Source organism: Aeromonas sobria, from assembly GCF_006243315.1.
In the GTDB taxonomy this organism is placed as follows: Bacteria; Pseudomonadota; Gammaproteobacteria; order Enterobacterales; family Aeromonadaceae; genus Aeromonas; species Aeromonas sobria_A.
This window is the reverse complement of sequence record NZ_NKWE01000027.1, coordinates 113,904-170,107: the sequence shown is the minus strand read 5'-3', so window position 1 is coordinate 170,107 and position 56,204 is coordinate 113,904. Positions and strand designations below refer to the sequence as shown.

General features: G+C 59.3%; 55 protein-coding genes (2 of these 55 cut by a window edge). 23 read left to right on the top strand and 32 right to left on the bottom strand.

The features are described from left to right. On the bottom strand, positions 1-1,274 hold the 5' portion of the coding sequence (purH, locus tag CF137_RS09635; protein ID WP_139718859.1) for a bifunctional phosphoribosylaminoimidazolecarboxamide formyltransferase/IMP cyclohydrolase. The gene continues 319 nt to the left of window position 1, outside the view; only the first 1,274 of its 1,593 coding nucleotides appear in the window; it begins with the start codon at positions 1,272-1,274; the stop codon falls past the left edge of the window. Between the two features lie 436 nt (positions 1,275-1,710). Between purH and zntR the strand changes: the two genes are divergently transcribed. After that, a complete protein-coding gene (zntR, locus tag CF137_RS09630; protein ID WP_101346295.1) occupies positions 1,711-2,166 on the top strand; it encodes a Zn(2+)-responsive transcriptional regulator in 456 nt (151 codons plus the stop codon). 199 nt (positions 2,167-2,365) lie between these two features. Continuing rightward, positions 2,366-2,605, top strand: coding sequence for an alternative ribosome-rescue factor A (locus CF137_RS09625; RefSeq protein ID WP_139718858.1), 240 nt, complete (start codon positions 2,366-2,368; stop codon positions 2,603-2,605). An 89-nt stretch (positions 2,606-2,694) separates the two neighbouring features. Here CF137_RS09625 and CF137_RS09620 read toward each other — a convergent pair whose 3' ends face one another. The 3 genes from CF137_RS09620 to rdgB form a co-directional block, all read right to left on the bottom strand. After that, complete coding sequence (locus CF137_RS09620; RefSeq protein WP_139718857.1) at positions 2,695-3,126, bottom strand: hypothetical protein; 432 nt, start codon at positions 3,124-3,126, stop codon at positions 2,695-2,697. Between the two features lie 167 nt (positions 3,127-3,293). Then, positions 3,294-4,439: a radical SAM family heme chaperone HemW gene (gene hemW / locus CF137_RS09615; RefSeq protein WP_139718856.1), complete on the bottom strand. Its 1,146-nt coding sequence runs from the start codon at positions 4,437-4,439 to the stop codon at positions 3,294-3,296. Positions 4,440-4,514: 75 nt separating this feature from the next. Then, the gene (gene rdgB / locus CF137_RS09610) at positions 4,515-5,108 is read right to left on the bottom strand and encodes an RdgB/HAM1 family non-canonical purine NTP pyrophosphatase (RefSeq protein WP_042024421.1); all 594 of its coding nucleotides are present in this window, start codon (positions 5,106-5,108) and stop codon (positions 4,515-4,517) included. Between the two features lie 237 nt (positions 5,109-5,345). On the opposite strand from rdgB, the gene CF137_RS09605 reads away from it, so the two are divergent. The 3 genes from CF137_RS09605 to CF137_RS09595 all read left to right on the top strand — a co-directional run bounded on the left by CF137_RS09605 (position 5,346) and on the right by CF137_RS09595 (position 8,256). Next, positions 5,346-6,509: a multidrug effflux MFS transporter gene (locus CF137_RS09605; RefSeq protein WP_162515904.1), complete on the top strand. Its 1,164-nt coding sequence runs from the start codon at positions 5,346-5,348 to the stop codon at positions 6,507-6,509. A gap of 135 nt (positions 6,510-6,644) precedes the next feature. Further along, positions 6,645-7,697, top strand: a complete 1,053-nt coding sequence (locus CF137_RS09600) for an oxidoreductase (RefSeq protein WP_139718855.1) — start codon at positions 6,645-6,647, stop codon at positions 7,695-7,697. Between the two features lie 307 nt (positions 7,698-8,004). Beyond that, positions 8,005-8,256 (top strand): hypothetical protein, encoded by a 252-nt coding sequence (locus CF137_RS09595; protein ID WP_139718854.1) that lies wholly within the window; start codon positions 8,005-8,007, stop codon positions 8,254-8,256. 62 nt (positions 8,257-8,318) lie between these two features. Here the strand turns inward: CF137_RS09595 and CF137_RS09590 are convergent, their stop codons facing one another. Both CF137_RS09590 and CF137_RS09585 read right to left on the bottom strand, forming a co-directional pair. Beyond that, positions 8,319-8,870 carry a GNAT family N-acetyltransferase gene (locus CF137_RS09590; protein WP_139718875.1) on the bottom strand — a complete coding sequence of 184 codons (552 nt, stop codon included), beginning with the start codon at positions 8,868-8,870 and terminating at the stop codon, positions 8,319-8,321. Then, positions 8,870-9,424: a GNAT family N-acetyltransferase gene (locus CF137_RS09585; protein WP_139718853.1), complete on the bottom strand. Its 555-nt coding sequence runs from the start codon at positions 9,422-9,424 to the stop codon at positions 8,870-8,872. Before CF137_RS09585 ends, CF137_RS09590 begins: the two co-directional genes overlap by 1 nt. A 347-nt stretch (positions 9,425-9,771) precedes the next feature. Here CF137_RS09585 and CF137_RS09580 point away from each other — a divergent pair, with 347 nt between their 5' ends. Then, a complete protein-coding gene (locus tag CF137_RS09580) occupies positions 9,772-11,547 on the top strand; it encodes a M4 family metallopeptidase (protein ID WP_139718852.1) in 1,776 nt (591 codons plus the stop codon). 32 nt (positions 11,548-11,579) lie between these two features. On the opposite strand, the gene CF137_RS09575 is transcribed toward CF137_RS09580, so the two are convergent. After that, positions 11,580-12,473, bottom strand: a complete 894-nt coding sequence (locus tag CF137_RS09575) for a LysR family transcriptional regulator (protein WP_162515903.1) — start codon at positions 12,471-12,473, stop codon at positions 11,580-11,582. A 92-nt stretch (positions 12,474-12,565) separates the two neighbouring features. On the opposite strand from CF137_RS09575, the gene mdtH reads away from it, so the two are divergent. Beyond that, the gene (mdtH, locus tag CF137_RS09570; protein WP_101323680.1) at positions 12,566-13,762 is read left to right on the top strand and encodes a multidrug efflux MFS transporter MdtH; all 1,197 of its coding nucleotides are present in this window, start codon (positions 12,566-12,568) and stop codon (positions 13,760-13,762) included. 134 nt (positions 13,763-13,896) lie between these two features. Next, positions 13,897-14,808: a bifunctional helix-turn-helix transcriptional regulator/GNAT family N-acetyltransferase gene (locus CF137_RS09565; protein WP_139718851.1), complete on the top strand. Its 912-nt coding sequence runs from the start codon at positions 13,897-13,899 to the stop codon at positions 14,806-14,808. A gap of 42 nt (positions 14,809-14,850) precedes the next feature. Here CF137_RS09565 and CF137_RS09560 read toward each other — a convergent pair whose 3' ends face one another. The 5 genes from CF137_RS09560 to CF137_RS09540 form a co-directional block, all read right to left on the bottom strand. Beyond that, the gene (locus tag CF137_RS09560) at positions 14,851-15,294 is read right to left on the bottom strand and encodes a GNAT family N-acetyltransferase (protein WP_139718850.1); all 444 of its coding nucleotides are present in this window, start codon (positions 15,292-15,294) and stop codon (positions 14,851-14,853) included. 176 nt (positions 15,295-15,470) lie between these two features. Continuing rightward, complete coding sequence (prfC, locus tag CF137_RS09555; RefSeq protein ID WP_101317961.1) at positions 15,471-17,060, bottom strand: peptide chain release factor 3; 1,590 nt, start codon at positions 17,058-17,060, stop codon at positions 15,471-15,473. 365 nt (positions 17,061-17,425) lie between these two features. Further along, positions 17,426-19,291, bottom strand: a complete 1,866-nt coding sequence (locus tag CF137_RS09550; RefSeq protein WP_162515902.1) for a tetratricopeptide repeat-containing diguanylate cyclase — start codon at positions 19,289-19,291, stop codon at positions 17,426-17,428. Positions 19,292-19,479: 188 nt separating this feature from the next. Then, positions 19,480-20,934: an ATPase RavA stimulator ViaA gene (gene viaA / locus CF137_RS09545; RefSeq protein ID WP_101323677.1), complete on the bottom strand. Its 1,455-nt coding sequence runs from the start codon at positions 20,932-20,934 to the stop codon at positions 19,480-19,482. Further along, the gene (locus tag CF137_RS09540) at positions 20,935-22,566 is read right to left on the bottom strand and encodes an ATPase RavA domain-containing protein (RefSeq protein ID WP_139718848.1); all 1,632 of its coding nucleotides are present in this window, start codon (positions 22,564-22,566) and stop codon (positions 20,935-20,937) included. A 267-nt stretch (positions 22,567-22,833) separates the two neighbouring features. Here CF137_RS09540 and CF137_RS09535 point away from each other — a divergent pair, with 267 nt between their 5' ends. Next, positions 22,834-23,259, top strand: a complete 426-nt coding sequence (locus CF137_RS09535) for a DNA polymerase III subunit psi (RefSeq protein ID WP_139718847.1) — start codon at positions 22,834-22,836, stop codon at positions 23,257-23,259. A gap of 109 nt (positions 23,260-23,368) precedes the next feature. Further along, positions 23,369-23,818: a ribosomal protein S18-alanine N-acetyltransferase gene (gene rimI / locus CF137_RS09530; RefSeq protein WP_139718846.1), complete on the top strand. Its 450-nt coding sequence runs from the start codon at positions 23,369-23,371 to the stop codon at positions 23,816-23,818. A 38-nt stretch (positions 23,819-23,856) separates the two neighbouring features. Here the strand turns inward: rimI and CF137_RS09525 are convergent, their stop codons facing one another. Then, positions 23,857-24,402, bottom strand: coding sequence for a hypothetical protein (locus CF137_RS09525; RefSeq protein WP_139718845.1), 546 nt, complete (start codon positions 24,400-24,402; stop codon positions 23,857-23,859). Positions 24,403-24,587: 185 nt separating this feature from the next. Between CF137_RS09525 and CF137_RS09520 the strand changes: the two genes are divergently transcribed. Continuing rightward, on the top strand, positions 24,588-26,378 hold the full coding sequence (locus tag CF137_RS09520) for an AMP-dependent synthetase/ligase (RefSeq protein WP_101346306.1): 1,791 nt from the start codon (positions 24,588-24,590) through the stop codon (positions 26,376-26,378). A gap of 70 nt (positions 26,379-26,448) precedes the next feature. Here CF137_RS09520 and gshA read toward each other — a convergent pair whose 3' ends face one another. From gshA to CF137_RS09500, 4 genes are all read right to left on the bottom strand, one after another. Beyond that, a complete protein-coding gene (gshA, locus tag CF137_RS09515; RefSeq protein WP_139718844.1) occupies positions 26,449-28,047 on the bottom strand; it encodes a glutamate--cysteine ligase in 1,599 nt (532 codons plus the stop codon). 61 nt (positions 28,048-28,108) lie between these two features. Next, positions 28,109-30,922, bottom strand: coding sequence for a M16 family metallopeptidase (locus CF137_RS09510; protein ID WP_139718843.1), 2,814 nt, complete (start codon positions 30,920-30,922; stop codon positions 28,109-28,111). Between the two features lie 27 nt (positions 30,923-30,949). Then, positions 30,950-31,387, bottom strand: a complete 438-nt coding sequence (locus tag CF137_RS09505; RefSeq protein WP_139718842.1) for a YqaA family protein — start codon at positions 31,385-31,387, stop codon at positions 30,950-30,952. Continuing rightward, the gene (locus tag CF137_RS09500) at positions 31,384-32,361 is read right to left on the bottom strand and encodes an NADP-dependent oxidoreductase (protein WP_240038537.1); all 978 of its coding nucleotides are present in this window, start codon (positions 32,359-32,361) and stop codon (positions 31,384-31,386) included. The genes CF137_RS09505 and CF137_RS09500 overlap by 4 nt, the downstream gene beginning before the upstream one ends. Positions 32,362-32,417: 56 nt before the next feature. On the opposite strand from CF137_RS09500, the gene CF137_RS09495 reads away from it, so the two are divergent. Continuing rightward, a complete protein-coding gene (locus CF137_RS09495; RefSeq protein WP_162511886.1) occupies positions 32,418-32,585 on the top strand; it encodes a hypothetical protein in 168 nt (55 codons plus the stop codon). A gap of 52 nt (positions 32,586-32,637) precedes the next feature. Here CF137_RS09495 and CF137_RS09490 read toward each other — a convergent pair whose 3' ends face one another. Next, complete coding sequence (locus CF137_RS09490; protein WP_101317937.1) at positions 32,638-33,648, bottom strand: Preprotein translocase subunit SecY; 1,011 nt, start codon at positions 33,646-33,648, stop codon at positions 32,638-32,640. Positions 33,649-33,922: 274 nt separating this feature from the next. Here CF137_RS09490 and CF137_RS09485 point away from each other — a divergent pair, with 274 nt between their 5' ends. Both CF137_RS09485 and CF137_RS09480 read left to right on the top strand, forming a co-directional pair. After that, on the top strand, positions 33,923-34,189 hold the full coding sequence (locus CF137_RS09485; protein ID WP_101346272.1) for a hypothetical protein: 267 nt from the start codon (positions 33,923-33,925) through the stop codon (positions 34,187-34,189). A 31-nt stretch (positions 34,190-34,220) separates the two neighbouring features. After that, on the top strand, positions 34,221-34,571 hold the full coding sequence (locus CF137_RS09480) for a hypothetical protein (RefSeq protein WP_162515901.1): 351 nt from the start codon (positions 34,221-34,223) through the stop codon (positions 34,569-34,571). Positions 34,572-34,641: 70 nt separating this feature from the next. On the opposite strand, the gene CF137_RS09475 is transcribed toward CF137_RS09480, so the two are convergent. The 4 genes from CF137_RS09475 to rpsF all read right to left on the bottom strand — a co-directional run bounded on the left by CF137_RS09475 (position 34,642) and on the right by rpsF (position 36,630). Then, positions 34,642-35,385, bottom strand: a complete 744-nt coding sequence (locus CF137_RS09475; protein ID WP_139718840.1) for a ferredoxin--NADP reductase — start codon at positions 35,383-35,385, stop codon at positions 34,642-34,644. 101 nt (positions 35,386-35,486) lie between these two features. Continuing rightward, the gene (gene rplI, locus CF137_RS09470) at positions 35,487-35,933 is read right to left on the bottom strand and encodes a 50S ribosomal protein L9 (protein WP_042011812.1); all 447 of its coding nucleotides are present in this window, start codon (positions 35,931-35,933) and stop codon (positions 35,487-35,489) included. 49 nt (positions 35,934-35,982) lie between these two features. Continuing rightward, positions 35,983-36,213 carry a 30S ribosomal protein S18 gene (gene rpsR / locus CF137_RS09465; protein ID WP_005313392.1) on the bottom strand — a complete coding sequence of 77 codons (231 nt, stop codon included), beginning with the start codon at positions 36,211-36,213 and terminating at the stop codon, positions 35,983-35,985. 30 nt (positions 36,214-36,243) lie between these two features. Next, on the bottom strand, positions 36,244-36,630 hold the full coding sequence (rpsF, locus tag CF137_RS09460) for a 30S ribosomal protein S6 (protein WP_042024358.1): 387 nt from the start codon (positions 36,628-36,630) through the stop codon (positions 36,244-36,246). A 237-nt stretch (positions 36,631-36,867) separates the two neighbouring features. Between rpsF and CF137_RS09455 the strand changes: the two genes are divergently transcribed. The 3 genes from CF137_RS09455 to CF137_RS09445 all read left to right on the top strand — a co-directional run bounded on the left by CF137_RS09455 (position 36,868) and on the right by CF137_RS09445 (position 39,677). Beyond that, entirely contained in the window at positions 36,868-38,091 is a 1,224-nt protein-coding gene (locus tag CF137_RS09455; protein WP_162515900.1) for an Nramp family divalent metal transporter, read from the top strand. 128 nt (positions 38,092-38,219) lie between these two features. Beyond that, a complete protein-coding gene (locus CF137_RS09450; RefSeq protein ID WP_139718838.1) occupies positions 38,220-39,077 on the top strand; it encodes an alanyl-tRNA editing protein in 858 nt (285 codons plus the stop codon). A gap of 156 nt (positions 39,078-39,233) precedes the next feature. After that, on the top strand, positions 39,234-39,677 hold the full coding sequence (locus CF137_RS09445) for a PACE efflux transporter (RefSeq protein WP_139694395.1): 444 nt from the start codon (positions 39,234-39,236) through the stop codon (positions 39,675-39,677). Positions 39,678-39,819: 142 nt separating this feature from the next. Here CF137_RS09445 and hupA read toward each other — a convergent pair whose 3' ends face one another. Then, the gene (gene hupA / locus CF137_RS09440; protein ID WP_042024350.1) at positions 39,820-40,092 is read right to left on the bottom strand and encodes a nucleoid-associated protein HU-alpha; all 273 of its coding nucleotides are present in this window, start codon (positions 40,090-40,092) and stop codon (positions 39,820-39,822) included. 331 nt (positions 40,093-40,423) lie between these two features. Here hupA and CF137_RS09435 point away from each other — a divergent pair, with 331 nt between their 5' ends. After that, the gene (locus CF137_RS09435; RefSeq protein ID WP_042024348.1) at positions 40,424-40,906 is read left to right on the top strand and encodes an Rsd/AlgQ family anti-sigma factor; all 483 of its coding nucleotides are present in this window, start codon (positions 40,424-40,426) and stop codon (positions 40,904-40,906) included. Positions 40,907-41,008: 102 nt separating this feature from the next. Beyond that, complete coding sequence (locus tag CF137_RS09430; RefSeq protein WP_042024345.1) at positions 41,009-41,389, top strand: PilZ domain-containing protein; 381 nt, start codon at positions 41,009-41,011, stop codon at positions 41,387-41,389. A 97-nt stretch (positions 41,390-41,486) separates the two neighbouring features. Here the strand turns inward: CF137_RS09430 and radA are convergent, their stop codons facing one another. After that, the gene (gene radA, locus CF137_RS09425; RefSeq protein ID WP_068977410.1) at positions 41,487-42,854 is read right to left on the bottom strand and encodes a DNA repair protein RadA; all 1,368 of its coding nucleotides are present in this window, start codon (positions 42,852-42,854) and stop codon (positions 41,487-41,489) included. Positions 42,855-42,954: 100 nt separating this feature from the next. On the opposite strand from radA, the gene CF137_RS09420 reads away from it, so the two are divergent. Next, positions 42,955-45,327 carry a PilZ domain-containing protein gene (locus CF137_RS09420; RefSeq protein WP_139718837.1) on the top strand — a complete coding sequence of 791 codons (2,373 nt, stop codon included), beginning with the start codon at positions 42,955-42,957 and terminating at the stop codon, positions 45,325-45,327. Between the two features lie 48 nt (positions 45,328-45,375). Here the strand turns inward: CF137_RS09420 and CF137_RS09415 are convergent, their stop codons facing one another. Next, a complete protein-coding gene (locus CF137_RS09415) occupies positions 45,376-46,284 on the bottom strand; it encodes an alpha/beta fold hydrolase (protein WP_139718836.1) in 909 nt (302 codons plus the stop codon). A gap of 27 nt (positions 46,285-46,311) precedes the next feature. Beyond that, positions 46,312-47,322 carry a phosphoserine phosphatase SerB gene (gene serB / locus CF137_RS09410; protein ID WP_139718835.1) on the bottom strand — a complete coding sequence of 337 codons (1,011 nt, stop codon included), beginning with the start codon at positions 47,320-47,322 and terminating at the stop codon, positions 46,312-46,314. Between the two features lie 120 nt (positions 47,323-47,442). Here serB and CF137_RS09405 point away from each other — a divergent pair, with 120 nt between their 5' ends. The 3 genes from CF137_RS09405 (at position 47,443) to CF137_RS09400 (ending at position 49,985) form a co-directional block, all read left to right on the top strand. After that, the gene (locus CF137_RS09405; RefSeq protein WP_101317922.1) at positions 47,443-48,054 is read left to right on the top strand and encodes an AhpA/YtjB family protein; all 612 of its coding nucleotides are present in this window, start codon (positions 47,443-47,445) and stop codon (positions 48,052-48,054) included. A gap of 64 nt (positions 48,055-48,118) precedes the next feature. Then, a complete protein-coding gene (locus CF137_RS22260; RefSeq protein WP_240038536.1) occupies positions 48,119-48,565 on the top strand; it encodes a GAF domain-containing protein in 447 nt (148 codons plus the stop codon). Continuing rightward, positions 48,447-49,985: a sensor domain-containing protein gene (locus CF137_RS09400; protein WP_240038535.1), complete on the top strand. Its 1,539-nt coding sequence runs from the start codon at positions 48,447-48,449 to the stop codon at positions 49,983-49,985. The genes CF137_RS22260 and CF137_RS09400 overlap by 119 nt, the downstream gene beginning before the upstream one ends. Positions 49,986-50,057: 72 nt before the next feature. Here the strand turns inward: CF137_RS09400 and deoD are convergent, their stop codons facing one another. The 6 genes from deoD to CF137_RS09370 all read right to left on the bottom strand — a co-directional run. After that, on the bottom strand, positions 50,058-50,774 hold the full coding sequence (gene deoD / locus CF137_RS09395) for a purine-nucleoside phosphorylase (RefSeq protein ID WP_042024331.1): 717 nt from the start codon (positions 50,772-50,774) through the stop codon (positions 50,058-50,060). Between the two features lie 75 nt (positions 50,775-50,849). Then, positions 50,850-52,058, bottom strand: coding sequence for a phosphopentomutase (locus tag CF137_RS09390; protein WP_139718834.1), 1,209 nt, complete (start codon positions 52,056-52,058; stop codon positions 50,850-50,852). 14 nt (positions 52,059-52,072) lie between these two features. Further along, entirely contained in the window at positions 52,073-53,404 is a 1,332-nt protein-coding gene (deoA, locus tag CF137_RS09385; RefSeq protein ID WP_139718833.1) for a thymidine phosphorylase, read from the bottom strand. A gap of 109 nt (positions 53,405-53,513) precedes the next feature. Next, positions 53,514-54,287, bottom strand: a complete 774-nt coding sequence (gene deoC / locus CF137_RS09380; RefSeq protein WP_042024326.1) for a deoxyribose-phosphate aldolase — start codon at positions 54,285-54,287, stop codon at positions 53,514-53,516. Between the two features lie 423 nt (positions 54,288-54,710). Further along, complete coding sequence (locus CF137_RS09375; RefSeq protein WP_042024325.1) at positions 54,711-54,881, bottom strand: XapX domain-containing protein; 171 nt, start codon at positions 54,879-54,881, stop codon at positions 54,711-54,713. Positions 54,882-55,006: 125 nt separating this feature from the next. Beyond that, a protein-coding gene (locus tag CF137_RS09370; protein ID WP_068977402.1) for a NupC/NupG family nucleoside CNT transporter crosses the window boundary here: on the bottom strand, positions 55,007-56,204 show its 3' portion. It continues 77 nt past the right edge of the window; only the last 1,198 of its 1,275 coding nucleotides appear in the window; its start codon lies beyond the right edge, outside the window; it ends in the stop codon at positions 55,007-55,009.

The following is a 56,204-nucleotide window of genomic DNA, read 5'->3' as shown; positions in this document are numbered from 1 at the left end:
GCCACTTTCCAGCAGAACAGCAGATCTTGCAGCTCGGCCTCGGTCGGCTGGCGCTTGCTGACCACGGTCAGGTCACCCAGAGTCACCATGCCGAGATCCCGCTCCTGCACCAGCAGGCCGCCGTTGACACGCTTGAGGTCAAAGCCTTGCGCCGGTGCCGTCCACTGACCGCATTCGAGCAGACGCACGTTCTGCTTGGCGGCGACCGCATCGCGGGCCTCCTGGCTCACACTCGGGGCGATGATCACTTCGACAAACTGACGGGCAACGATGGCTGCTGCAGTGGCACCATCCAGCTCACGGTTGAAGGCGATGATGCCGCCGAAGGCAGAGGTGGGGTCGGTCTGGTAGGCGCGATCGTAGGCACTCAGCAAGTCGTTACCGATAGCCACACCGCAGGGGTTGGCATGCTTGACGATGACGCAGGCCGGTTCGCTGAACTCCTTCACGCACTCCAGCGCCGCGTCAGTATCGGCGATGTTGTTGTAGGAGAGCGCCTTGCCCTGCAGTTGGGTGGCGCTGGAGACAGAACCCGGCGCGGCCTGCTCTTCGGCGTAGAAAGCGGCAGCCTGATGGCTGTTTTCGCCGTAACGCATGTCCTGCTTCTTGATGAACTGGCTGTTGAAGGTGCGCGGGAAGCGGGACTCTTCGTCACCCTCCTTGTTGTCGCCATAAGAGGGCACCATGGTACCGAAGTAATTGGCGATCATGCCGTCGTAGGCGGCGGTGTGCTCGAAGGCTGCGATGGCAAGGTCAAAACGGGTCGCCAGTTTCAGGCTGTTACCGTTGCCATCCATTTCGCGAATAACCCGATCGTAGTCGGCAGCGTTGACCACGATGGCGACATCTTTATGGTTTTTAGCCGCAGAGCGCACCATGGTCGGACCGCCGATGTCGATGTTCTCGACCGCATCGGCCAGGGTGCAGCCCGCTTTGGCCACTGTCGCGGCGAAGGGGTAGAGGTTGACGACAACCATGTCGATGGGAGAGATAGCGTGCTGGGCCATGATGGCATCATCCTGATCCCGACGGCCGAGGATGCCGCCATGAACCTTGGGATGCAGGGTCTTGACCCGACCATCCATCATTTCAGGGAAACCCGTGTAGTCGGAGACCTCGGTCACCGGCAGACCCGCCTCGCCAAGCAGCTTGGCGGTACCGCCGGTGGAGAGCAGGGCAACACCACGCTCGTTGAGTGCCTTGGCAAATTCCAGAATGCCCGTTTTGTCAGACACACTCAGCAGTGCACGGCGAATGGGTCGAGCTTGTTCCATCACACTATCGTCCTCAACATAACGGGGACCGTTCCATGGGAGGCAAGCGCACTTGGGTCGCACCAAACACAGAGAGTCCCCAAATAAATGGAAGTGGGGGATTTCGCAAACCACTCTCACCCGGATAGTCGTTCAAGGGCAAAGGTGTTTTAAGAAATGCCCGCTTGACGCAGCGCTCTGTTATGGGCGCGTATTCTACACAAAAAATGTGACCTGTGGTGGATTTTTTGAAACTGCAAAGCCTTATTTGGCGCGGCGTTAAACGTTTTCCACTTGATTTTCGCGAAACGTTTGCACTTTCAGTGTTTTATCGGAAAAAGGGCCGCAAAGAGACGTTTATCTGCCCCTTTTATGCCCTTGGCTGGCAATCCATTGGCAAAGGGGCGATAGTGGATTCCGGTTTTTGTTGCGGCATATATCCAAGGGGAGAGAGAGCATGTATCGGATCGGTGAACTGGCCAAGGCGTGCGGGGTCAAGGCAGATACTCTGCGTTTTTACGAGAAGAACGGGCTTATCTCACCGGGGATCCGCAACGAATCCGGCTACCGCCTCTACAACGAACAGGACAAGCGGCGGCTGGAGTTCATCATCCGCGCCAAGTCGGTGGGATTCTCGCTGGCGGACATCGGCGAACTGCTCGACCTTGATACCAACAAGGCCAAGGTGACCTGCCAGGAGGTGAAAGCGGTGGCCGACACCAAGCTGGCCCAGGTGGAGCAGAAGATCATCGAACTGACCCGCTTTCGCGACAACCTGCGCCAGCTCTCCAACATCTGCTGCGGCGGCCCCCGCTCGGCCGAACACTGCGCCATCCTCGAGACGCTGGAATCTGGCGCCCCGGCCCATCACGAGCATCACAGCCACGACCAGCATGACCAGGTTCACGGCTGACACGGTATGCCTGACTGAGCGAGCCTGACTCGGTACGCACGACTCATTGCTCCGGCGGCGATTTGGTGACAAAATCGCCGCGTTTTTAACCGGTGCTGGCGCATCCGGTTGCCGGGCGCTCACCTGAACAAGTGCCCGCAGCGAAAACCGCCATCCAGAAACCAGAGTCAACACACCAAGAGCAAGAAGAGGAGCCATCATGGCCAACATTCGGGTCGACCAACCCGCCCTCCCCCGTGAGGAGCATGCGCAAGGGGGCAACTATGCCCATCAGCGCGGCGAGATAAAGGATAACCATCTACACGCCCTGCTCTGTGATCCGCTGTTTCGCAGCCGGGTCGAGCGCAACAAGAAGGGCAAGGGGAGTTACCAGCGCAAGGCCAAGTTTGGCAAGCGGTGGGAGCCCGGCCAACAGCAGATGATCAGCGTCTGCTGCTGAGCGGGTTTCTACCGACCATCAACAATCAGGGCGCCAATGGCGCCCTGATTGTTGATAGGTCTCTGGAGTGATTACGCCCCATTTAAAGGCTAGAAGGCAGCCAGATAGTAACCATTCATCTTCTGCTGAATGCCACACCAATCGAGGCTGGACTGTTTGCCGTTGATAATCAGCTCGTTCTTACCATCATCGCGCAGGTAGAAATGGTGGTTTTCACCACTTCGGTCCACCGCTTGAAAGTAATAGTCACTTTGCCAGCCGAGCTGCTCGTTACGCCACAGAAGGAACTCACCTTGCTCATGGGTAACTGTCACAGACTTGGCCTTGGTTATAGCTGGACATAGCAGGGCCAGTTGGGCAAACCTCTGCTTAACTGCATTAGTACGGTCAACTCCGTCATGATTGCCGCGCAGGCTGATATTAACCTGCTGCTTGGTCGGCATGGCCAAATAGGCAACACCGCTACCAACCAGCACGATCACCCCCAATACCGCCCACCCAAAGCCGTTTATCTTTGCCATCTCCACTCTCTTTTGCTGTAACTCACTCACCGGCGCGCTGCACTCAAGGTAATGGTGCATATCGGCCTCAATTAGAAGAGGGCTTCACCCATTGAAATCCACACCAGTGGTACTTTCTAAACAAGATCTGTGTAGAAACGGCCCAGACAAGGTTCGCCAACCACAGCTCACTCATCCATAAACAGTTCGAGCAATACATTGAGGTAGCGGTGGCCGAGGGCGGTGAGCTGCCAGCTATCCCCCAGATCTTCGATCAGCTCCTTGCTCTGGGCGATGGCGAGTACCGTCTCCACCCGCTCCAACTCCAGACCTGTGTATGCCTCGAACTCCGCCTTGGGGGCCGGTTCAAACAGCCGGAAACGGTTCATAAAATACTCGAGCGGCAGATCATCTGCAGTCACCTGCCACTGCTCGTCCAGATAGGGGCGACTCTTATCCAGATACCCTTTCGGATGCTTCACCTTGGCGGTGCGCAGGATCTGTTGGTTCGCGAGATCGGTCATCTTGCCGTGGGCGCCGCAGCCAATCCCCAGATAGTCGCCAAAGCGCCAGTAGTTGAGGTTATGGCGGCACTGGTAGCCCTCTTTGGCGTAAGCCGAGATCTCGTATTGGCGATAACCGCTGGCGGTGAGTATGGCGTGGCCCTGCTCGTAGATATCCCACAGGGTGTCATCTTCCGGCAGCCGCGGCGGCTTGGAGGCAAACGCCGTGTTCGGCTCTATGGTGAGCTGATACCAGGAGAGATGCGGCGGCGCGCAGTCGATGGCCTGCTGCAGGTCATAAAGAGCGTCATCCAGACTCTGATCCGGCAGACCGTGCATCAGATCGAGATTGAAGGTCGGCAGTTGGATGGCATGGGCCAGTGCAGCGGCTTTGCGTGCCTCTTCCGGGCCATGGATGCGGCCGAGACGGGTCAGTTTTTCCTGCTGGAAGCTCTGCACCCCGATGGAGATGCGGTTGATGCCGGCGCGCTTGAAACCGGCGAACTTGTCCGCCTCTACCGTGCCCGGGTTGGCCTCCATGGTGATCTCGCAATCCGCGGTGAGCGCAATGCGGGCCCGCACTCCGTCCAGCAAGGTTTGCATCGCCTCCACCGTCAACAGGCTGGGGGTGCCACCGCCGATAAAGATCGAGGAGAGCGGCCGCCCCTGCGCCCACTTCAGATCCTGATCCAGATCTTCGAGCAGGGCGGCGACATATTCGAGGTGAGGCAGCTCCCCCTTCTGGGCGTGGGAGTTGAAGTCACAGTAAGGGCACTTCTGGACGCACCAGGGCACATGAATATAGAGGGAGAGGGGCGGCAGTTGCAGCATGGGGCTTCCAATAAAACGGGGGCTCAAGGCCCCCATTGTAGATGACAATACGCGATGGGCGGGAAGGGCCAGAACTCAGTGGGCGGCCAGCGCCGCTTTCAGTTTGGCCAGCGCCTGACCGCGGTGGCTGAGCTGGTTTTTCAGCTCGGCGGGCATCTGGGCCGCGGTGCAGTCGTGATCCGGCACGAAGAACACCGGGTCATAACCAAAGCCGTGCTGACCGTGCGGCTCATCGATGATCACCCCTTCCCAGCTCGCCTGACAGATGATGGGGGTGGGATCGTCGGCGTGACGCATATAGACCAGCACACACCAGAAACGGGCACTCTTGAGGTAATCCGGTGCACCTGCAAGCTCGCCCAGCAGCTTTTCAATATTATCCTTGTCGCTGGCATCAGGGCCGGCAAAACGGGCCGAGTAGACACCGGGGCGACCGTGCAGCAGATCCACTTCCAGACCCGAGTCATCGGCAACGGCGGGCAGACCGGTAATGCGGGCGGCGTGGCGGGCCTTGATAATGGCATTCTCGACGAAGGTGGTGCCGGTCTCTTCGGCATCGGAGACTGCAAACTCGCTCTGCGGGATCACCTGGATCTTCATATCGGCCAGCATGGCGGCCAATTCCTTCACCTTTTTCTGGTTACCTGTTGCCAGGACAAGCTTGTTCATCGCGCACCTCCGCAAAAATAATCTGCGCATTCTATGCGGCGCAAGGGTTTAGTAAAAGCGCCAATTAGCGGCGCTAGCCTGACATGTGATGAAGGCCAAGCTCCTGTTAGCCGGTGCTGTTGCCTGCATGTTTCCATAGCGGAATAACACAAGTGATAAAATACCATTTCAATTCATTACTGTGAGTCAGTAGACTCGCGCCCCAATCGATTTTTCCCCCACGCCCCGAGGTGACTGATGCCATTGATTCTTTTACTTGTGCTACTGGTGCTGTTCAGTCCGCTGGCCATCGACATCTATCTGCCCGCCATTCCACAAATGGCCGAGCAGTTGGGCGCCGAAGTGACCCTGATGCAGGGCACCATTACCTGGTTCCTGTTCAGCATGGGGCTGGGTCAGCTATTGGTCGGGCCGCTGGCCGATCGTTATGGCCGCAAACCTATCGCCCTGGGTGGCGTGCTGCTCTATGGTCTGAGCGCACTGGCGGCCGGTTTTGCCGCCAGTCTCGGCGAGCTGATGCTGGCCCGGGTGCTGCAGGGCTTCGGCGCCTGCGCCACCTCGGTGGCCGCTTTCTCGGTGGTGCGTGACAGCTACGGCCCGAAAAAGAGCGGCCAGATGATCTCCTATCTCAATGGCGCCATCTGCTTTATTCCGGCACTGGCCCCCCTGCTCGGTGGCTGGCTCACCGCCAAGGCGGGCTGGTCAGCCAACTTCTGGTTTATGGCCGGTTATGCGGTCATCGTCGGCAGCTGGCTGATGTGGCGGATGCCGGAGACTCGCCCGAACGCCACCCGCAGCGAAGGGGCCCTGATCAGCTGGTCCCGCTACAGCCCGGTACTGCGCTCTCCCAGCTTCCTGTTCAACGCGGCGCTCTGCATGCTGGCGATGGCGGTGATCCTCGCCTATGTCACTGCCGCACCGGTGCAGCTGATGGTGAAACTGGGGCTGGATATGAGTGGCTTTAGCTACTGGTTTACCGCCAACGCCGCGCTCAATATTCTGGCTTGCTTCATGGCACCGCGCTTTATCGCCAAGGTAGGGCCAAGACGCACCCTGCGCATCGGCCTGCTGGTATTGCTCCTCTCCGCCATCATACTGACCCTGGCGATGCACATTGAACATCCGCTGGCGATGATGGGGCCGGTGTTCCTCTCCAGCATCGGCTTTGCCATGATTCTGGGCTCTGCCGCCGGGATGGCGCTGGCACCGTTCGGCCACTGCGCTGGTACCGCCGCCGCTCTGCTCGGCCTGTTCCAGATGAGTGGATCCGGCGCGCTGGTTGGCTTGACCGGCTTACTAACAGGAGACCCGCTCAGCCAGCTGGCACTGCACATGTGGCTGCTGCTACCGCCCCTGGTGATGCTGATGACCCGCCGCGGACGCAGCTTGTGTTTGCAATAAATCCTGTGCTCTGATGGGTACACTCAGGGGGCCAACGGCCCCCTTCTCTTTTGTATCGCCTTTACAGCGTATGACCATCCGGCAGCCTGCCGGTGATGACAACCCCACTCACTCGATGTCAGCGGAGCACACCCGATGAGTCACTCTCTTAATGCAGCCCTGGTGGGCTATGGCTTTGCAGGCAAGACCTTCCACGCCCCCTTCCTCTCCACCACGCCCGGTTTGTCCCTCGGCTGGGTGGTGAGCAGCAATGCCGCCAAAGTGCAGGCCGATCTGCCCGGCTGCCGAGTCGGGTCGCTGGAACAGGTGCTGAGCGATGACAGCGTCGATCTGGTGGTGATCGCTACCCCCAACGATACCCATGCCCCCCTCGCCCGTCAGGCACTGCTGGCTGGCAAGCATGTGGTGATCGACAAGCCGTTTGCACTGGACTTGGCCGAGGCGCAAGGGCTGGTCGAACTGGCACAAAAGCAGCAACGGCTGCTCAGCATCTTCCACAACCGCCGCTGGGATGGCGATTTTCTCACCGTGCGCCGTCTGCTGGCAGAAGGGAGTCTGGGGCAGATCGCCCAGTTCGAGTCGCACTTCGATCGCTATCGCCCCGAGGTGCGTCAGCGCTGGCGCGAAGCGGGTGGCCCCGGCTCCGGCCTCTGGTTCGATCTCGGCCCCCATGTGCTGGATCAGGCGCTGCAGCTGTTCGGTCAGCCCGACTGGCTGCAGGCCGATCTGGCCGGGCAACGCCCCGGCGCGCTGGCGGATGACTACTTCCACGTGGTGCTGGGCTATGGTGAACAGCTGCGGGTCATTCTGCACGGCAGCTGCCTGGTCTCGGCCACCATGCCGCGTTTCGTGATCCACGGCAGCCAGGGCTCGTTCGTGAAATTTGGTATGGATGTGCAGGAAGATCAGCTCAAGCAGGGCTTGCGACCACCGGCCGCCGATTGGGGCCATGATAACCAGCCCGGTCAGCTCAGCCGCATTGTCGATGGTCAGTTGCAGCAGCAGAGCGTGGTGGGCGAGGCAGGGGATTATGGCGCTTACTATCGCGGAGTCTGCGCCGCCATCAGGGGCGAAGGGAGCAACCCGGTGCCAGCTGGCGAGGCACTGGCGGTAATGGCGCTGCTGGATCTGGCCCGCCAGAGCCACCGTGAGGGAAAACGGCTGCCCTGTCAGAAGCTGTCTGACTAAAGTCCGTTTTCTCACAACTCAGCTGGGGGCCAAATTCAGCCAAAGTGCTAACCTGCAGCCATGAAATGGTGGTTTATTGGGCGTTTTTGCTGCCTTGACGGCATCTTATATTGATATTCGTCGTTGCAGTGGTGCTTTTTATCCACGGCACGAAAAAATGTCATTGTGATATCAGTTTTCATTGGTCACTAATGGGGCTATATTTCGCGCGCTCTCTGCCGCCCGGCCTCTTTTTCAATACCGGGTCACAGCGGGCGCTGTGATGGTTGCACAGACCATCTCTCCATCTTTTTTTGAGGGTATGCACATGAACAAAGTACTGGTAGCCGGTATCCTGGGTCTGATGTTGACCGCTTGTGGTCAGAAAGAAGAGAAAGCTGCCGCTCCTGCTGCTGCTGCTCCGGCCGCCGAAGTTGCTGCAACTGTAGAAAAAGCCGCTAGCGAAGCCACCTCTACCGTAGAGAAGGCCACCTCCGAAGCGACTGCAACCGTAGAAAAAGCTGCCGCTGACGTAGCTACCAAGGTTGAAGCTGCAGTGAGCGATGCCAAGGCTAACTAAGCCTGCACCTCATTCGAAGATGGGTCCGAAGGCAACTTCGGGCCCGTTTTTTTATCTGTCGATCAGAGTGCGGGATTAATGAGGGAGGTGAGGATGTGATCCTCCCAGCGACCATTGATCATCAGATACGCCCGCGCGAATCCTTCCTGCTCGAAACCGAGCCGCTCCAGCAGCGCGCCGCTGCGCTGGTTCACCGGCATATAGCAAGCCATGATCCGGTGCAGGTCATGCTCCCGAAACAGATAGTCGATACCCGCAGATAGCACTTCTCGCATTATCCCCTGCCCCTGGTGTTGCTGGTCGATGGCGTAGCCCAGATGACACGCCTTGAAGACCCCCATCAGAATATTGCTGAAGTTGCAGGTAGCGATCACCCTCTCCCCGGTCGGATCAAGCGCCACCAGAGTGACGCCGGTGCCGTTGAAGAACTGGCTGTAACTGTCCTGCAGCCGGGCATGCCAATAAGAGAGGGTATAAAAGTGCTCGTCCCGCAGTGGCTCCCAGGGGGCTAGATGGCCACGGTTACGCCGGTAAAAGTCGAGCATCATGGGGGCCTGATCCGGCGACAGTATGGTCAGGTGGCTACGGGCCGTCTTGATATGTGGCAGCACCATCATATCTCCCTCTGGCTTAGCCACTCATCGCGCAGCAGGCTGTAGTGAGCGTGGTCCACAATCCGGTTACCCAGCCGCTCTGCCCGCCGGGTCACCCCCTCTTGCTGCATGCCAAGCCGTTCACAGACGGCTCTGCTGGGCTCGTTATCGGTGGCGGCGCTGATCTCCACCTTCTCCACCCCCATCTCCTCGAAGGCGTGATGGATCAGCGCCTGACAGGCCCGGGTGATGATGCCGTTGCCCTGCCAACGCTCTGCCAGCCAGTAACCGATGACCACCTTGCCAAGATCGTGATCGATGCTGTTGTAACCGATGACACCCACCACCTCCCCCTGATACTCGATGGCGGTGCTGAGCCCTTCGCCGCGGGCGAATTTTTCGATGGCACTGCGAATGAAGAGGCTGCTGTCGACGGGGCGCTGGATCAGCGGCGGCCAGGGCAGCCACTGGGAGAGGTACTCCCGGTTGTTATTGCAGAGGGCAAACAGTTCGCTCGCCATATCGGGCTGCAAGAAGAGCAGCGCAAGCTCGTCGTCCAACTGCCATGAAAACATGGGATTCTCCTTTCAAATCAGTGATCAAATAGCGAACCAGCCACCCAATGTAGCCAATCGCTACTGGCCGCGCCAGCCACTTTTAGCGCGATCTTCCGGCAGAACCCGCAGAGGGTGACCGCGCAAGTTTGCACCTCCCTCAAAAGAGGAGGGGGTGTGGCTGAAACCGGATAAAGCTCTCCATATGACGCCAAGCGATGCACCCAAAAGGCACTTTGGCAGATCCTGCTCCCCCTTTGTGCTGCGCTGTCACATTTGACAGGGGGCACTTTCCCTCAGCGGCACTAGCTTCAAAGCGCCCGACCATGGGTCGGTTCATCAACCTCATCGATTTAAGGAAAGAAGAGATGAATAAAATTTATCTGGCCGTTGTGCTGGCCTGCTGGGGAGGCGCCGCACTGGCGGCGCAAGAGGTAGAGATCAACGTAACGGCAAACGGCATTCGGGCCATGACCGGCCTCAGTGCCGCGAGCGGCACCTTGCAGCTGGAAGATGGCGAGTTTCGTCAGGTGCGGGTGGTCAAACTGCCCAATGGCCAGCAGCGGATCCGCTACGAGCAGGTCTGGAACGGCATCCCGGTGATGGGTCAGGGGGTAGTGGCTGACAAGAGCCTGAACGGCCAGCTGCAGCAGGCCAGCGGGCGCATGTTGCGCCAGATCGATCAGGATGTGGCAAGCCCGACCACCACTCTCTCGCCACAGGATGCCGCCAGCAAGGCCAAGGCGGGCAGCAAGGGGAGCAACGAGCAGGTCAAACTCTACGTGATGCAGGACGAGAACGGGCTGGCCCGGCTGGTCTATCAGGTCTCCTTCATCGCCGAAGGTGACAAACCCAGCCGCCCCTTCGTCATTCTCGATGCCCAGAGCGGCGAAGAGCTCAAACGCTGGGAGGGGATCAACCACAAGAATGCCAGCGGCCCCGGGGGCAATATCAAGACCGGCAAATACATCTACGGCTCCGACTTTGGCCCGCTGATCGTCGATGACAACTGCCGGATGACCAGCCCCAACGTCGATACCATCAACCTCAACCACGCCACGTCTGGCGGCACCATCCACCAGTTCACCTGCCCGGAGAACCGGGTCAAGGAGATCAACGGCGCCTACTCCCCCCTCAACGACGCCCACTACTTCGGCAACGTGGTGTTCGACATGTACCGCAACTGGTACAACACGGCGCCCCTCACCTTCAAACTGAAGATGCGGGTTCACTACAGCAAAAATTACGAAAACGCCTTCTGGGATGGCAGCCAGATGACCTTTGGTGATGGTGCCACCACCTTCCACCCGCTGGTGAGCCTCGATGTCGCCGCCCACGAAGTGAGTCACGGCTTCACCGAACAGAACTCCGGGCTGGTCTATTCAGGACAATCCGGCGGCATCAATGAAGCCTTCTCCGATATGGCGGGGGAAGCGGCCGAGTTCTACATGAAGGGGAACAACGACTGGCTGGTCGGCGCCCAGATCTTCAAGGGCAACGGCTCCCTGCGCTACTTCGAGGATCCAACCCGGGATGGCAGGTCCATCGGCCATGCGGCGGATTATCAGGAGGGGATGGATGTGCACCACAGCTCCGGGGTCTACAACCGCGCCTTCTACCTGCTCGCCACCAGCCGCGGCTGGAACACCCGCAAGGCGTTTGAAGTGTTCGTGCTGGCCAACCGCCTCTACTGGGGCGCCAACACCAACTACCAGCAAGGGGCCTGCGGCGTCAGCCGGGCAACCGCCGATCTGGGTTACAGCCAAGCGGATGTGGCGCGTGCCTTCCAGACCGTCGGGGTCGATGCCAGCTGCGGCACCACGCCGCCACCGAGTGACAAGGTGCTGCAAAACGGCGTGCCGAGGAGCAACCTCGCCGCCAGCAAGGGAGGCAAGCTCAACTACACCCTGACCGTACCGGCTGGCACCAGGTCACTGCAGATCAGCAGCAGCGGCGGCACCGGTGATGCCGACCTCTACGTCCGCTTTGGCAGCGCCCCCACTAGCAGCAGTTACGACTGCCGTCCCTACCAGGGTGGCAATAATGAAAACTGCTCATTCACCAATCCCAAGGCAGGCACCTGGCATGTACAGCTGTCAGGGTTTGCAGCATTCAGTGGCGTGACCCTCAAGGCCAGCTACTGAATCATCCGGTGCGGGCATTGTCCCGCACCTTTCTACTCATTACGCCAGCGTTTGGCCAGCGAACGAGCCGTGGTCAGCACAGCTTCCCGGGCCGGATTGGGCCGTTTGCCGCCGCGCCAGGCCATCATCACGTCCCAGTGATCCTGCGGCAGATTACGCACATCGAGCCTGACCAGCCGACCCACCTCCAGATCCCGCTTGATGGCCAGCTCCGGCATCAGGGTGATAAAGCCGTGCTCCAGCGCCAGATCCCGCGCCGCACTCGCGGGCTGCACCGCATGCAGGGGGCTTGCCGCCCGCCGCAGTCGCCGCAACTGCTGGATAAAGGAATCACAACCGGGCCCCCACACCTGGGGTGCCAACCGCTGATCGGCGATATCCTGCAGGGTCAGACCCGGGCGCCCCGCCAGTGGGTGCAGTGGCGAGGCGATAGCAATGATGGGGGAACAGCAGAGCAGCTCCATCTGCAGGCCTGCAACAGGCGGACACTTGAGCACAAAGCCGATATCGGTCACCCCGGTCAACAACTCCTGCATGATGACCCCGGAGTGATCCGTGGTGCAGCGGATCTCGAACGCCTCGTCCACCAGCTCCATCAACAAGGAACCGAATACCACAGCGGTGAGAGAGGGCAGGCTGGCAAGACGGATACAAGGCAAGGCTGGCGCCCCCTGCAATGCCAGTCGCCCCTCACTCAGGGTGGCAAGTGCCGAGCGGGCCGATGGCAGAAACTGTTCGCAGGCACGAGTCGGCGTCACCCCGCGCCGATGACGCTGAAACAGCGGCGCCCCGAGACTGAGTTCGAGCTGGGCAATCCGTTGGCTCACCAGTGGCTGCGACCAGCTACGAATAGCCGCCGCCTGACTGAAACTGCCCAGCTCGGCGACATCCAGCAGCAATTGCAGATCGTCCAGATCCATAGACATAAATAATCCTGATATGAAATATAGGTAGTTGTCGTCTACCACTATATCTAAACCCTCTCCAGAATGAAGTTATCTGTGAATGAGAGGATGTTATGGTCGATAGGGCGAGATTTTGGGGACGCTGGTTTCTGGCATTGGATACCACCTTGGTGATCCTGGGTTTTTTTGTGGTGATGCCGATGATCAGCTTGCGCTTCGTCGATCAGCTAGGCTGGGCCGCGGGGCTGGTGGGGCTGGCCCTTGGTCTGCGCCAGCTGACCCAGCAGGGGCTGGGGATCTTTGGTGGATCCTTGGCCGACCGCTTCGGGGCCCGCCCACTGATCGTCACCGGCATGTTGCTGCGAGCGGTAGGCTTTGCCACGCTGGCCTGGGCCGACAGCGGCGCCATGCTGATCTTCTCCTGTTTTCTCTCGGGCCTCGGCGGCTGCCTGTTCGACCCGCCACGGGCAGCGCTGGTGATCAAGTTCACCCGCCCCCGTGAACGGAGCCGCTTTATCTCCCTGCTGATGATGCTCGAAAGCGCAGGAGCTGTGACCGGTGCGCTGCTTGGCAGTTGGCTGCTGCGCTTCGACTTCACCTATGTCTGCCTGCTGGGGGCCGGGCTCTTCACTTTGGCCGCCCTGTGCAACTGGACCCTGCTGCCCGCCTACCGCATCTCCGTCAAACCGACCCCGATGCGGGAAGGGCTCGGCAAGGTATTGGCGGATCGCGCCTTCTGCCGGCTGGTGCTGATCCTGAGCGGCTACTACATGCTGTGGGTGCAGGTGATGCTGATCTTCCCGATCCTGGTCAAGCAACTGGCTGGCACCACCACGGCGGTAGGCTGGATGTACAGCCTGGAAACGGCGCTGTCGCTGGCACTGCTCTACCCCATCGCCCGTTTCAGCGAGCGGCGCTTCCGGCTGGAGAACCGGCTGATGGCAGGCATTCTGCTGATGACGGTGGGGATCGGGCTGGTGGCCTTCGTCAGCACCCTCTCCGGCATCTTCGTACTGCTGGCCTGCTTCTATCTGGGGATCATCATCTGTGAACCGGCGCGGGAGACCCTGATGACCAAGCTCGCCAACCCCAATGCTCGTGGCAGCTACATGGGCTTCAGCCGCCTCGGGCTGGCGCTGGGAGGCATGACCGGCTATGTGGGTGGCGGCTCCCTCTATGACTTCTCGCTGCAACAGGGGCAACCGGCCCTCCCCTGGCTGGTGCTGGGTACCATAGGCGTCGTCACCATGCTGCTACTTGCCCGCTGCTTCTCCCGTCGTCCGGAACTGGGGGTGAGAGCCGCCGCCTGACGAACCAGCTTGCCTGCGGCAGCCCCTCTTGGCTGCCGCTCGCCATTGGGTGCCACCATGGCGGCAAAAAGGTTGCGCATCACAACCTTCATGCTATGTTAGTTGTCATGCACAACTAAAAAGGAAACCACGATATGGATCCCCGTCCCCTGCGCGCCCTGTCACGCGATCTGGTGCGCGAACTCGGCATGCTCTCCCAGCAGTGCGGCAATCTGGCCCTCACCCCCATCGAGGCGCACCTGCTGATCGAACTGGAGAACGCCCCCGCCACCAACCAGCAGCTGGCAGAAAAACTGCACATCGACAAATCCAACGCCAGCCGCCCGCTGGCCCGCCTCGCCGAGCGGGAGCTGATCAGCTGGCACCCGCACCCATCCGACGGGCGCAGCAAGGAGGCTCGCCTCACCGTACACGGCCAGGCCATGCTGTTGACCTTGCACCTGGAGATGGACGCAGCGATGGAGGAGATGCTAGCGCAGTTGAACCTGCCCGAGCGGGAGCAGCTGTGGCAAGGGTTGCTGCTCTATCGCAGCGCCCTCTCCCGCGCCCGCCGCCAGCAGGGTTACCATATCCGCCCCATCACGACGGCGGACAATCCCCAGATCGCCATGGTGATCCGCGCCGTATCGGCCGAATATGGCCTCACCGCCGATAAAGGCTATGGGGTCTCCGATCCCAATCTCGATACCCTCTCCCAGAGTTATCAGGGGGAGAAGAGCCGCTACTGGGTTATCGAAGGGCCGGACGGTTCCATTCTCGGCGGGGGCGGTATAGCGCCGCTGGCGGGAGAAGAGGGGGTCTGCGAGCTGCAGAAGATGTACTTTATGCCTACCCTGCGTGGACTGGGCCTTGGCAAGCGGCTGGTATTGCAGGCGATCGATGAGGCGCGGGCACTCGGCTATCAACGCTGCTATCTGGAGACCACAGAGGTGTTGCGGGAAGCCACCAGCCTCTATGAATCACTGGGCTTTGCACATCTTCCCGGCCCCCTCGGCTGCACCGGTCACGGGGATTGCGAAATTTGTATGGTGCTGACGCTGGAGTAGCTCCCCTCATCCCCAACCCTTCTCCCGCAAGGGGAGAAGCACCTAAACCCGTTGGGCATAGTGGTCAAAGGCAGTGATCTTTTGATACCCCTCTGATTCATAGAGCAATTTAGCGGGATGATTAGATATGCCCGTGGCCAGCTTTACGGTCAGCGCATCTGTCTCTTTGGCAAAACTTGCTACCCGTTTTAGCAGGGCCCTCGCCACACCCTGCTGACGGGCCGACTCGACAACATAGAGATCGTTGAGATACCACATCCGCTTCATTGCAACGGAAGAGAATGCGGGATAAAGCTGGGTAAAACCGATGCTTTTCCCCATCTCATTGCGAGCAAGAAAGATGACCGAATCGGCGGCGGTGAGGCGCTCGGCAATGAAGCCGGTCGCGGCACTATGATCCGGATCCTGCCCATAAAACTGGCGGTAGGCATCAAACAACTGACTGGTTTCTTCAAGATGGGCCGGGGTGGCTTGGAGAATGTGCATGCTATGTCCTTATTGCTGCTCTTTCCGAAATCTTCATGACGAAGAGAAATCCTATGTTGGTTTCGTATGGAAAAACAATGGGATATTGTGATCAGGAAGGGAATTATGACCATGTAAAAAGAGACCCCGCCGAAGCGGGGTCTCTTATCATCTGCCAACAGGCAAACCAGCCGTTATCAGTGCTCGCGAGTCTGGCGGAACTCCACGTCGGGGTGACGCTCCTGTGCCAGTCGCAGGTTAACCATGGTCGGCGCGATATAGGTGAGGTTGTCACCGCCATCGAGGGCCAGGTTGACCTCGTTCTTACGCTTGAACTCTTCGAACTTCTTGACGTCGGTCCCTTCCACCCAGCGGGCGGTGGAGACGTTGACCGCCTCGTACAGCGCTTCGACGTTGTATTCGCTCTTCAGACGAGACACCACCACATCAAACTGCAGCACACCGACCGCGCCGACGATCAGATCGTTGCTGATCAGCGGACGGAACACCTGCACTGCGCCCTCTTCGGAGAGCTGAACCAGCCCCTTGAGCAGCTGCTTCTGCTTGAGCGGGTCGCGCAGGCGGATGCGGCGGAACAGTTCCGGTGCGAAGTTCGGGATACCAGTGAACTTGAGATCCTCACCCTGGGTGAAGGTGTCGCCGATCTGGATGGTGCCGTGGTTGTGCAGACCGATGATGTCACCAGCACAGGCTTCCACCGCCTGCTCGCGGTCACCGGCCATAAAGGTCACGGCGTCGGAGATGTTCACATCCTTGCCGATCCGCACGTGGCGCATCTTCATGCCCTTGCTGTAAGTGCCTGACACGATTCGCATAAAGGCGATACGGTCGCGGTGCTTCGGGTCCATGTTCGCCTGGATCTTGAACACGAAGCCGGAGAATTTCTCCTCGGTCGCGGCGACTTCACGGCTCTCGGCCTTGCGCGGCATCGGGGACGGTGCCCAGTCGGTCAGACCATCCAGCATGTGGTCGACACCGAAGTTACCGAGCGCAGTACCGAAGAACACCGGAGTCATCTCACCGGCGATAAAAGCCTCGTGATCAAACTCGGGAGAGGCACCCTGCACCAGCTCCAGTTCGCCACGCAGCTGGGCGGCCAGATCTTCGCCGATGGCGGCATCCAGCTCGGGGTTATGCAGCCCCTTGACTACCCGCTTCTCCTGGATGGTGTGGCCCTGACCAGTCTGATACAGATAGGTCTCGTCCTTGTAGAGGTGATAGACACCCTTGAAGGATTTACCACAGCTGATTGGCCAGGTAATGGGGGCGCACATGATCTTCAGCTCGCGCTCCACCTCGTCCATCACTTCCATCGGGTCGCGTACTTCGCGGTCCATCTTGTTCATGAAAGTGAGGATCGGGGTGTCACGCAGCCGGGTGACTTCCATCAGCTTGCGGGTCCGATCTTCAACACCCTTGGCGGCGTCGATCACCATCAGGCAGCAATCCACGGCGGTGAGAGTACGGTAGGTATCTTCAGAGAAGTCCTCGTGACCCGGGGTGTCGAGCAGGTTGACCAGGCAATTGGAGTAGGGGAACTGCATCACCGAGGTGGTGATGGAGATACCACGCTGCTTCTCCATCTCCATCCAGTCAGACTTGGCATGCTGGCCTGAACCACGGCCCTTGACGGTACCGGCGCGCTGAATGGCCTGTCCGAACAGCAGGACTTTTTCTGTAATGGTAGTTTTACCCGCATCGGGGTGCGAGATGATCGCAAAAGTGCGTCTCTTGGAGACTTCACTCAGAAATTCAGCTGACATAATTCAACATTCTTCTATTGAGCGGTGACCTCGGTCACCGTGGGAATACATCCGGGATGCCGCATTCGACTCACGGCATATTGGGGCGCAATGGTACCTGACCTGCCCTGATGACAGCTATAGCCGCTAACACCCGGCAGTGTGATGGTAATGATGGGGTACCTTGCCTTACATGGGTCTGCTCGCCTGAGTCAAAGCAAAATTGCGCGACATTATACCCGCGCGAGTGAAAAATACCCAGCCCGCGTTCTAACGGCATGATGCCATGACGGCCAGACCGGATCCCCCGCTTGCCAGACCACCCGCACCAGATAGGCAGGGTCAGCCATCAAGCTGTCGACCACGCAGAAATGGGCCGCCGCAAACGGCTAGCTTGCCAGTTCGACCCGGTCCCGCCCATGCTCTTTGGCCCGGTACATCGCCATATCCGCCCGGTGTACCAACCCGGATAACTCGCCATCACGCAGGTCATATTGCGCACACCCTATGCTGACCCGGATCGGCATAGATTCGGGCACACCATCCACCCGCAGGTTGGCCACCTGCAGCCGGATCCGCTCTGCGACTTCGCCCGCAGCCGCCAGCGGCGCCCCCGGCAGCAGCACCATAAACTCCTCTCCTCCGTTGCGACCAACCCGATCCTGACCTCGCAATGAAGCTGATATCGTGCGCGCAACCTCAGTGAGTACCTTGTCACCCATCAGATGACCCAACCGGTCGTTTACCCGTTTGAAGTGATCTATATCGACGATAAGCACGGAGAGATGATTGAGATGACCGCTCTTGGCCCGCAGAAACAGCGCCTCGGCTTGCAACTGAACCTGACGGCGATTCTGGATACCGGTCAACTCATCCGTCAAGGTCAACTGACGCAAGGTGCGGCCGCGCTGCAACTGATAGAGCAATACCAGCAGCAGCATCCCGCCCCCGAGCACAACCGCCATCATCCGCCATCGGCGTGCCGCCTCAAGCGCTACCAACTCTTGCTGCTGCATCTTGCGCCGCACCTGCAGCCGCTCATTTTCCTGCTTCTGTTGCGCCAGGTCTTGCTCAAGCAGCATCTGCAGCCGTCGATGCCCCTGCAGCTCCAGCTCAACTTGCTGATAGGTTTCGATATACCGCTCCAGCTTTTGCAAGCTGGCCTGGTAACGGCCCAACGACTTCAGCGCTGACGATTCAATGCGATACGCTTTTGCCAGCATCTCCTGATGGGCCTCGGACATCAGGGTCGGCACCGCCAGTTCAATATAATCAACCGCCTGCTGATAGAGCCCTTTGTGCTCCATGACAGCCCCACGCAGCAAGTTGCGCATGGCAAGCAGGATCGGTTCAACTTCATTGTCCGGTAGTGGCAGATCAAGCCAGTCCCCCTTGGCAAGGGCTTCATCTACCCGACCCTGAGCGAGCAGGGAATTGGCCCACCATAAGCGGACTTCGCTCACCTCCATCCACAGCTGCTGTGCCATAAAATAGGACTCGGCAAGGGTCAGTAGCGCAATGGCTTTATCATCACGGCCAGTCTTGGTGTAGAGGATGCCCTGGTAGACCCGCAGATCATTGAGCACCCCCTCATCGCCGCTATTGCGATAGCTCAGCAGCAACTCATCGAACAGGACTTCCGCCTGAACGTAGCTCCCCATCCGCCGATAGGTGTTGGCAATCAGGGTTTGTTGACGCAGGCTCAGGCGGGTCAAGCCAATGCCATCATAGAGTGCCTTGGCCTGCTTGAGATGATGCAGCGCTTCCAGCATGTCGCCTTGGGAAGCGAGCATGGTACCGAGATAACTGCGGGCCTTTGCCTGTAACGGGAGTGCGCCAAGCTGGCTGGCCATCGCCAGGGCGGCATCATAATCATCCTTGGCCTTGGCGATGTCACCAAGGCGCTGCCTGAACCAGCCCCGACACAGCCGGAGCCCCGCTTCACTATGAAGATCCTTGCGCCCCTTGATAATCCCCAGTTCACGCTCGGCAAACCGGATCCCCTGCAGATAATCGCTTATATGGTTGGCAGGCCATGAATCACACTGCAGTTGGGCGATCCGGCTCTGGATTGCGCTCGAATGCTGATCTTTTTGGCTGACCAGCTGAGCCACCCGCTGGCGATAATCTTCGCTATAAGAGAAATCCGCCTCCAGCGCCTGCAGCTCTTGCAAGAACGCCGATGGGGCAAGGGTATCCGCTCGCCCAATGGATGGAACCGTGATCAGCAGTAAACAGATGAAAAAATGGAGCATACCCATCTTGGCGGTGTCTTTCTCGGTAAATCGCGGGGGCGCGATTATAGCCTCACTAACTGGACTGTGACTGAATAACGTGACTCAGGTCACGGTGGGCAGCGCCTGTTCGTTGGGTGACTGGCGGGGTTCCCTGAGCAGGAACTGCTGATATAGCGGGGGGATGGCATGCCCCCGACAATGGGGATTCAGTGCTGCTGCCAGCGGCGCAGCAGGCGGCCACGCAGGCCACAATCGAGCAGCCAGCTACGGTCAAAGACCCGCAGCAGCGCCGGTTTGGCGTGGCGAGACATGGCAACGGCGTGAAAACGGGTTCCCCTGGTGCGCTGGGCCGCCAGCAGTTCCACCAGCGAAGCCGGGAGGCGCTGGGCAATAAAATCCGAGATAACCAGTACATCGGCCAGCTCAAATCCCGGGGATTGGAGTTGGCGCAACGCTGCGCTCAGGCAGGGCAGCAAATCGGTGCCGCCATTGAAGGTCATCGCCAGAAATCGCTCAGCTTCATCCAGACCATTGGCATCGGTGAGCTCAAACGTGGCCACATCGGTCGAAAAGAGCATCACATAACAGGCGCGCTGTTCGGACAGCGCCAATTGCAGCAACGCCAACGCCAGTGCCTTGGCGCATTGCTCCGGATAGCCCCCCATCGAGCCCGAGGTATCAATGCAGACAATGACCGGCCCCATGGGCTGCAACGTCTGCTCCCCCTGCTGGGGGACCCGCGGCAGCACGGCATGGCGGGGCAAGGTTCCCCGGGCCTGATAGCTGAGCAGGCGCCGCTCCAGATAGCGGCGATAAAACTCCATTTCCAGCTCTGGTATGCCCAGCATCACCGACTCGCTGGGCAACATCCGCATCAAATCATTCCCTTGATGGATACCCACCAGATCATCCGGCACTTCATCACTGAGTACCTGCTCCTGCACCCGCACCAGTTGTGGGGGCTGCGGGCGCTTGGCTTGCTCATCATCATGCAGGCTGCGCCCCAGGCTGTTGGCAATATCTTGCAGCATCGGCTCTTTGCGCAACATGGCCGCATATTGGCGGATCAACACCAGCGACGCGGGTTGCCACTTGCCCTGCGCCAGATTCCACAAGCCACCAGCCGTGCGATTCTCGGGGTCGAGTACCTGCTCGAGCTCCTCACTGGCGCCGATTTGCGCCTCCAGTTCCTGCTGCAAACGCTGCCGTTCAGCCTCTGCCAGCTCTTGCTGTAACCGCAGCAACGCCGTCACCAGACTGGTGCGCCACTTATCGAGTAATAAGCGTCGCCCCCCTTCCGTCGGGTGCTCGACCAACTGATGAGCCAGTTGCCGCCCTACATCAGCAAAATCACTACTCTGCTCAAGCGCACTGACCAGCGCCGGCAGCCCGGTCACCAGCTCACTGAGGGTGAGCGATATGGCATGCTGATAGAGCAAAAACTCCTGCTCCAGTGCAACCGGCACCGGCGTATGGGCAATGGTGTTATTGACCTGATTCTGCCAATGTTTCAGCCGCTTTTTGATCGCCCGTCCCTGTGCCCGCCCCATCCGGAGGACCCGGCTCACTTGCGTACTGGCTAACATGGCGACCACAACCTCGGTCACCATCTCCCCTTCGGCGAGTGTCAGCAAGGCACTCATTGCGCCAATTTCGAGCATCTATAGCGGGTCTCCACACAACACCGGCAAACGACTCTGCCATTGGCTTAGCAGCGCTGTAGTGAGCGCCATATCTCGCTCCAGGGTAAAGAAGCCCTCTTCAACCGCCATCAACCAGCGGGCGTCGAGAAACTGATGGGGTTGGTGGCCATCGAAGCGGTGCCGCTGGCGGCGCAGATCCACTCGCAAGACACTCAGCTGCTCATTGAGGCGGGTCAGTGTTTGATACCAGGGGGCACTAACCAACCCGGGTAAAGGCTCTCTGCGCACCAGCACCAGCGCAATGGGTCGTCGTTGGCTATCGAGCAGATGCAGTCGCTGCTGCAGATCCAGCTCCAGTTCGAGGGTCAGGCCCGTCTTGCTGCCCGTGGGATGGAACAACACCTTGTCACCACTAAACTGCCAGTGGTCCAGCACCACCTTGTCACACTCCAGGGTCTGCACCTGCAGATCCGGCTCTTCCGGGCTCAATGTGGCCGGGGTGAGCAAGTGGAGGTGGAGCTGCAGCCCCCGCTCCCCCTGCTTTTTCGCCTCGTCCAGCATGAGTTGCCAGCCTTTCCCGCGCTTGCCAAAAAATCCTTTGCCGGGCTCCGCTTTCAGCGCCAGTCTGGCGCTGATTTGCTGTTGGAGTGTTTGCAACTCGCCGGTAATGGCCAGGTGACGGGATATCAGCGCTTGCTGCTGGTAGCAGTGCAGACGGGCAAACTCCTCCATTAACTCGAGCAGGGCCAGCCGGCTCTCGCCATTGTGCCAGAGACAATCTTTGAGCAGCAGCAGATCAAGTGGTGCAACCTCTTGTCTGCTATGGAAAAAGGCACTGGCCTTGCACAAGCGTACCGCCTTTTTCCAGCGTCGGTCCGAGACATAACAGGGTTCATCCGATAAATGGTCGAGCCGTTGTCGCAATTGATAAACCAGTTCGAAGACATCACTTGGCAGGGCAACCTGTTCGATTTCGCCCTGCCACTTCAGATACTCGTCAGCCTGGATCTGCAAGGCAGGAGAGAGATGATGCAAAGTGGCACCATCGCTGGCCAGCATGGCCTGAAAGTTGGCCTTCTCTTGCACCCGATCCATCCAGACCCGCACCAACATCCGATCGTAGAGTGCCTCCAGCCCGCTGTCCGGCGCAGGCAATTCATTGGATGCGCTGATCAGCAACCGCATGGGGATCGGCAGGGTCTCATCCCCATTGCGAAACTGCCGCTCGTTGATCGCCATCAGCAAGGTATTGAGAATGGCCGGCCCCGCTTTCCAGATCTCGTCGAGAAACACCACTTCGGCCTGAGGCAGATAGCCTGCCGTCAATCGCTGGTATTTGCCCTCCTCTTTGAGCGCCTGAATGGAGAGAGGGCCAAACACCTCCTCCGGCGTGCTGAAGCGGGTCATCAGGTATTCGAAATGGCGCGCGTCGTGAAACGCCAGCTTGAGCCGACGGGCAATCAGACTCTTGGCGATGCCGGGGGGCCCCAGCAAGAAAAGACTCTCGCCGCTGAGGGCGGCCAGCAGACCGAGTCGCAACGCATCCTGCCGTTCATAGAGTCCCTCGCCAAGGGCTGCCAGCAGTCGAGGCAGGCGCTCCTGGATGGGAATGACACGCGCAGGGTTCTGTGCTTGAGCTAATGACGACATAGAGACTGTTCCGAAGCTGGGATGATGATAGCCCCAAGACGCGATATCCATTTACTCGGCCCTGGGTTTTGTCTTGTTATGATGTTTATTCTGGTATCTCTTGCAGCAGAATACCCGACTCTGACAGGAAAAACGCAAGATCCCCAGGATCCGCTGCCAGCGCTGTTTTGCTGACAACGCTTTGCAAAGGGGTGCAGCAAAAGCGGTTCGAGTGTACCCTTCGCAGCACTATTTTCTCCAACGCAGATCAAGAGTGAGTCGCCCCCGATGCAAGATCCCGTACGTCAGAGCATGTTGACCCGCATGGGTATTCAAAGCTGGCAGCTGCGTCGTCCGGCATTGCTGGGCGAAGGCCACACTCCCGAGCTGGAGCAACATACCGGCCAGACGACACCGGCCAGCAGCGCCCCGCGGCCCAGCGGCAAACTCTGGTTATTGGCGCCCCGGTTACCGCCCACTGCGCTGTTGGCGGATATTTGCCAACTGCTGGGCGTCACTCCCGACGAGGTCTCGCTGCTGAGCGAGTTGCCACCCGCCGACCTGCCATTGGCGGGCCAGCCGCCCCTGATCTGGCTGACCGATGCCAACCCCGAGCGGCCGGATGCGCTGATCTGCCCGCTCGCCCCCAGCGCCGCGCAAAAGCGGGCCTTGTGGCAACAGCTGCGCCAATACCTTGCCCATCCGGCAGCATGATCTTGCATCATGCCTCAGGCCCCCTCACAAATGCCGCTCTTTTTACCTGATTTTACAAAAACCGCACGGGCAGACCCTGCCACCCACAATCCAGCACCCCGGAGCCCCCATGCCTGAGTTTCGTCCCCTACTCGAGAGCGATTTCGAGCTTGTCTATCCCATCGAGCAAGCCGCTCACAAAGAGCCGTGGAGTCAGGCCAACCTGCTCTCCTGCTTCGGCCCTCGCTACCTCAATGGCTTGATGCTGGTAGACGGTCGCCCGGCGGGCTTCTATATCTCGGATCTGGTGGCCGGTGACAGCTCGCTGATGAACATCTGCGTCCACCCGGCGTTTCAGGGCAAGGGATTGGGACGGGCGCTGTTGCAGGCCTATCTGGCTCGCAGCAAGCAAGCAGGGGCAGAGGCCTGGTTCCTCGAGGTGCGGGCTGGCAATCACACCGCCATCTCCCTTTACGAAGGCGCCGGCTTTGCCGAATATTGCCGCCGTGCTGACTACTATGGCACCGGCAATGATCGGGAAGATGCGGTACTGATGTCGCGGCTGTTCGATTTCGGCTGATCCAGCCCCCTCACCACACTAAACCGCCTTGCCCCGTTTCAATCCAGGGGCGCGTTATCCAGCGCGGGATCCTGCAAAGCCAGGGTGGTGTGGAGCACCGCCTCGAACCCGGCAGCTGACAGCGGCATATAGAAGCCCCGCTGCCAGGTTTTTCCCGGCATCCAGATCTGTTCGATATCCACCACTATCTTGATGGGCTTGAGGGGCTGGCCCGGCTGCTGGACATAAATGCCGGGCGGCGTGGCCACCTTGGGGAAGCGGCGCAAGATCTGCTCGCTGCCATCCCCTTCGCCCGGATTGAGCCGCACCTTCACCAGCTTGGCCAGCGGGCCTGCCATCTCCTTGTTCTGCCAGAATTTCTTCTCCAAATCGCCACAACGGCGGCACTTGGGGGTCTCCAGCACATAGAGCAGCGGATAGCCCAGGGTCAACGCTTGTTGCTGTGCCATATGATACCCCTCGGCCCCCTGATACCAGGGATTGGCAGGGGCCTTCGGCGCTTGGCCCACAAAAAACCAGGCCGCACCGCCACCCACCACCATGAGCCCAACCGCAGCCAACGCCCCTTTCACCCACAGATTCATATCGTTAACCCTCCTGCTACTGATCTGCAGTATCGGCCAGCCTGCGCAAAGGCATAGCTATTTGCATGCTTTGTGATCCAAGACAAACGGCGAACACTTGTAAGCTGTAATGTTGGAGTTTAAACTCTACCCCGATTTTTAGTGCCCTAACCGGCGTACAACTGTAATTAAAGGATGCTTGACTGATGCCGAAGCTTCATCTGGTTCGACTGATGCGTGAACGTATTACCCAGCTTGGTAACAAGGCGGCCCTGCGGGTTCAGCAAGATGGTCAATGGCGTGCTATCGGCTGGCGCACCCTGGGTCAGGCCATGGATTACTGCGCCCAGGCGCTGATCCGCTGTGGTCACCAGCCCACCGAAATGGTCGGCATCTACGCACGCAACATGCCAGAGTGGACCCAGGCTGATCTCGGCATCCTTGCCGCCCGCGGCGTCAGCGTCCCCATCTATCCCACCAGTACCCTGGATCAGGTGCGCTATATCGTGCGTGACGCCAAGATTGGCATCCTGTTCGTCGGTGAACAGCCCCAGTTCGATCAGGCACTGACGCTGCTGCAAAATGGCGAGATCCGCCAGATCGTCGCCCTCGATGGCAACGTCAATCTGCGTGGCTGCCCGCAAGCGAGCTACTTTCAGGAATTTCTGGTCTCCGGCAACCACCAGCCCAGTGAACAGCAACTGCGCGAGCGCGAGCAGCAGTACCGGATGGACGATCTGCTGACCCTGATCTACACCTCCGGCACCACCGGCGAGCCCAAAGGGGTCATGCTCGATTTCGCCAACATCGCTGCCTGTTTCGAGATGCACAATAGCCGCCTCGATTTGAACGAGCAGGATGTGTCGCTCTGCATGCTGCCACTGAGCCATGTGTTTGAGCGGGTCTGGAGCTTCTACGTGCTCTACTGCGGCGGCGAGAACGTCTATATCCGCGATCCGCAGAAGGTGATGGAGGTGATTGACGAGGTGAAACCGACCGTGATGTGCGCCGTACCGCGCCTCTACGAGAAGGCCTACGCCATGATCCAGGCCAAGGTTGCCCAAGCGCCTGCCCCCCGTCGCGCCCTGTTTGGCTGGGCTACCCGGGTCGGCAAACAGATGGTCGCCACCCGTCAGGCTGGCAAGTCAGCCTCTCCCCAGCTCTATGCCCAGCTCTGGCTCGCCGAGCGGCTGGTGTTTCGCAAGCTGCGCGCCCGTTTTGGCGGCCGCACCCGCTTCCTGCCGGTGGCGGGCGCCCGTCTGGCCGACGATGTGAACCTCTTCTTCCAGGCCATGGGGCTTAACCTCAAGTACGGCTACGGCATGACCGAGACCACCGCCACCGTCTGCTGCTACGAAGATCAACAGTTCAAGCTGGGCTCCATCGGTACTGTCTTGAACGGGATCGAGGTGAAACTGGGGGAGAACAACGAACTGCTGGTGCGATCGCCCACCGTGATGCGTGGCTACTACAACAAGCCACAAGCCACCGCCGAAGTGATGACCGAGGATGGCTTCCTGCGGACCGGCGATGCCGGTGATCTCGACAGCAAGGGCAATATCTACTTCACCGAGCGCCTGAAAGAGCTGATGAAGACCTCCAACGGCAAGTACGTGGCGCCACAAGTGGTCGAGGGCGCCATCGGCAAGGATCGCTTTATCGAGCAGATCGCCATCATCGCCGATGCCCGCCACTTCGTGTCGGCGCTGATTGTCCCCTGCTTCGAGTCGCTGGAGGAGTACGCCCGCTCCATCAACCTGCAGTACCAGAACAAGAGCGAGCTGCTGCGCAACTCACGGGTAATGGAGTTCTTCGAAGCCCGCATCGCGGACCTGCAAAAAGAGCTGGCCAAGTTCGAGCAGGTGAAGAAGTTCACCCTGCTACCGAGCGCCTTCTCCATGGAGTTAGGGGAAATAACCCCCACCATGAAGCTGCGCCGCAAGATCATCGAGGCCAAATACCAGCGCGAAATCGAGGCCATGTATAACCACGCCTGATCACGCTCAGATTCCAAGTAATAAAAAAAGCCGCTCACTTGAGCGGCTTTTTGCTTTTACAAGCCTGTCATCAGACAGTTGTCTTGCTGGTCCCGAAGTAGTCAGCCAGGAAGTCGTCAAACGACAGGCTGTCGCTGCGCTCGCGTTCCCGCTGCTTGGCCAGCGAATCCTTCGCCTCACCGGCGAAATAGGCGGCATCCCAGTACTGCAGCTCCCCTGCCAGCAGATCCTCGCGATAACGGGTCGCCAGCTTGTCGCCATAGCAGCCGTTGTCTTTACCACTCTCCAGCAGATCTTTGAGCATGCGGGCGGAGTAGGTGAGCTCGGGGTTGAGCAGCTTCTCGCGATGCATCGCCAGGGTCTCGCGATAGCGGTTGCGGCCGCAGCAGCGATCCAGCAGCTCGGCCACCTCAGCCAGCTCCTCGAACAGCTTGAGCCCGTACTCTTTAAGGCCAATGGCATTGCCCTGCTCATCTTCAAGCGTTAGGCCGGGGCGACGCCCTTCCAGCACCACCTTGTTCTGATTGCGGCGGTTGCGGGCAATCTCCTCGTCACTCTGCAGCGCGGACGGGCGCAGCAGGCACCAGACCAGGAACAGGTCGAAGAAGCGGATCTGGTCGGCATCAATGCCGAGCGGGGTGAAGGGGTTGACGTCCACGGTGCGCAGTTCGATGTATTCGATGCCGCGCTGATCGAGCGCATCGGACGGCTTCTCGCCGCTGCGCGGGGTGCGCTTGGGGCGGATCGGCGCGTACAGCTCGTTCTCCAGCTGTAGCACGTTGTCGTTGAGCTGACGATACTCGCCATCCACTTTGACGCCGATCTTGGCAAAGTCAGGATTGTGGGTGTTGATGGCGCGACGCAGGCTGCTGACATAGGCCGGCAGATTGTCGTGGCTGATCTTGAGCCCCGCCTGAGCGCTGTTGGTGTAACCGAGATCGGAGAGACGCAGCGCGGTGGCGTAAGGCAGATAGAGGGTGCCCTTGCCGGTCTTCTCGAACGGCAGGTTGCTCTTGCGCCCTTTGAGGAAGGATTCGCAGATGGCTGGCGATGCGCCAAACAGATAGGGCACCAGCCAACCGAAGCGATAGACGTTGCGGATCAGCCCCATGTACTTGTCGGAGATAAAGCGCTGGCTGCAGCAGCCGACACACTCCAGCTCCTGCCACTCGCTCCAGAAGCTGTCCGGCATCGAGAAGTTGAAGTGCACCCCGGCGATCACCTGCATCAGGCTGCCGTAGCGGTTCTTCAACCCCTGCCGGTAGAGGGTTTTCATCTTGCCGATGTTGGAGCTGCCGTATTGGGCCAGCCGGATGCTCTCCTCGCCACCGACGAAGCAGGGCATGGAGAGCGGCCAGATCCGCTCCTCACCCAGATGCTGCATCACATGGTGATGGATATCACCGAGCTGCTCCATCAGGCTGTCGATGGAGTCGGTGGCCGGGGTGATGAACTCCAGCAGACTCTCGGAGTAGTCGGTGGTGATGTTGGGATGAGTCAGGGCTGAGCCCAGCGCCCGGGGATGGTTATTCTGGGCGAGTTTGCCATCCGGGGTGATGCGCAGACATTCACGCTCGATCCCGCGCCGGATCCCCTTGAGTGCAGTCAAGCGCTCCGGTGACCCCAGAACGTTCAGCAACTCGGTGAGTGACAAGCTTGTAGTAGTCATATTCACGGCTCATGTGAGGCCGCCCCATCCGGGGCGGCTCTTGATTTTTATAAGGTGCCCGTTACGGCAACTGCAGCGGATAGATGGGAAGATGCAGCTCCTTCAGGGGTTTTTCAAGCTTTTGCTTGTCTCCCACCACCACGATCACCATGTCGGCCGGATTGAGCCAACGGGCGGCACTGGCCTTCAGCGCCTCGGGCGACACCGTCTTGATCAGGTTGTTCTGGGCCTGCACATAGTCCGGTTTCAGGTCATACATCACCATCTGCAGCAAGAAACCCGCCTTCTGGCCGAGAGTCTCGTAAGAGAGGGCATCCTGCTGGGAGACAGCGCTGCGCATATAGGCCAGCTCCACCGGGGTCGGGCCACTCGCACGATAGTTATCCATCTCTTTGAGGAACTGGCGGATGGCATCGACGGTCGCATCGGATCGCACATTGGCGCCGGTGGCAAAGGTGCCCACCTCGCGGTTGGCGGAGAAGCCGGAGCTGGCACCATAGGTGTAGCCCTTGTCTTCCCGCAGGTTGAGGTTGATGCGGCTGTTGAAGTTGCCACCCAGGTTGAAGTTCATCAGCCCGGCGGTGAAGTAGTCACCCGTGGTATCGAACGGCATGGCGCGACGGCCGATGCGGATCACCGACTGGGGCGCCCCCGGTTTGTCCACCAGATAGATGCCCGGCTTGGCCTGCTCGCCCTTGAGCTTGAGATCACCCAGCGCTGGCGTGGCACCTTTCCACTCGGTCAGGAAGCCAAGTTGCTCCTCAATCTGCTTCTGGCTCACATCACCGGTCACCACCACTTTGGCGTTGGTCGGGTTGTAGTAGGCCTGATAGAAGTGCTTCACATCCGCCAGGGTCAGCTTGGCCACATCAGCCAGCACCCCGTCAGCGGGTTGACCGAGGCGGTTCTGCTTACCGTAGACCAGCTCGCGGAACGCCTGTCCGGCCAGCCACTCGGGCTGCTGCTGGGCCTGCTGCATCCCTTGCAGCAGTTGCGCCTTGACCCGCTCGAAATCCGCCTCCCGCATACCGGGGCGCTCGAACACTTCCCGTGCCAGCGCTAGGGTCTGGGGCAACTTGTCCACCAGCGAGCTGATGGTGACGAGGTTGTTGTACTGGGCGCTGGAAACATTGATAGAGGATCCCAGCTTTTGCAGCTCGTCGCTGAGCTGGGCCTCGGTCAGACGTATCGACCCCTGCCCCAGCATGGCGGCGGTCAGATTAGCCAGCCCCAGTTGCCCTTTATCCTCGGCTCGAATGCCGCCCGGCAGGGCGATCATGATGGAGACCGCGGGGATCTCGTCACTTCGGGTGCCGATAATCTCGATGTTCTTGTCGAGCTTGCCGTGCCAGATGGCGGGCACCTTGACGCTCACCGCCTCACCGACCTTGGGCTGCACGCTGCGATCGAACTTGTCTTTTACCGGTCGTTCGGCCAGCGCTTCGTCATGCTTGCTGTAATCCGGCAGCTCCCGCTGGGCGGGGGTAAAGTTCGGGGTGGCGACCTGCCAATCCGCCTTGCCCTTGGGCACCACACTCAGCACCACCGCAGGCTTGCTGGCGATGAACTTGTCGTAGGCGACCTTCACCTGCTCCGGTGTCACCTTGCCGATGGCATCGAGGGTCTTGAATACATAGTTGGGATCCTGGGTAAACACCTGACCCATGGCGAGCTGGCTCACCTTGCCGGAGACGCTGTCCAGACCCCAGATAGCGGAGGCACGGTACTTGGCGATCGCTTTCTCCAGATCTTCCGGCTTGAGGCCGCGCTGGGCGAATTCGCCGATCACCTTGTCCACCTCACCCTTGAGGGTCTTGAGGCTGCCATCCTGCGACGGATTGGGGTAGGCGTAGACGGTCAGGGTACAGGCCAGCTCTTCACAGTAGTGGGACGCCCCCACATCGATCGCCTTGCCGGTTTTCACCAGCGACTGGTAGAGCATGGAGCTGGCGGAGCCGCCGAGCACGTCGGCAAACATGTCGAGTGCTGGCTCCTGCGGATCGCCAAGGGAGACAGTGGGGTAGCTGATATAGAGCAGCGGCAGGTGTACCTTGTCCTGCAGCGTCACATAGCGGGTCTCGGGCAGAGTCACCGGCTTGGGCGTCGGCTCGGCCACGTCCGGGCCGCGCGGGATGGAGCCGAAGTACTGCTCGATCCACGCAAGGGCCTGCTTGCTGTCAAAGTCGCCGCCGAGGGTCAGGGTAGCGTTGTTGGGGCCATACCAGCGCAGGAAAAACTGCTTGAGGTCGTTCACATCGACCCGGTCGAGATCTTCCACGTAGCCGATAGGCTGCCAAGAGTAGGGGTGAGTGCGCGGATAAAGCGCCTCCCCCACTTTCTCGCTCACCAGCCCGTATGGCTGGTTGTCGACCCGCTGGGCCCGCTCGTTCTTGACGGTGGCGCGCTGGATCTCGAACTTCTTCTGGCTCACCGCATCGAGCAGGAAGCCCATCCGGTCCGCCTCCAGCCAGAGCACTTTCTCCAGCTGGTTGGCCGGCACGGTTTCGTAGTAGTTGGTGCGGTCCTTGTTGGTGGTGCCATTCATGTCGCCACCGGCCTCGTTGATGATCCGCATATGCTCCTGATCACCGACGTGTTTCGAGCCCTGGAACATCATGTGCTCGAAGAAGTGGGCGAAGCCGGACTTGCCGACCGTCTCGCGGGATGAACCGACGTGATAGGTCACATCGAGGTGCACCAGCGGATCAGAGCGATCGGGGGCCAGGATCACGGTCAGGCCGTTGTCCAGCTTGTACATCTGGTAAGGGATGGCGAGCTTGCCCTCCTCCTTGCCCTGTTCGGAGATCAGGGTCGGTGCCGCCAGCACCGGCAGGGTAAAGCCCAGCAGAATCGTTAAAGGTATGACTTTGTTCACGGTAACCTCGTGAGTGACAAAAACAGGCTAGAAAATGTGACTGGCCAGCAGAAAAACCAGGGCATAACGGAACAATTTGCCGAGCCCGATCAGGATGAGAGAGCGCCAGAAGGAGAGGCGCAGCCAACCGGCCAGCAGACAGAGACCATCACCGACCAGCGGCGTCCAGGCAAGCAGCAGACACCAGTGACCATGTTGTTTGAGCCAGCCTAAGGCTTTTTGTTCCCCACGGCCTTGAAAATCTTCCGGTTTTTTCTTGAAAGTAGCGAGCCAGCCGAGCCACCAGGTGGTCATGGAGCCGAGGGTATTGCCCAGCGTCGCCCACAGCAGCAGGCTCGCCATGCTCCACTCCCCCTTGGCCGCCATGGCCCCCAGCAGCACTTCGGAGCTGCCGGGCAGCAGGGTGGCGGAGGTGAAGGCGCTCAGAAATAGCCAGATGAGCCCCATCTCGGTAATGCCATTCATCCGGGCAGGCCATCGGCAGCTGGCATCCGCAGCAGCAGCTTGCCGCGCACATGACCCCCTTCGATGGCCTGGTGGGCCAGCGCCCCCTCCGCCAGCGGGAATTCACCGGCGAAGGTGACCTTCACCTCCCCCTGCCGCAGCAGCATCAACATCTGACCCAGCTGCTGCTGGTCAGGGTGAACCAGCATACCGACCACCTCGATACCCGCCGCAGCCCCAGCATCCTTGATCAGCTGGGCAGTGATGGTGGGCACAGTCACCAAGCGGCCACCCGGCTTGACGCAGGCCAGCGCCGCCTTGCCGCTCTCGCCGCCCACCAGATCCAGTACCAGATCGACCTGACCGGCCTCTGCCACCACCACAGCTGGCCAGTTCGCATCGTGGTAATCCACCATCCAGCGCGCGCCCAGTGCGTGCAGGAAGCCATGGTTATCCTGGCTGGCGGTGGCCACCACCTCGGCGCCACAGGCACTGGAAAATTGCACCGCCAGATGGCCAACCCCACCGGCGCCAGCGAGGATCAAGACCCGCTGGCCGCGCTGGAGGCCGCCGTGCTCAAACAGCCCCTGCCAGGCGGTGAGACCGGCCAGCGGCAGCGCCGCCCCTTGCTTGAGGCTCACCCCGTCGAGCTTGACCAGCTCGCTTTCGCTGGCCACCACAGACTCCCCGTAGCCACCGGCGCTTAGGGGAAAACCGACCATGCCGCACACCAAATCCCCTTCGACCAGCGAGGTCACGCCGGAGCCCAGCTTCTCCACCACGCCGGAGATGTCATAACCCGGCGTCCAGGGCAGCTTGTCCTTGTTCTGGGCCGCCGCCCAACCGAGGCCAGCCCGGGTCTTGGCATCGATGGGATTGACCCCCGCAAAGCAGATGCGCACCCGCACTTCGCCATCGGCAGGCACCTTATCGAGGGAAGGGTTGAGCTTGAGTACCGAGGGGTCACCGAATGCGGTAATCTGTAGCTGCGTCATTGCACAATCCATCCTGTTGATTGATCAAGGGTCAACAGAATAACAGTGAGGACACCATGGCTCGAATGTTTCTTATTCCTCTGTTGCTGGCGCTGGGGTGGTTGGCATTTTTGCTCTACTTCCGCATTCCCCTCAAAAAGGGGGCCAAGGGGTTTTACTGGATCATCGGCATCGGTGGCGGACTGGCCGCCTTCCTCAGCCTGATGATGGTGCTGACTCACTGAGTGCGCAGCCACTCGATAACAAAAAGGCCACCGCGTTCCGGTGGCCTTCTCATTATCCGGGTTGCTGCTCCAGCAGCGGATTGAGGTAGTAATGGCGATTGCCCCCCTGCCCCAACACCCCTTGCGACAACAGATGGTGGAACACCCGATCCACCTCCTCCAGCGAGAGTGACAACGCCTGCGCCACCGAGCGTTTACTGCACTTAAGCTCACCACTCTCCAGCGCACCGCGCACCTGCGCCAGCATCTCGGGTGCGGGCTCGGGGGGCATCATCAGCTCGGGTTGAGCCGCCAGCGCCAGCGCTTCCTGCGCCTCGAGACGGGCTTGATCCTGCTGCCAGCGCCACATCCGGCGAAAGCGGTTCTCCTCGCCGATCAGGCTGACGAAGAAGGCGCCGAACACGTCGAGCAACACAGATAGGAAACAGACCAGCAGGAACTGCACCTGACTGATGCTCATCCCCACTCCGTCCGCCAGGCTGCTCATCAGCCCCAGCATCGAGGATTGTTCGTTGACCGGCTTGGCATCGCGCTGCTGACGCAGCTCATCCTGCTGCAAGCGCAGCTTGGTGTTGGCGTGTTGCAGGGAAGAGACGCCGCTGGAGATACGCTCCAGCTCGATGTATTTGCGGGCGGCCTCCTCGTTGAGCTGGATCTGCCGCTCGATGCTGGCAATCTGCTCGTCGAAGCGGGCCAGTTCCCGCTCGTGGCGCGCCTGCTGGCTCAATACCGTGTTAGTGGCACTGTTGATGCCGCCGATACTGCCGCCGATGGAGATGGCCGCCAGCACGCTGTAGAACAGCAGCGACCAGACCGCGCCGCTCAAATCCCGCCGCGCCTTGCGCTCACCGTACTCGTACCAGACGTAAAACTTGCCCAGCTCAAAGATGATGGCCAGCCCGCCAAACAGCCACTTCATCAGCGGGTTGTCATCGATGGAGAGGAACAGCAGCAGGGAGAAGATGATGGAGGCCAGAATGGCCAGCCCGGTGAAACTGTATACCGTCGTCAGAGCAAACCACCCCTTGGGGTAGCGCAGTGCGGAGGAGTCCTGTGTGGTCATGATGAAGGGGTGTGCTGTGCAGGAAAAGTTGGCTGCCGATTATAGTCGCCAGACTCGCACAGAGAAGGGCAAATGACTAAATTCCTTCAGATTGACAACCAGCTGCCCAGAGTGCGACCAAAACGGACAAATCAGCAGCAGAAAACCGGTACAATCACCGACAGACCTAATCATATGGTGAGGTTATGTACGGTTCCGCTCGGGTTCAGCCCGACCGGCGTACACTGACCCGCAGTTGCAATTATTCGAGGCCATCATGAACAGAACAACCACTATGATACTGTCCCTGCTGCTCGCAAGCAGCGCGACCATCGCGGCGCCACAATCCCAGGAACCCCAAGGTTCTGAACTCTCGATCGACCAGATCAAATTTAATCTGGACTGGGATGACAAGCAGTTCGGCTGGTCACAGAGTGACTGCCTCGATTTGGGGGTGGGCGACAGCGTCCCCTCTGATTGCAACACAACACGATTCAATCTGGAAGATGAAGAGAACCGCAACCAGCCACCCAGTACCAATCAAGCCCCGGCCAACCAGTAGGGTGGCCAGTAATTAACAGGAGCACTATTTCATGAAACCACTCACCCCCCGCCCCACGATCAACCGCAGCTTGCTGCTGATCTCGCTGTTTATCGTGCACGGAGCCGCCGTTGCTGCGCCCCCAGCCAAAAACGGTGATGGTATCCGCATCTCCGGCGATGACATCAAGGTCAACCTCAATTGGGATGACAAAGAGTACGACTGGTGGCAAAACAACTGCCTGGATCTCGGCATTGGTGACAGTCGGCTCAAACTCAACTGCGACAAGATGGATGGCAAGTACCGGGATCACTACAACCGCAGCATCCACAGCGGTAATAACCCGGGACAAGGTCACGACAAACACAAGGATAAGAACAAGAACAACGGCAAGAAGAACTGATGCCCTCTTTTTCTCATCCTCATGATGCAGGGGCCAGCAGCCCCTGTGCAGCGGTTGTTACCAGCTGTTGTTACCAGTAATTCTCCGCACTGATATTGCCCGGCGCACGGCGCAAGTTTTTGGCCAACCCCAGTGCCAGCAAGGTCTGCTGGGTCTCTTTCACCATCTCCGGGTTGCCGCAGATCAGCACCTGACTATGTTCGGCTGAAAAATCCAGCCCCACCCGCTGCTGCAGCTGACCGTTGGCGATGGCCGCCGGGATCCTTCCTTGCATCGCGTCCGGCCACGGCTCGCGACTGACGAAAGGCACGTAGCGAAAGCACTCGCCATATTGCTCGGCAAAGCTGGCGATAAGTGGCTGATAACTTAGCTCTTCGCCTTTGCGCACCCCGTGTACCAGCACCAGATTCTCGAAACGCTCAAAAGCCTCACCATCGGCCAGCATAGAGAGGAAGGGGCCAATGGCAGTGCCAGTGGCAAGCAACCAGAGATCGCGCCCGGCAGGCACCTCAGCCAAGGTGAGAAAACCGCTCGCCTGGGATTGCACCAACAGGGTGTCGCCCGCTTGCAGCGAACCGAGAGAAGGGGTCAGCTCACCGCTCGGGATCTCGACCAGATAGAACTCGTGGTATGGCGCAGAGGGGGGATTGACGAAGGAGTAGGCGCGCTGAATGCGCCGCTCGCCCTGCTCGAGGGCCAGCTTGGTAAATTGACCTGCTTGATAGGGGGCAAGTTCTGCCGCTACGCGCAGGGAAAACAGGGTAGGTGTCCACTCGATACGCTCGATGACCCGACCTTCGACCCAGGCAGCCATAAGGATCTCCTCCAACGGAACAGACCTTCACTCTACCCCCGGGCCCCAAAATAAAAAACCCGCGCAAGTGCGCGGGTTTTATCTGCAGCAGCGAATCGCTATTACAGAGCAACAACCTGGATCTGTACGGTTGCTTTAACGTCAGCGTGCAGCTGAACAACAACTTCGTACTCGCCGGTGTTACGCAGAACGTTGCCCATGCGGACCTCGCTCTTGGCAACAGCAACGCCGGCAGCAGTGATGGCATCAGCCACGTCACGGGTACCGATGGAACCGAACAGCTTGCCTTCGTCGCCAGATTTGGAGGCGATAACAACAGCAGCCAGTTCACCCAGCTTGGCAGCGCGCTCTTCAGCGGCAGCTTTACCGGCAGCCAGCTTGGCTTCCAGTTCAGCACGGCGAGCATCGAAAGTCTCGATGTTGGCCTTGGTAGCCATAACGGCTTTGCCTTGCGGGATCAGATAGTTACGGGCGTAGCCAGCTTTAACAGCGACTTGATCACCCAGACCGCCCAGTTTGGCGATTTTGTCGAGCAGGATAACTTGCATTACCTTTCCTCTAGAGATGTTGAGTTAGGCTTAAGTGCCGGACCGATTCTTACTTGTTGTGCAGATCGGTGTACGGCAGCAGAGCCAGGTAACGAGCACGCTTGATGGCGCGTGCCAGCTGACGCTGATACTTGGCGCGAGTACCGGTGATACGGCTCGGTACGATCTTGCCAGATTCAGTGACGTAGTTTTTCAGAGTAACGATATCTTTGTAGTCGATCTCGGTAACGTTCTCGGCAGTGAAGCGGCAGAACTTACGACGACGGAAATAACGTGCCATGGCCTTTATCCTCTATTCAGTGATCCAGAATTACTCTTCGGAAGCAGCTTCAGTAGCTTCTTCACGGCGCTCGTCGTCACGACGGACGAAACGCTCTTCCTTGGCCTTGGCCATCGGAGAGACTTCAGTCACAGCGTGCTTGGTGCGCATGATCATGTTGCGGATAACGGCATCGTTGAAGCGGAAGTTGGTTTCCAGCTCATCGATAACGGCTTGCTCTGCTTCTACGTTCATCAGAACGTAGTGGGCTTTGTGCAGTTTGTCGATCGGGTAAGCCAACTGACGACGGCCCCAATCTTCCATGCGATGAATGGTGCCACCGGAGGTGGTGATAGCGCCGGTGTAACGCTCGATCATGCCTGGTACTTGCTCGCTCTGGTCCGGATGAACCATGAAGACGATTTCGTAATGACGCATTTTAGCTCCTTACGGATTAATTCAGCCTCCGCCCAGGTGCAGCCAGACCTCGGAGGCAAGGAACATAGTGGTGTTTAGTCGCTGCTTTTCTAGGGCGGCATATTGTACGAAATCACATCCCTCACTGCAACTGGCCGCAACAGATGTTTTTCCCTATGGGTGCAATACAAAACATCAATTGATAATTATTATCATTTAGATCTATTCTGACTCCATATCCTTATGGAGGGTGATGCCATGCAACCCGCGCTGACCACGGCCATTCCGGCTCGAAAATTCAAACTGACTCTACTTGGGCCTGCCTTTATCGCCGCCATCGGTTATATCGACCCGGGCAACTTCGCCACCAATATTCAGGCGGGCTCCACCTTCGGTTATCAGCTGCTATGGGTGGTGGTGTGGGCCAACTTGATGGCCATGGTGGTGCAGACCCTGTCAGCCAAGCTCGGCATCGTCACCGGCAAAAATCTGGCGGAGCATATCCGCGACCGACTGCCGAAACCCGCAGTCTGGGCATACTGGGTACAGGCAGAGATCATCGCCATGGCTACCGATCTCGCCGAATTTATCGGTGCTGCGGTCGGCTTCAAGCTGCTGCTCGGGGTGACCCTGCTTGAGGGCGCCGCTATCACCGCCGTGGTGACCTGGGGCATTCTGATGCTGCAGAGTCGCGGCCAGAAACCGCTGGAATGGGTGGTTGGCAGCCTGCTGTTGTTTGTGGCCGCAGCCTATATCGTCGAGCTGGTGTTCTCCCGCCCCCATCTGCCCAGCCTGCTGGAGGGGGCACTCTTTCCCGGCCTGCCCAACAGCGAGGCGGTCTATCTGGCGGCCGGGGTGCTCGGTGCCACCGTGATGCCCCACGTCATCTACCTGCATTCGGCACTGACCCAGCACACTCAGGATCAGGGCTCCGTCACCCAACGACTGCACTCGACCCGGGTCGATGTGGCTATCGCCATGACCATCGCCGGTTTCGTCAATCTGGCGATGATGGCGATGGCCGCAGCCGCGTTTCATGGCACAGGCAACCAGCAGGTAGCGGAGCTGGAGTCCGCCTACCAGACCCTGACACCTTTGCTGGGCCAGGCAGCAGCCACTCTGTTTGGCCTCTCGCTGGTCGCCTCCGGCATCAGCTCCACCGTGGTGGGCACGCTCGCTGGCCAGGTCATCATGCAAGGGTTCGTGCGTTTTACCATACCGCTCTGGCTGCGCCGCGCCATTACCATGACCCCCGCCTTTGTGGTGATCGCCATGGGTTTTAATACCACCGAGATCCTGGTACTGAGTCAGGTGATCCTGAGCTTTGGCATAGCGCTGGCCCTGATCCCGCTGTTGATGCTGACCGGCGATCGGGTACTGATGGGAGCACATCGCAACCATCCGGTCACCCAGGCCATTGGCCGCCTGATCGTGGCGCTGGTGATTGGCCTCAATGCCTACCTGCTGGTCGGCATGCTCTAGCACCCGGCTATGACAAAGCCAGCAATGACAAAGGGAGGGGCTTATTAACTCTGGTTAATGAGCCCCTTGCCACTTTGGCGTATGCTGCCACCTTTCCTTTCTCTTCATATCGTTGTGGGAGCCTCGCCATGGAACATACCCGAGCCAGCTTCGTGCTGGGCCATCATCAGGAGCAAGCCAGCGTGGTCTGCTGCCAGCCCGGTGAGACCACGCTACTGGTCACCGACCTCACCCCTTTTCATCCGCAAAGTCATCTCTGGCCCGATCAGCCGGGAGATGTCGGCCATGCTCGCTGGGAAGGGGGCGAAGCAGCCGTTGGCCCCTGCCGGATGGGCGCCATCAGCCCAGATGGCGAGCTGTTCGTAGACACCGCGATTCCGGTCAAACGGGGAGCTGAGGGGTGGCGGTTCGTGGTGGTCCATCCGCTGACTGGTGACCACGAGCTGGCCGTCGGCAGCCAGGTTGAGTTGCAGGTGGATAGCGCGGCCCGCCACGCCCTGAGTCTGGGCCATAGCGGCTGCCATCTGGCGGCGCTGGCCCTAAATCGGGTACTCATCCCCTACTGGCGTAAGGAGGTGAGTGAGCGTGATGCACTGGATCAGCCGGACTTCGACCGCCTTGCCATCCTGACTTCACGGGTCGAGCCCATGGGCTCCCAAGAGCAGTACCGCATCGGCAAAAGCCTGCGCAAGAAGGGGGTGAACAGCGAGGTGCTGCTGGCGGATCTGGCGTTGATTGAAGAGCAGGTCAACCAACAGTTGGCCGACTGGATTTCAGCCGGGGGCGAGATCCGCCGCAGCCGGGCTGGCGAGGCGATCATCGATTCGCGCTACTGGCACTGCATGTTGGAAGAGAAAGAGGTGACCATCCCCTGTGGTGGCACCCATGTCGCCACCCTGGCCGATCTCGGCCAAGTCAGGGTTCAGCTCAATCTGGTGGAAGAGGGCTTTGCCATGCTGACCCGGGTCACGCCAACCGGCGCCTGATCGCAGGGTTAACGGCTCAGAGCTAACAACCAAGAGAAGTGCCGCAGAGAGGGAGTACCACCATGATGGCTCCTCCACTCATGCTCTGACGGGTCAGGGTGCTTCTCTTTTAACCACTCCCTGATTAGAATGCGCCTCCCACAGGAGGCACATCACATGAGTAGTACCCAACTGCGCACCACCCCGGATCGACTTCGTTATCTGGTTCTCTACGAAGGCATCGGACTGGCACTGGTCGCACCGCTGATCAGCCAGTTGTTCGGGCAGGGGGTGGCTGAGGTCGGTTCGCTGGCCATCTTTTTTTCCATCGTCGCCACAGCCTGGACCTACGGCTGGAACCTGTTGTTCGACAAGGGATTACTCAAACTGTGCGGGCGCACCAACAAGCGACCACTCGATCGTTTTCTCCATGCCTTGGGTTATGAAGCGAGCTTTATGATGCTCTCTCTCCCCTGCGTCATGTTCTGGCTCGAACTGGGGTTGTGGGATGCTCTGATGCTGGACCTCGGCTTCGTCGCCTTCTACCTGGTCTACATCATCGGCTTTACCTGGGCCTATGAGCGGATCTGGCCACTGCCAGCTACCCCGCAGACGGCATGAGGTCACAGCCACAGCAAGGCTGACAGAAGGAACCGGAACAGCGGGAAATCTCAGGAAGCACTAACCGGAAAGATGGGAAAACCCCATAAAAACAATGCCAGTCAGCAAGCTGACTGGCATTGGACAAAACAGACTTTCGGACTTACTTGACGGCGTCTTTCAGCGCCTTGCCAGCCACGAATGAAGGCACGTTGGCCGCAGCAATCTGGATCTCTTGACCAGTTTGCGGGTTACGACCGGTGCGGCCTGCGCGGTGGGAGACCTTGAAGGTGCCAAAACCGACCAGTTGCACAGCATCACCTTCTTTCAAGCTCTGGGTAATACCATTGATAATCTCTTCCAGAGCCACTTTAGCCTGAGCTTTGCTCAGGTCTGCTTTGGCGGCAATCGCATCTACAAGTTGAGCTTTGTTCATAACATTTCCTTTATGATCGGGCATTTAGCGCTGGCTCACTCTATGCAAAAAAAAACACTCAGGCAAAGGCTTTATCGAGTGGTGCACGCCAAACGCTGGGGTTTTCATCAAGATCTGCGAAAATAGTCACATTCCACACGCGAAAAACCCTCATCAGGCCTGAAAACTGCAAGCACGGTTAAACAATCTGCCGCCTATTTCTTCGTCACTTAACAATATCCCGGCCAGCCTATTGACGCTTGCCCAGATTTTCCCTAGTTATAGACAGTGTCACCGTTCTAACGGCTCGGAAGCCACATCAGTCGCCCGGCCTTTGTCCCATGGAGGGATTATGTTGACAAAACTGGAACAGACCAAACAAGCGCTGGCAGGTAAACACAAAGCAATCGATGATTGGCTGGATGCAAGGCAAGCCTTGCTGGTCGATTATATGCGCCTGGCAGGGCTCACCCCGGCCCGCACCAAGCAGCGCAGCCTGCCCAAGACCGAACAGCTACAGCAATTTTGCGACAGACTGGTCGACTATGTCAGCGCGGGTCATTTCGAAATCTACCACCATGTTGTCACTGCGTTCGAGCAAGCCAATGGCGAAACCCTTGAACTGGCAAAACGTATTTACCCCCATATCCGTACCAGCACCGAATTCGCCCTCGAGTTTAATGACAAGTACAGTGATGCCGATGAGGCCCAATTGCTACTACTTGACGATGATCTCAACGAGTTGGGACCAGTACTGGAAGATCGCTTTAAACAGGAAGATCGGCTGGTAAAGACGCTACATGTGGTGGAATCCTTGAGTGCCCAGCAAGCCTGAACCCCATTTTCGGATCAAGTTCAAGATATGGGCAACCAAGGTGGATTACACTCAGAGTAATGACCACTGCGTCTTTACTTATATTGCATACAGGAGATGAGCATGTCTGAGCGCCGCCGTTTTGCACGGATCCTCTACTTGACCATGTCAGAACTCACCCAAGGGGAAAAAAAGTGGCAAACTCAACTTGTCGACGTCTCTTTGCAGGGAGCCTTATTGGTCCGCCCCGATGACTGGGAGAGCCGAGACAACAAGGAGTACCAGCTGAGTTTTGTCCTGAGCGGTAGCGATATCGAGATCAAGATGCAGGTTCAGCTTAACCATGAAGCCAGCAAGAAGCTGGGCTTCTACTGCCACCATATCGATATCGACAGCGCCACCCACCTCAAACGGATGATCGAACTCAACGTCGGCGATGAAACGCTGCTGCACCGCGAGCTGGAGCAACTGTTGAGCGAGCACCTGGAACAGAGCCAACCCTGATGGCTGCTACGCTTTGACAAAAAGAGCGCCGCGGCGCTCTTTTTGTTGCAATGCTAGTTGGCCAACATTGGCCAACGCTCACTACTCACATCTACCGTTACAGCGCTTCAAGTGCATCAGACAACTTCTTGACCGGCACCACTTCCATCCCTTCGATGGGGTGCTTGGGGGCATTGGCGTGTGGCACTATGGCCCGACGAAAACCATGTTTGGCCGCCTCCTGCAACCGCTCCTGGCCGGACGGCACCGGGCGAATTTCGCCGGAGAGGCCCACTTCGCCGAACACCACCAGATCCTTGGGCAGCGCCTGATCCCGGAAACTGGAGACCATCGCCAGCAGCAGCGCCAGATCCGCACTGGTCTCCTCGACCTTGACCCCACCGACCACGTTGATGAAGACATCCTGATCCGCCATCTGCAAGCCACCGTGACGGTGCAGCACCGCCAGCAACATGGCGAGCCGGTTGTGATCCATCCCCACCGCCACCCGGCGCGGGTTGGAGAGCTGGGAATAGTCCACCAGCGCCTGCAACTCCACCAGCAGCGGTCGGGTGCCCTCCCAGATCACCATCACTATGGAGCCGGGCGCCTGCTCCTGACCCCGGCTGAGGAAGATGGCGGAAGGGTTACTCACCTCCCGCATCCCCTGCTCAGTCATAGCAAACACCCCCAGCTCGTTGACCGCGCCGAAGCGGTTCTTGTGGGAACGCAGAGTTCGAAAACGGGAGTCATGGCCGCCATCGAGCAGCACCGAGCAGTCGATACAGTGTTCGAGCACCTTGGGGCCTGCCAGACTGCCATCCTTGGTCACGTGACCCACCATGAAGATGGCCACATGGTTCTGCTTGGCGTAGCGGGTCAGCAGCGCCGCCGCTTCACGCACCTGGGAGACCGAACCCGGCGAAGACTGCACATCCGCCACATGCATCACCTGGATGGAGTCGATCACCATGATCTGCGGCTGCTCCTGCTGGGCAATCAGGCAAATCTGCTCGACGCTGGTCTCGGAGAGCATCCGCAGCTTGTCAGTCGGCAGGCCGAGGCGACTGGCGCGCATCGCGACCTGCTGGAGGGACTCCTCACCGGTGACATAGAGGGTTTTCATCCGCTCCGCCAGACCGCACATAGTCTGCAACAACAAGGTCGACTTGCCCGCACCCGGGTTGCCGCCGATCAGAATGGCCGAGCCGGGCACCACACCGCCGCCAAGCACCCGGTCCAGCTCCTTGAAACCGGAGGAAAAGCGGGGGATCTCGGTGGTGGCGATCTCTGCCAATGTCTGAACCTTACTCCCAATCGCCCCGGCATAGCCGGTGTAGCGGGCACTCTTGCCTGCCGGGGTCACCGAGCCAAGCCGCACCTCGGTAATGGTATTCCACTCCTTGCACTCGCTACACTGACCCTGCCAGCGTGTGAAGTCGGCACCACATTCAGAACAAACATAAGCAGTTTTATTTTTGGCCATTGATAACTCGGGGACAGGATGAATTCCTGCTTGATATACTTGTTTGCGACCGACATATCAAACCCAGAATCGGAAAAATGACTTTCCGTGGCAGGAACACATGGATTCAGAACACCAGCAACATCTGATTGAACAGCTCGTCCCCTTGTTGCGGGAGAAGGACTTCGAGGAGCTCTTCCAGCGCATCACCCATGAAGAGAACAGCAATAGCCGTTTTCTGATCAAGATGGAGCTCAAACGCAAGTGCTCGCCCTGCCGCAGGGTCATTGATATGCGTGACGAACTGGAAGATGAGAGCCTGGTGCATGAGTTCGATGGCATCACCCACTTCATGCCTGCCGACGCGATCGGGCTGTTCCAGTCCCAATGCTATCTCTACCGCGATATCTATACCCTCGGCGTCTATGAGGCGCTGCAACAGTGGCAAAAACAGCGCCATCATACCCGCGCAGACGGTCAACTCTCGCCACCAGCCAGCCCCTTCCGGCAATATGATGTCAATACCATCGCCTTTGCCAGCTACTACGGCCGCCGTCAGGAGCGGATGCACTTTAGCTCACCACTGCTGATCAAGATGCAGGATGGCGAGAAGCTGTTTGCCAAGAGTTCTGATCTCTCGCTGGGGGGGATGAGAGTCTCTGTCCCCTACCTGCCCAATTACCATACCGGTGCTCAAGTGGAGGTATTCTTCACCGGGCTGGAGCGAGACACCCCCAATCCGGTGCTGCACCAGTCGGTCGGCTACCAGATCCTGGGCGAAGAGATTAAAGACGGAAAGTTCTGGCTACGATTGGTACGCGCAGGCGAGCACGCAGCCTTTGATGCCTTTCTCGGCGAATTCATAGAAGCCAACAAGGCCCGCTATCGGGTCAGTGTCGATTACCTGCTCTCTGCCGCCATCATCAAGGGATACGAGCAGTTCTACCTGCCGCGGATGACCGGCATGCCGCTGTTCTTCGGCACCGGTGACAGCCCTCACCTGGAGATCGCCCTGCGTACCGAGAACAACCAGCACCTGCTGGAGTATTGGCGGGACGAGAAGAACCGTGACGCTCTGGCCGGTTTGTTCAATGCAGATCGGATGAAGCAACTGTGCCCGGCTCCGGGCACCACCACAGAGACGATCATTTACTGCTTTACCCACACGGTACGCAGCCATATCTACTTTTTCTCCGCCACCATCGATGAATTGCGCCAAAGTGGCCTCACCGCCCTCTTCTTTCAGGTCGGCTCCCGTCGCCCCAGCTGGCGCATCTACAAATTCAGCATGGAGGCGTGCGATCTGGTCGAGGCGGATGTCGGCCAGTTACAGGGGCAAGATAGCCCCCAGCTGCAAGATATTCTGCTGCTCGAGCGACTCAAGCAGATCGGCTATTGCGGCTTGATACAAGATATCAGTCAGGAGTCCCAACGTGAGGAGTTCCATCAGGAGGCAATCAATAACAATGCCAACGAGCTGCAGCGTTTTGGTCACGAACAGGGGGCTGTGCCGTTTGAAATCGAGACCCTGCACTATGTCCAGCTGCGCAAAGAGTCCCGCTACATCCACAAGACGGCGGTCGCCATCCACCATAATGGCAAATCCTGGCTCGGCTGGACCCGCGACATCTCGACCCACGGCCTGCAGATCGAGCTGGAAGAGGCCTTCATTGGTGAAAAGAGCGATGTGGTGACCATAGCCCTGCCCCGTTTGCAGGAGCTCTCCAAGAGCATGGATCTGCAGCACCTCTCCTACCGGCTGGTCAGCATCAACATGACCCGCACCGTATTGCACCTCTGTATTGAGGGGGATTCAGACCGCCACACCGGCCGCCAGTTCTTCAGCCTGCTGATCGAGAGCAATCAGAACAAGCTAAAGGCAGCGCAGGAGCAGCGGCGCTATCGCGGGCTGGCGCGAGCCCTGCGTAACATCTATACCCACCACCTGTTCAACTCGCCGGTCTACGTCAACAAGCTGAAAGGCGCCCCCAAACCGGCCTCTATCGGCAAATCGCTGCAGCCACGCAGTTTGCAGCAACTGCTGCAAGCCTGTGCCGAGCTGCCGGAACAGGAGAACCTCTACCCGCTATTTCAGGGGGAGCTGCTCAAAGAGTTGCTGATGACCCCGCTGCGCGCCATCGAGCGGGAGGACAAGCCCAGAGAGGATGAGGTCTATATTGCCAGTATCCAGACCAAGGCAGGGCTCCCCGTCTTCAACAGTCGACTGGCCAGCAGCCTGGTCAGCGCGAAAGAGAAGCGTCAGTTTATCGAACTGGCACAGCGACAGGGGGAGTTCTACTCGGTACTGGTCGGCATCTCCCGTACCGGGCGGCCCGATACCAACTTCATCGCCAACGAGCTGGACTACATCGCCAAGTTTGCCATCCACAAAGCTAAAAAGCTGGAGGAGGAGCTCTGGAGTGTAGTGGGCGTGGGGGAGCTGACCGACACCACTCAGGCCACCCTGTTCCGGCTCGGGATCACTGAGCCGTAAAACTGACCTTGTTCTGCACAAAACAGGGCGCATGATGCGCCCTGTTTGTCATGCAGCAGATGGCGCTTGCAGCCACTCGAGGATCTGGGGGAAGTGATCCTCCTGGGCCTGCGGGGCGGTCAGCATGTTGATGTGGTCGTAATCGAGCCGGTTGCCGTTGTCCCGGCCAAGGCGGGTGTGACGAGTTGCCGAGCCCATCTCATCACTGAAACGGCGCACATCGGTCGGATGACCCAATACCTTGTCGGCTCTGGCCGAGATCATCCAGAGCGGTGGCCAGTTAACCCCTGCAGCCGCTTCATCATAAGCAAAGCCGTCGTGAGGATCCTGCCAGGGGCCGCACTTGACCCAGGGGATGGTCTCCTGCAGATAGCGCAGCGACTCGTCATCGGCACCTATCTTCAGATTGCGAGCCGCCAGAAAACCGCGGCGGCGGGCCAGCCAGGGGGCCAGCCGGTTCCAGATCAGATCGACTTTCAGCCAACGCTCTGGATTGTGCACCGACACCCCGCGCTTGGTGCCAAAGAACAGCAAGCTGGCCACCTGATCTGCCAGTTCGGGGAAGCGCACCAGGGTCGACGCCATGATGACGCCGCCCCAGGAGTGGGCCACCCAGTGTACCTTGAAGCCATGATGGCGCTCGGCAATCCAGCGCTGCAGAGCTGGCAGATCCTCGGTGATCAGTTCGTGCTGACCATGCCCTGACTGCTCGGCGATGGCCGGAGTGCTGAGCCCTCGCCCCCGCAAATCGGCCACATAGACCTGATAACCGTGGCGGGCCAAAAAGCAGGCCAGACCCTTGCCCGATTCTGTGTAGAAGATCCGGCCATTTTCGATGGCGCCATGCACCATCAGGATCGGCTCGCCATGATGCACGGCAACCCGGGGCTTGATGTGGCGCACATGCAGTTGATGGCCACCACAGGGGATAAAGAGAGACTGCTGCAACAATTCCATTGTCTTGGTTTTCTCCTTGAAACACTGTCAGCGCTGGCCCCAGCGCCGCTCGCTACAGGCCCGCGCCGCCAGCAGGCAGATCACCCCTTCCAAATCGTGATGATTGAGGGTGGCCGCCGCCTGTGCCCGCACCAGCGGTTTGGCATGAATGGCGATGCCAAGGCCCGCCACTCCCATCATCTTGAGATCGTTGGCGCCATCGCCGATGGCCACGGTCTGGGCGGCAGCAATGCCGTACTGCTGCGCCAGCTGCTGCAGCACCTCGGCCTTGACGCTGGCATCGACGATGCGCCCGCTCACCTGGCCGCTCAGCCGCCCCCCATCCACCGCCAGCTCGTTGGCGAAGATGGCATCGAGCCCCAGCGCCTGCTGCAACTCGCCGGCAAAGCGAGTAAAACCGCCGGAAGCAATGGCCACCTTCCAACCCGCCCCTTTGAGGGTATCAACCATCAGCTGCAAGCCGGGCATCCACGGCATGTTGGCGGCCACTTCGTCGAGAATGGTGACCGGCGCCCCTGCCAGCAGGGCCACCCGGTTACGCAGGCTGTCGGAGAACTCCAGTTTGCCCTGCATGGCTGCAGCCGTTACCGCCGCTACCTGCTCGCCGACCCCGGCAAGGCGGGCGATCTCGTCAATACACTCGATGCGGATCGCGGTGGAGTCCATGTCCATCACCAGTAGGCCGGGTTCGCTCAGGGTCGGTAGCGCCGGCAGATGGCAGAGATCGATCTCCCACTCACCACTTTTGAGCACGGCAACCAGCTCGGGGGAGAAACCATCGCAGCCAAGCAGCAGCAGTGGCACGCCCGCCACCTCGGCGGGAGGATAGAGGTTGGCGGCCAGTCCCTGCGCTGCCAACAGTGGCGCCAGACGTGCCAGATGGGGCGCGCCAAGCCCCTTGCCAAACAGCACCAGCCAGCCACCTGCCAGCGGGGTCTCTGTCGGTTGCAACGCATCTGGGTTGAGCTGCCAACAGGGTGCGCCGGACAACAACGCGGGCCAATCGGATAACAGCGGGGGGAGCCGGGACAACAACATAAGGGATACGCCTTCCTTGGTGATCAGGGAGTTAACAATGCTGGCCCAGAGTAGCGTATTGCTTTTTGTACAGGCAAGCGCCAAGATCCCGCCACTTCTTGTCACCATGAGGTCTCACGCTTGCAGCGTCATCTTCCCATCAAACGCGCTCTCAGCCTGGCTGCTGGTATCCTGCTCGGATGCTGGGTGCTCGGCGTGCTTATCCATATGCAGGGTGAAAGCCAGGCTTCGCTGCACAACGAAGCCCGCAGCCGGGCACAGGCGCTGGTTGCTTACGCCGCCCGCGACATGAAGCGCTGGATCAAAGAAGATAAGAGCAGCGAGCTGGAGCGGCTGGCGCGAGATCTGGCGGCGGAGCCGGAGATCCTCGATGCCACCCTGTACGATGGACGCGGCATCCCCCTCGCCCAGTCGGAGCAGGCGGTGCCACTGGAGAGCCTGCTGCCCATCGGCAGCGATAACAAGTCACTGCCGGAGCAGGGCAAGGGACGGATCCAGTTCGTGCAGGAGATCCGGGATGGTGAGCTGACCATCGGCTTCCTGCGCATCACCCTGGAAGAGCAACAGATGCTGGCAGACAAGGACACCCGGCTCAAGGTGGTGCAGGAGAAACAGCGTCTGATGCTGCTGGTCGCCCTGCTGGCTGGCCTGCTTATCTCCTACGGCATTCGCCGTAACTACATGCGGGTACGCAAGCACAAAAAAAAGCACAAACCGGCCGATCAGCCATAGACCGGGGTCAATCCCCCAGCCACCTTGTATATACCCATGAGGGTAGAACCAGCAGGAGCTCAGTATGATTGCCCCACCAATCCCTGTTGATGAAGAGAGTCGGCTGGCGCGGTTGCGGATCCTCGGGCTGCTCGATCGCGAGCCGATCGATCATCTGGATCGCCTGACCCGCCTCATCAGCCGCCATTTTGATCTGCCCGTGGCACTGGTCTCCCTGACCGATACCGATCGCCAGTGGTTTCTGGCCCGCACCGGCATCGCCCTGTGCGAGATTGGCCGGGATATCTCCTTCTGCGGCCACGCCATTTTGCAGCCCGACATCATGCAAGTGCCGGATGCCCGCCTCGACCCCCGCTTTACCGACAACCCGCTGGTGATCGGGCCCCCCCCACGTGGTCTTCTACGCTGGCCACCCCCTGCGGGCGCTGGATGGGGTAGTGCTCGGCACTCTCTGTCTGGTGGACAGCAAGCCACGCCAGCTGGACGAGACCCAGTGTCAGGATCTCGATGATTTCGGTCTGTTGGTGGAGAACACCCTGCACGACCTTGAGCGGCGCCATCAGGTGCGCAGCCTCAGCAATGTACTGGAAGATCAGGAGCATCTCTTTACCCAGACCTTCAACCAGTCGGCGGTGGGCATGGCGCTCTCCTCACTAGAAGGGGTATGGCTCAAAGCCAATCCGGGTCTGCAACAGCTGCTCGGTTATCGCGAATCCGAGATGCTGAGCCACACCTGGCAGACCATGACCCATCCCGACGATCTGGTGCGGGAGCTGCCGCTGTTTCAGGCACTGCTCGATGGCCAGCGCCAGCACTACCGGCTGGAGAAGCGGATGCTGCGCGCCGATGGCACCCTCTGCTGGGTACAGCTGAGCGTGACACTATGCAGAAGTCGCACTGCTGCACCGCACCTGATCGCGGTGTTTGCCGACCTCACCGAACGCAAGCTGGCCGAAGAGAAGTTGATGCAACTGCAGCTGGGACTGGCGATGCAGGTGCGGGATCGCACCCGCGAACTGTCGGCCACCGTCGAGCAGTTGCATATGGCGATGGCCGAGGTCGAGCGCAACCGTGCCCGACTGCGCTCGATCAGCGATGGCCTGCCGGTCACCATCAGCATGCTCTCGCCAGAGGGGCGCTATCTGTTTGCCAATCAGGCTTACTGCCGCTATTTCGGGCTCAATCCAGAACGCATGCTGGAGATGAGCGCGCGGGAGGTGATCGGTGAAGCCGCCTACCTCAATGCCATGAGCTATCTGGCTCGGGCACAGGCGGGGGAACAGGTGAGCTTCGAATACCGCTTCGAGCTGCCCATAGGCCCGCGCGATCTCAAGATCACCATGATCCCGAGTGTGGGCGACGAGCCCGGGGTCTACATCCTGGGTGCCGATATCACTCAGTTCAAGGCGCTGCAGAGCCAGCTTGAACATGACGCCAGCCACGACCCCCTCACCGCCCTGCCCAATCGGCGCGCCTTCACCCGGCGCCTGAGCCGTGAGCTGGAGCGGGTACACCATGACGGGGAGGCGCTCGGCCTGCTGTTTCTCGATCTGGATGGTTTCAAGGCGATCAACGACCAGCTGGGGCACCATGTAGGGGATGCCCTGCTGCACCGCTTCGCCAGCGTGCTCTGCGCCCAAGTGCGCCCCGGCGACATGGTGGCCCGCCTCGCGGGCGACGAGTTCACCATCATACTGCCGGCATTGCGCCACCCGGAGCAGGAGCTGCCAGTCCTCTGCCAACGGCTGCTGGACGCCATGGCCGAACCGTGGGATGTGGCTCGCCACCAGCTGCCGCTCGCGGGCAGCATCGGCGGGGCGCTCTGCCACTCAGGTCAGCACTGCCATATCGACGAGCTGCTGCACCGGGCCGATGCCGCCATGTATCGGGCCAAGATGGCGGGCAAGGGGCGCTTTGCCCTCGACCTCTGACCCTCTACTTCCGGGCTCAGAAATGCAAAACGGCGGCCCGAAGGCCGCCGTTTTCATTCAACTACCGGGGGATTACTTGTCGCCCAGCAGCACTGAGTCCAGTGCGATTTCGATCATGTCGTTGAAGGTCAGCTGACGCTCTTCAGAGGTGGTCTGCTCACCGGTACGGATATGGTCGGAGACGGTGCAGATGGTCAGTGCCTTGGCACCGTACTCTGCAGCCACACCGTAGATACCGGCGGCTTCCATCTCGACACCCAGAATGCCGTATTTTTCCATCACGTCGAACATGGAGGGATCCGGGGTGTAGAACAGGTCGGCGGAGAAGAGGTTACCCACGCGCACCGGAGTACCCTTGTTCTTGGCAGCCTGTACCGCATTGGCGACCAGATCAAAGTCAGCGATAGCTGCAAAGTCATGGTCCTTGAAACGCAGACGGTTTACTTTGGAATCGGTGCAGGCACCCATACCAATCACTACGTCACGCAGTTTCACGTCTTCACGCACAGCACCACAGGAGCCTACGCGGATCAGAGTCTTCACACCGTAATCGGTGATCAGCTCTTTGGTGTAGATGGAGCAGGACGGGATACCCATGCCGTGGCCCATCACGGAGATACGACGACCCTTGTAGGTGCCGGTAAAGCCGAGCATGCTGCGCACATCGCACACCTGCTCAACGTTCTCCAGGAAAGTTTCGGCGATGTACTTGGCGCGCAGGGGGTCGCCCGGCATCAGTACGGTATCAGCAAAGGCGCCATCTTTCGCATTGATATGAGGAGTTGCCATTCTCTTGATTCCTTCACACAGGTTGAGTTTTATTGTTTTATAAATTGCCCGCCGCCGAAGTGGCGGGCGGGTAAATTACAGGAAGCTGGTACCGTACTGCAACTTGGGCAGACCGTGGTACGCCGCGATGCTCTGGCCGATATCGGCAAAGGTTTCGCGACGACCGACAGAGCCGGCCTTGACCGGCTTGCCAAAGAACAGCACCGGAATGTATTCACGGGTGTGGTCGGTGCCACCCCAGGTCGGGTCACAGCCGTGGTCGGCGGTCAGCACCACCACGTCGCCGTCCTGCAGTATCTCGAACAGCTCCGGCAGGCGGGCGTCGAAGTACTCCAGCGCATCGGCGTAACCCTTCACGTCACGACGGTGACCATAGGAGGAGTCGAAGTCGACGAAGTTGGTGAAGACGATGGTGTTGTCACCGGCCGCTTTCACCTCTTCCAGAGTACGATCCCACAGCTCAACCAGACCTGTACCCTTCACCTGCTTGGTAATACCTTGATTGGCGTAGATGTCGGCGATCTTGCCGATGGAGACCACCTGACCACCCGCCTCTTTCATATAGTCGAGCACAGTCGGTGCTGGCGGCAGCACGGAGTAGTCGTGACGATTGCCGGTACGCTTGAAGTTGCCCTTGCCGCTGCCGACGAACGGACGCGCGATCACGCGGCCAATGTTGTAGGGCTCCAGCAGCTCGCGCACTATGTGGCACAGCTCATAGAGTTTCTCGAGACCATAGGTCTCTTCGTGACAGGCAATCTGGAACACCGAGTCGGCAGAGGTGTAGAGGATCGGCTTGCCGGTCTTCATGTGCTCTTCGCCCAGATCGTCCAGCACCTGGGTGCCGGAAGCGTGGCAGTTGCCCAGATATCCGGACAGACCCGCCTTCTCGACGATGGCGTCCAGCAGCTCCTGCGGGAAGCTGTTGGTGTGATCCTTGAAATAGCCCCACTCGAACAGCACGGGCACGCCGGCGATCTCCCAGTGGCCGGACGGGGTGTCCTTGCCGGAGGAGAGCTCCTGAGCAAAACCGTAGGCACCGACCACCTCGATATCTTTGTCCAGACCTGCCGGGAAGTAGCCGGAAGCCTGCTCCCCTGCGTGGCCGAGACCCAGCTTGTTGAGGTTGGGCAGCTTGAGGGCACCACGGCCTTCCAGCTCACCGGCTGCACACGCCTTGGCGATATGACCAAGGGTGTTGGCGCCCACATCTCCGAACTGTTCGGCGTCGGCAGCAGCGCCAATACCGAAAGAGTCCATCATCAGAATAAAGGTACGTTTCATGGGTCTTCCCCTTGTTACAAATCAGCCAGGGTGATGCGACGGTACACTTCAGGCAGAGCCTGTGGCCGCTCGCCACCAATTCGGACAGCCGCCTGCACCATGCTGGCAGCCTGAGCATATTGCTCTTCAGTCTGAGCGTGGATCAGCGCGATCGGCTTGTCAGCATCGACGCTTTGACCCAGGCGGATAAAGTCGGTCAAGCCGACCGCATAATCCAGTTTGTCACCGGCAGCGCGGCGACCACCGCCCATCGCCACTACGGCCAGACCCAGTTCGCGAGTATCCATAGAGGTCACAAACCCGCTGTTGGCCGCGAAGACCGGGCGCACGATGGCAGCTTTCGGCAAGTAAGCATCATAGCGCTCCATGAAATCGGCCGGGCCACCGAGGCCAGTGACCATGCGACCGAAGATCTCGGCAGCCTTGCCGTTATCCAGCACCGCCTGCAGCTTGCGACGGGCATCGCTGTCGTCGCTGGCCAGACCGGCGGAGATCAGCATCTCGGCACTCAGGCTCATGGTGACTTCGTGAATGCGCGGGTTGCGGTATTCACCAGTCAGATAACGCACCGCTTCGCGCACTTCGACCCCGTTACCGGCGCTGGAGGCCAGCACCTGGTTCATGTCGGTCAGCAGCGCAGAGGTGCGGCAACCGGCACCGTTGGCCACGGCCACAATGCTCTTGGCCAGCTCTTCGGAGGCTTCGAAGGTCGGCATAAAGGCGCCGGAGCCCACTTTCACATCCATCACCAGCGCTTCGAGCCCCGAGGCGAGCTTCTTGGAGAGGATGGAGCCGGTGATCATCGCGATGGATTCGACGGTGGCGGTGATGTCCCGTACTGCATAGATACGCTTGTCAGCCGGGGCGAGATCGCCGGTCTGGCCGATGATGGCGACACCCGCTTCTTTCACCACTTTCAGGAAACGATCGTTATCGACCGAGGTCTGGTAGCCGGGAATGGCATCGAGCTTGTCCAGGGTACCGCCGGTGTGGCCCAGACCACGACCGGAGATCATCGGCACGAAACCGCCACAGGCGGCGACCATAGGGCCAAGCATCAGGGAAACCACATCACCGACACCGCCAGTGGAGTGTTTGTCGACAATCGGGCCACCCAGATTGAGGTGATCCCAATTCAGTACCATACCGGAGTCACGCATGGCGCAGGTCAGGGCAACCCGCTCATCCATGGTCATGTCTTTGAAGTAGACCGCCATCGCCAGCGCGGCAATCTGCCCCTCGCCGATGGTGTTGTTGGTAATGCCCTGAATGAAGAATTGAATTTCTTGGGTACTGAGCGCTTCACCGTTGCGCTTCTTGCGAATAATTTCTTGAGGCAAAAACATCTTTCATTCCCTCCGCCATTGCTGGCGTCAAACAAGCCTGAATCCTTGCCCGCACACCTTCTGGTGGGGGCTTGACAGGGCGGGAGTCCCCCGCCCTGTCATCAACTTATTAGTAACCGCTGGTGTTGGCCGGCTTGTCGCCGTGCCCCAGGGTGGCCAGCAAGCTGGCGAGCAGGCTGGATGCGCCGAAACGGAAGGTGCGGGCGGATACCCAGTCGTTGCCGAGGATCTCTTCGGCCATGGCCAGATACTGACCGGCAACGGCTGCGTCTTTCACGCCACCAGCGGGCTTGAAGCCGACTTTCGGATTCTTGGCCTTGATCACTTCCATCATGATACGGGCAGCTTCCGGGGTCGCATTGACCGGCACCTTGCCGGTAGAGGTCTTGATGAAGTCGGCACCGGCATCGATACAGATTTCGGAAGCGCGACGGATCAGCGCCTCTTCTTTCAGTTCGCCAGTCTCGATGATCACTTTCAGCAGCACCTTGGCACCACAGGCTTCCTTACACGCTTTGACCAGATCAAAACCGATCTGTTCATTGCCTGCCATGAAGGCACGGTACGGGAATACCACGTCCACTTCGTCGGCACCGTAGGCGACAGCGGCACGGGTTTCGGCCACGGCGATCTCGATGTCGTCGTTGCCGTGGGGGAAGTTGGTCACGGTCGCAATACGCACGTCGGCAGCGCCGATGTCACGCAGGGTCTTGCGAGCGATAGGAATAAAACGGGGGTAGATGCAGACGGCGGCAGTCAGGCCAGCCGGTGACTTGGCCTTGCGGCACAGGTCGATTACTTTCTGATCGGTGTCGTCATCGTTCAGAGTGGTCAGGTCCATCAGGTTCAGGGCGCGCTGAGCGGCCACATTCAGATCAGTCATTCTATTCTCCAAAGTCTCGATTTAATCCAGATAACCGGCCACCGCCAAGCCATCCAGTGATGGATGCACCAGCAGTAATCCCCAGCTATACGGGAATGGAATTACAGTGCGAAGGCACCGGCACTATCCGGATGCTATTCAAAGCATCCCGCAGGCACTGCGACTGTAAATAAGGCAAGAGCCCTGTCACTTTCTTACAAAAGTGCGGACTTGGTTCCATGAAGACTTGAGAAAGGCCGACAACATCTGACCCGGGTTCCCAATCAATTCCATTTGACCGCCAACACCCGATTTCATCGAGTATTAGTCATTGCCAGCACCCTGCTGGCAACGCCTATTTCAGCCGAGATACCCCCTGTTTGCAAGCCGGATTTACCAATTTCAGAGGTACCTCACATCTGGCAAATCAGGGACTAAAAAACCTTACGAAAAGAAGCGGGTCAGGATCCAGGAGTAAGCAAGCCCCCCCAGATAGACACCGATGATCCCCATCACTCCCGATAACACGGGTGGTGCCGGGATCGGTAATTTGAGGAAAGAAAACAACAAACCGACAATAAAGCCAGCCACAATCGCCAGTAATACTTCATTCATATAACCTCCGATCCGACTCATTTTATTATCAGTTTAGATAGGAAAACGGTTGTCACCGCCCCATACACCAACGCCACGGCAAATGCCGTGGCGTTGGTGTTTATAGTCTGTCAGTCAGACAGCTATTACATGGCTGACAGTGCCAGGAAGAAGCCTGCGATAGTGGCAGACATCAGGTTGGACAAAGAGCCAGCCAATACGGCTTTCAGACCGAAACGGGCGATAGTGCCGCGGCGGTTCGGTGCCATCGACCCCAGACCACCCAGCAGGATGGCAACAGAGGAGAGGTTGGCAAAACCACACAGAGCAAAGGAGATGATCGCTTTGGTGTGGTCAGACATGGCCGCGCCATTGATCAGCAATTCATCTTTCAGGTATGGAGCAAAGTTCAGGTAAGCCACGAACTCGTTCACCACCACTTTCTGACCGATGAAGGAACCAGCCACGACCGCTTCGTGCCAAGGCACACCGATCAGGAAGGCCAGCGGGGCGAAGAACCAGCCCAGCAGCAGTTCCAGAGAGAGCTCTGGCATACCAAACCAGCCACCGACACCGGAGAAAATACCGTTGACCATGGCGATCAGGCCGATGAAGGCCAGCAGCATGGCACCCACGTTCAGGGCCAGTTGCATACCGGCAGAGGCACCCGCAGCAGCCGCGTCGATCACGTTGGCAGGCTTGTCATCCAGCTCGGCGTTGACAGAGTCGTCGTCATAGTTCGGGGTCTCGGTCTCGGGAACCAGCAACTTGGCGAACAGCAGACCACCCGGAGCGGCCATGAAGGAGGCTGCAATCAGGTACTCCATCTTGACGCCCATTGCGGCGTAACCAACCAATACCGCACCGGCTACAGAAGCCAGGCCGCCACACATGACAGCGAACAGCTCGGAGTCAGTCATCTTGGCGATATAAGGACGAACCACCAGCGGGGCTTCAGTCTGACCGACGAAGATGTTGGCAGTTGCAGAGAGAGATTCAGTACGGGAGGTGCCCAGTACCTTCTGCAGTGAACCACCCAGCAACTTGATGACCACTTGCATGATGCCCAGGTAATAGAGCACAGCGATCAGCGAAGAGAAGAAGATGATGACGGGCAGGACACGGAAGGCAAAGATAAAACCACCGCCACCGAACACTTCAAACATCTTGTCGCTGACCAGACCACCAAACAGGAAGTCGATACCGAATTTACTGAAAGTCAGCACACTGGAGACGCCATTAGAGACGGTAACCAGAATATCGCGGCCAACTGGAACATACAGTACAAACGCACCGAGACCGGCTTGCAGCGCAAAGGCGCCTACCACTGTGCGCATGTTGATT

Bases quoted from the DNA above. Each gene is read 5' to 3' on its own strand.
- zntR (WP_101346295.1), top strand. From the start codon at position 1,711: ATGTATCGGATCGGTGAACTGGCCAAGGCGTGCGGGGTCAAGGCAGAT.
- CF137_RS09625 (WP_139718858.1), top strand. From the start codon at position 2,366: ATGGCCAACATTCGGGTCGACCAACCCGCCCTCCCCCGTGAGGAGCAT.
- CF137_RS09620 (WP_139718857.1), bottom strand. From the start codon at position 3,126: ATGGCAAAGATAAACGGCTTTGGGTGGGCGGTATTGGGGGTGATCGTG.
- hemW (WP_139718856.1), bottom strand. From the start codon at position 4,439: ATGCTGCAACTGCCGCCCCTCTCCCTCTATATTCATGTGCCCTGGTGC.
- rdgB (WP_042024421.1), bottom strand. From the start codon at position 5,108: ATGAACAAGCTTGTCCTGGCAACAGGTAACCAGAAAAAGGTGAAGGAA.
- CF137_RS09605 (WP_162515904.1), top strand. From the start codon at position 5,346: ATGCCATTGATTCTTTTACTTGTGCTACTGGTGCTGTTCAGTCCGCTG.
- CF137_RS09600 (WP_139718855.1), top strand. From the start codon at position 6,645: ATGAGTCACTCTCTTAATGCAGCCCTGGTGGGCTATGGCTTTGCAGGC.
- CF137_RS09595 (WP_139718854.1), top strand. From the start codon at position 8,005: ATGAACAAAGTACTGGTAGCCGGTATCCTGGGTCTGATGTTGACCGCT.
- CF137_RS09590 (WP_139718875.1), bottom strand. From the start codon at position 8,870: ATGGTGCTGCCACATATCAAGACGGCCCGTAGCCACCTGACCATACTG.
- CF137_RS09585 (WP_139718853.1), bottom strand. From the start codon at position 9,424: ATGTTTTCATGGCAGTTGGACGACGAGCTTGCGCTGCTCTTCTTGCAG.
- CF137_RS09580 (WP_139718852.1), top strand. From the start codon at position 9,772: ATGAATAAAATTTATCTGGCCGTTGTGCTGGCCTGCTGGGGAGGCGCC.
- CF137_RS09575 (WP_162515903.1), bottom strand. From the start codon at position 12,473: ATGTCTATGGATCTGGACGATCTGCAATTGCTGCTGGATGTCGCCGAG.
- mdtH (WP_101323680.1), top strand. From the start codon at position 12,566: ATGGTCGATAGGGCGAGATTTTGGGGACGCTGGTTTCTGGCATTGGAT.
- CF137_RS09565 (WP_139718851.1), top strand. From the start codon at position 13,897: ATGGATCCCCGTCCCCTGCGCGCCCTGTCACGCGATCTGGTGCGCGAA.
- CF137_RS09560 (WP_139718850.1), bottom strand. From the start codon at position 15,294: ATGCACATTCTCCAAGCCACCCCGGCCCATCTTGAAGAAACCAGTCAG.
- CF137_RS09550 (WP_162515902.1), bottom strand. From the start codon at position 19,291: ATGCTCCATTTTTTCATCTGTTTACTGCTGATCACGGTTCCATCCATT.
- viaA (WP_101323677.1), bottom strand. From the start codon at position 20,934: ATGCTCGAAATTGGCGCAATGAGTGCCTTGCTGACACTCGCCGAAGGG.
- CF137_RS09540 (WP_139718848.1), bottom strand. From the start codon at position 22,566: ATGTCGTCATTAGCTCAAGCACAGAACCCTGCGCGTGTCATTCCCATC.
- CF137_RS09535 (WP_139718847.1), top strand. From the start codon at position 22,834: ATGCAAGATCCCGTACGTCAGAGCATGTTGACCCGCATGGGTATTCAA.
- rimI (WP_139718846.1), top strand. From the start codon at position 23,369: ATGCCTGAGTTTCGTCCCCTACTCGAGAGCGATTTCGAGCTTGTCTAT.
- CF137_RS09525 (WP_139718845.1), bottom strand. From the start codon at position 24,402: ATGAATCTGTGGGTGAAAGGGGCGTTGGCTGCGGTTGGGCTCATGGTG.
- CF137_RS09520 (WP_101346306.1), top strand. From the start codon at position 24,588: ATGCCGAAGCTTCATCTGGTTCGACTGATGCGTGAACGTATTACCCAG.
- gshA (WP_139718844.1), bottom strand. From the start codon at position 28,047: ATGACTACTACAAGCTTGTCACTCACCGAGTTGCTGAACGTTCTGGGG.
- CF137_RS09505 (WP_139718842.1), bottom strand. From the start codon at position 31,387: ATGAATGGCATTACCGAGATGGGGCTCATCTGGCTATTTCTGAGCGCC.
- CF137_RS09500 (WP_240038537.1), bottom strand. From the start codon at position 32,361: ATGACGCAGCTACAGATTACCGCATTCGGTGACCCCTCGGTACTCAAG.
- CF137_RS09495 (WP_162511886.1), top strand. From the start codon at position 32,418: ATGGCTCGAATGTTTCTTATTCCTCTGTTGCTGGCGCTGGGGTGGTTG.
- CF137_RS09490 (WP_101317937.1), bottom strand. From the start codon at position 33,648: ATGACCACACAGGACTCCTCCGCACTGCGCTACCCCAAGGGGTGGTTT.
- CF137_RS09485 (WP_101346272.1), top strand. From the start codon at position 33,923: ATGATACTGTCCCTGCTGCTCGCAAGCAGCGCGACCATCGCGGCGCCA.
- CF137_RS09480 (WP_162515901.1), top strand. From the start codon at position 34,221: ATGAAACCACTCACCCCCCGCCCCACGATCAACCGCAGCTTGCTGCTG.
- CF137_RS09475 (WP_139718840.1), bottom strand. From the start codon at position 35,385: ATGGCTGCCTGGGTCGAAGGTCGGGTCATCGAGCGTATCGAGTGGACA.
- rplI (WP_042011812.1), bottom strand. From the start codon at position 35,933: ATGCAAGTTATCCTGCTCGACAAAATCGCCAAACTGGGCGGTCTGGGT.
- rpsR (WP_005313392.1), bottom strand. From the start codon at position 36,213: ATGGCACGTTATTTCCGTCGTCGTAAGTTCTGCCGCTTCACTGCCGAG.
- rpsF (WP_042024358.1), bottom strand. From the start codon at position 36,630: ATGCGTCATTACGAAATCGTCTTCATGGTTCATCCGGACCAGAGCGAG.
- CF137_RS09455 (WP_162515900.1), top strand. From the start codon at position 36,868: ATGCAACCCGCGCTGACCACGGCCATTCCGGCTCGAAAATTCAAACTG.
- CF137_RS09450 (WP_139718838.1), top strand. From the start codon at position 38,220: ATGGAACATACCCGAGCCAGCTTCGTGCTGGGCCATCATCAGGAGCAA.
- CF137_RS09445 (WP_139694395.1), top strand. From the start codon at position 39,234: ATGAGTAGTACCCAACTGCGCACCACCCCGGATCGACTTCGTTATCTG.
- hupA (WP_042024350.1), bottom strand. From the start codon at position 40,092: ATGAACAAAGCTCAACTTGTAGATGCGATTGCCGCCAAAGCAGACCTG.
- CF137_RS09435 (WP_042024348.1), top strand. From the start codon at position 40,424: ATGTTGACAAAACTGGAACAGACCAAACAAGCGCTGGCAGGTAAACAC.
- CF137_RS09430 (WP_042024345.1), top strand. From the start codon at position 41,009: ATGTCTGAGCGCCGCCGTTTTGCACGGATCCTCTACTTGACCATGTCA.
- radA (WP_068977410.1), bottom strand. From the start codon at position 42,854: ATGGCCAAAAATAAAACTGCTTATGTTTGTTCTGAATGTGGTGCCGAC.
- CF137_RS09420 (WP_139718837.1), top strand. From the start codon at position 42,955: ATGGATTCAGAACACCAGCAACATCTGATTGAACAGCTCGTCCCCTTG.
- CF137_RS09415 (WP_139718836.1), bottom strand. From the start codon at position 46,284: ATGGAATTGTTGCAGCAGTCTCTCTTTATCCCCTGTGGTGGCCATCAA.
- serB (WP_139718835.1), bottom strand. From the start codon at position 47,322: ATGTTGTTGTCCCGGCTCCCCCCGCTGTTATCCGATTGGCCCGCGTTG.
- CF137_RS22260 (WP_240038536.1), top strand. From the start codon at position 48,119: ATGATTGCCCCACCAATCCCTGTTGATGAAGAGAGTCGGCTGGCGCGG.
- deoD (WP_042024331.1), bottom strand. From the start codon at position 50,774: ATGGCAACTCCTCATATCAATGCGAAAGATGGCGCCTTTGCTGATACC.
- CF137_RS09390 (WP_139718834.1), bottom strand. From the start codon at position 52,058: ATGAAACGTACCTTTATTCTGATGATGGACTCTTTCGGTATTGGCGCT.
- deoA (WP_139718833.1), bottom strand. From the start codon at position 53,404: ATGTTTTTGCCTCAAGAAATTATTCGCAAGAAGCGCAACGGTGAAGCG.
- deoC (WP_042024326.1), bottom strand. From the start codon at position 54,287: ATGACTGATCTGAATGTGGCCGCTCAGCGCGCCCTGAACCTGATGGAC.
- CF137_RS09375 (WP_042024325.1), bottom strand. From the start codon at position 54,881: ATGAATGAAGTATTACTGGCGATTGTGGCTGGCTTTATTGTCGGTTTG.